The organism is Flavobacterium sp. Root420 (genome assembly GCF_001427905.1).
Classification (GTDB): Bacteria; Bacteroidota; Bacteroidia; order Flavobacteriales; family Flavobacteriaceae; genus Flavobacterium.
In genome coordinates this window covers 173,015-230,685 of sequence record NZ_LMEF01000012.1, presented here as the reverse complement: position 1 = coordinate 230,685, position 57,671 = coordinate 173,015, and the positions used below count along the sequence as shown (strand labels likewise).

Genomic DNA, 57,671 nt, shown 5'->3' with positions numbered 1-57,671 from the left:
TAGTTTACTTCTAGAGCCTCTTCGCTTAGTTTTGCTTCGTATTCCTCATAATTATCCAAATAAATCTTGGAATGTTTATAAGCCAAATCAGGCTGTTTAAGAATATTATAAATTTTAGCCTGGTAAAAATTAGATTTTAAATAGGCAATTTTATTGGTATTTGATATTGCTGCAACTGAATCACATTTTTTAAAGAAAACCAAAGCTTTATCATATTTTTTAGTGGTATAATAAATATCTCCTAAATTATAATTTGCGATACACACAGCATCTATTATATTATTTTGTTGTGCCAAAAAAATAACATCATAATACGTTTTTTCAGCACTTTTAAAATCATGTTTCCAGTTGTATACATTTCCTAAATTCAATTGCGCTGAAATTTTATTATCGACAAAATTTTGAGAATAATTAATAGTCTTCTTATAATAGTATTCGGCCGAATCAAGTAAAAATCTCTTGCTTAAATTTTTCATGAAATAGCTTTCATAAGCTGTTCCTAAACCAAGATTGTAACTACTTTTATAATTCAACAATTCCACTTTAGTAAAAACACTCTCATTTTCATCAACAAAAGCAATAAGATATTTTAAATTTTTTATAGATAATTGATAATTTCCAACTGCCTCGTTAACTAAAGCAATATTACCCTTAATCTTAATAATCTGCTTAACATCGCCTATTTGAGTAGAGAACTTCAAGCCGGTTTGATAATCTTCAAGAGCTTTACTAAAATTACCTCTTGTCCACTCTGCTAATCCTCCATAATTATAAATATAAGACTTCATCTGAGTCTTCTCATTAGATTCCGGAATTTTTTCAAGATAATAAAATGCTGCTTTATATCTTTTTTGTGCTTCTTTTGTATTACCCTTTCTTTGAAAAAAAACACTCATTACACCATTTGCAAAGGCCAAATGTTTATTGTTACTCGATTTCTCCATTTGGTAGGCGTACACAAGAGCACTGTCGACATTTGCATTAAAATGAAGTCGAATTTTACTTTGCAACACTAAATATTCTTGTTCGCTAATTTGTTTTTTTTGAGAAAAACCAATATTGAGAACAAAAAATAGCAAAAAAGAGATGATTAGCCTCATTTATTTGTTTTTGGATTTCAAAAATAACGCTTAAATTTTCAATAAACTAAAATTTATTTGCCATACTGTTGTTAATTTTGTTACGAAATTAAAAAAATATAACAATTTAGCTTTGTTTTGTTATATTTTTATTGCGTAAATTTGTTTTGTAAAACTATCAAAAAATGAAACCAGACTTATTTCAGGCTCCAGATTATTTCAACCTTGACGATTTATTGACAGACGAACACAAATTAGTTCGCGAATCTGCACGTGCATGGGTAAAAAGAGAAGTTTCTCCTATTATAGAAGAATACGCTCAAAAAGCAGAATTTCCTAAACAAATTATAAAAGGACTTGGAGAAATTGGCGGCTTCGGACCTTATATTCCGGTTGAATATGGTGGCGCGGGATTAGACCAAATTTCATATGGTTTAATTATGCAGGAAATTGAGCGCGGTGATTCTGGTGTACGATCGACTTCATCTGTTCAGTCTTCATTAGTTATGTATCCTATTTGGAAATATGGGAATGAAGAACAGCGAATGAAATACCTTCCAAAACTAGCAACTGGAGAATTCATTGGCTGTTTTGGTTTAACAGAACCTGATCATGGATCAGATCCCGGAAGCATGATTACCAATTTTAAAGATATGGGAGATCATTATCTTTTAAATGGTGCCAAAATGTGGATTTCTAACGCTCCTTTTGCTGATATTGCCGTAGTTTGGGCCAAAAATGAAGAAGGCAGAATTCACGGTTTAATCGTTGAACGCGGAATGGAAGGTTTTACAACTCCGGAAACGCATAATAAATGGTCGCTTCGCGCCTCATCTACAGGAGAATTAATTTTTGATAATGTAAAAGTTCCGAAAGAAAATCTTTTACCAAATAAATCCGGATTAGGAGCACCTCTTGGTTGTTTAGATTCTGCCCGATACGGAATTGCATGGGGCGCAATTGGTGCGGCAATGGATTGTTACGATACTGCTTTGCGTTATGCAAAAGAAAGAATTCAGTTTGGAAAACCAATTGGAGGAACACAATTACAACAGAAAAAATTAGCCGAAATGATTACCGAAATCACCAAAGCCCAATTATTAACCTGGCGTTTAGGTGTTTTAAGAAACGAAGGAAAAGCTACAACTGCTCAAATTTCGATGGCCAAACGAAATAATGTCGATATGGCGATTCATATTGCCCGCGAAGCCCGACAAATGTTAGGCGGAATGGGAATTACCGGTGAATATTCGATTATGCGACACATGATGAACCTTGAAAGTGTGATTACTTATGAAGGAACACATGACATTCATTTATTAATTACCGGAATGGATGTAACTGGAATTTCGGCCTTTAAATAATAGAAAACTATTAAAATATATACAAAAACAATACTAAAAGCTTCTTCTAACCGGGAAGCTTTTTATATTTGCAAAAAATACCGCAAATGAATATTGAAACTATCAATAATAGCATTCAACCTCAAAAAGAACAACTTTTACAACATTCTTTATACAACAAAATCCAAAGCATTGATGATTTGCATGTTTTCTTAGAAAACCATGTTTTTGCCGTTTGGGATTTTATGTCACTATTAAAAGCTTTACAAGCCAAACTTACCTGCACAACAACCCCTTGGTTTGCTACAAAAAATCCTGAAACAAGATATTTGATTAATGAAATTGTTCTTGCCGAAGAAACTGATTTGACAATGGACGGACGCAGACAAAGCCATTATGAAATGTATCTTGAAGCAATGGAAGATTGCGGTGCTGAAACGACCGGAATCAATAAATTTCTATCAGAAGTACATTCGCTGCATAATATTTTTGTTGCCATAAAACAGAGCTCCTTACATCCCGATGTAAAAGCTTTTTTAGATTTTACCTTCAGAGTTATCGAACAAGGAAAACCGCATGAAATCGCCGCAGCTTTTACTTTTGGAAGAGAAGATCTGATTCCGAGTATGTTTACTGCAATTCTAAAAAACTTTCAAAAAAATCTACCTGAAACTGATTTAAGCAAATTACTTTATTACTTTGAAAGACACATTGAATTGGATGCCGATGAACATGGTCCAATGGCAATGCAAATGATCACCGACTTATGCGAAGAGGATGCTCAAAAATGGAAAGATGTTGAAGAAATTTCGATTCTCGCCTTAGAAAAACGAATCGGACTTTGGAATGCCATTGAAGAAGAAATTATCATGAAAGCAGAGATGGTATAAAACCAGAACAATAGTATTGACTCAAGTACATAATTAAAATAATCCCAAAAACTTAATTGGACATCGCTTCATTTTAAGTTTTGGGATTTTATTATTTACAATACCGTTTTATTCTAAAAATTGTTTTCCTTATCTTTGGTATTCCTTGATTGTAAACTACATACAAAATGAAAATTGTAGATTTCATCCCAACTGAGCAATTAAAACCTTTTGTAAGGACTTACCGAATTATAGAAAGTCAGGATGAATTGGTAAATCGGGTTTTGCCCAACACTTCTCTTGCTATCGCCTTTCGCTGCAAAGGAAATGTAAATTATATCAGAGAAAATCGTTACGACAATTTACCAATTTCTACCATTTCCGGAATTCGTAAATCTGTGCGTTTAATCAATTACTCAGAACAGACTGTAACAATAGTCATTCTATTTAAAGAAGCCGGAGCTAAAGCCTTTTTTAAAGAACCGCTTCATGAATTATTCGAAGAAAGTGTTTCACTGGATAATTTTATTCCGCAGAAAAAAATAGCAATCATAGAAGAACTTTTGGCGGAAGCAAAAACCAACAACCAAAAAATTGCTATCATAGAACAATTTCTTTTATCGAGATTGCACGACTACAAACCCGATAAATTAATCTCTGCAGCAATTGCCATAATTCAATCTAAAAAAGGTGTCATCAAAATAAAAGAACTCGCCGATACACTTTATATCAGTCAGGATGCTTTTGAAAAAAGATTTAGAAAGACAATTGGATCATCTCCAAAACAGTTTTGTTATGTTGTTCGGATAAAATCAATTATCGACCAAAAACAAGACAATCAAAACCTCATCGATCTGGCATTTGATACAGGATATTTCGATCAGCCTCATTTTAATAAAGACTTCAAATTATTTACGGGACAAACTCCGTCTGAATTTTTCAAATTTCCTTCCTTCTGGTAAATCACTGATTTTTTACAATGATTTAGTGCTTACAATTCTGAATTTTACAGTAACAAAAATTAAGAATTATGAAAACAAATCTTTTAATCGGAATCATCTGTTTGGCATTGTTTACTACCAAAACATATGCACAGACAGCAATTGTAAACTCACAAACAGAAGCCAAAAAATCAGAAACAATGAAACAAATTTTTATCGATAAATTTATTGTTCCCAAAAAATCAAAACAAGAATTCTTAGAAAGAGTACACATCAACAGAAACTTTATTAAACACTTAAACGGATTTATAAAAGATGAAGCTTACGAACGCACCGATGAAAACGGAAATTTAATTTATATGACAATTGCCGTTTGGGAAAACGAAACTGTTTTGAAAAAAGCAAAAGAAACTGTGCAGGCCGAATACAAAAAAGAAGGTTTTAATATTTCCGAAATGTTTGAAAGATTAAATATCGTTATGGACAGAAACATTTATAAAGAAGCAGAAAAACCATAATCCGAAATTGGTTTCAATTTAATATCAAAAAAAACCAAACCAATAGATTTAACGTAACTATTTTTTAGAATAACCTATAATTTATAAAATTATGAAACCACATTTCAAACAAATAGTTATTGTTTTTCTCTCGATATTTTTGTTAAGCTGCAGTGCTGATGAAACAAATTCAGAAACGGCAGTAAATCCTCCTCTTGTTATTCCGCCAACAACCTCTGTTCCAACTACACCAATTTCAGCTTCTATCAATTATTTAGCTTTAGGGGATAGTTACACCATCGGACAAAGCGTTTGCGAGACCTGTCGCTTTCCGGAACAGCTTAAATCAAGTTTAAAATCTATTTATCCACAAAGTAATTTTTTATTACAAATAATCGCGACAACTGGCTGGACAACTTCTAATTTAATGTCTGCAATAAACACTCAAAATCCAGATTCTAGTTATGATTTGGTGACCCTTTTAATTGGTGTAAACAATCAATATCAAGGCAGAGATTTCTCAATCTATGAAAAGGAGTTTCCGCAATTAGTAACCAAATCTATTGCTTTAGCGAAAGGAGATAAAAAAAATGTCATCGTTCTTTCTATTCCTGATTATGCCTATACCCCTTTTGGAAAAATGTCAATGAATCAGGAAAAAATTAGTACCGGAATAAACCAATACAATACTTTTGCAGAAAATTACTGTATGATGAATGGAATCACTTTTGTTTCGATAACTGATATTACCAGACAAGGATTAAACAATCCCGGTTTAGTTGCATCAGATGGGCTACACCCCTCAGAAACAGCTTATAAAATGTTTGTAGAAAAAATATTGCCTCAGGTAAAAATGACTTTGCAGGATTAAGATTTTTCGGAATTTCCATATAAATTGATCCTGTTTTTCATCGTTTTAAAACCGAATTCAGAATTTCTTTTTAAATTTGATTAAAATACTTTCATGCAAGTTTTACCATCAAAAGAATTATCTCTCTATATCAAACATTATCTTTTTTTGGATAATAAGGAAACGACGATTCAAAAACTGCGTTTGTTTTCTGATGGTAATATGGGTGTTGTATTTTCTTTAAAAAGCAAACTCATTTCTGATATTAATAATCATGAAATAAAAAACTATCTGCCAGGCTCTTTTTTGTACGGACAACTCAATGGTTTTAAAGATATTTATTCTGATAATGAAATTGCTTTAGTAATTGTCGTTTTTCAACCTAACGGAATAAATCAGTTGTTACAAATTCCTGCCAATGAATTTCAGGATTCTATTATTAGTACAGATGTTGTTTTTGGCAAAAAAGGTATTTCTCTTGAGGAAAGATTATCTGAACAAAATGATAATGATGAGAAAATCAAACTTTTAAATCAATTTTTTAAAACCCTTATCTCTAAAAAAACAGAATCAAACCAATTAATAATAAATAGTTCTTTAGATTTTATTCTGGCTAATAAAGGATATTTTTCTGTAAAACAATTAGTTAATCATACCGGTTATACCGAAAGGCATCTTGAAAGAAAATTTAAGGAATGCATCGGATTAAATCCGAAGAAATTTGGCAACGTTGTAAGGCTACATCATTTCCTAAAATTATTAAAATACAAATCCGAAGATCTTAATCTGACAGCAATTTGTTACGAAGCAGGATTTTCAGATCAATCGCATCTGATAAAAGAATTTAAAAAACAAACCGGAATTACTCCAACAGAATATTTACATAATACGGGGAAATTGACCAATAATCTCCTGAAAACCTTTCCTTCCATTATACTCTAAAATGTCGGTTTTATACAATTTATAGATTTTTCCTATTGTTATTTTTGATTCAAATTAATAGCACAAAAATGAAAAATATAAAAATAGCCACCGCTCAGTTTGAAAATAAAAGTGGTGATAAAGAATACAATTTATCTGTAATCGAAAAGCTTTCACAAAAAGCAGCTAGCGAAGGTTGTAATGTTATTTCGTTTCACGAATGTTCGATTACAGGATATACATTTGCAAGGCATTTATCGAAAGAACAAATGCTGGATTTGGCGGAAAGCATTCCAGGTGGCGAAAGTGTTTTAAAACTCATTGAAATTGCAAAAAAGAATAATATTGTAATTCTGGCCGGGCTTTTTGAAAAGGATGAAAACAACAATCTTTTCAAAGCTTATGTTTGTGTAGATAAAAATGGTTTAGTTGCAAAATACAGAAAACTTCATCCTTTTATAAATCCGAATCTCACAGCAGGCGATCAATATTGTGTTTTTGAAATTGAAGGATGGAAATGCGGGATTTTAATTTGCTATGATAATAATATTATCGAAAATGTTCGGGCTACAAAACTTTTAGGTGCCGATATTATTTTCATGCCACATGTAACAATGTGCACACCTTCTACACGACCTGGTGCTGGCTTTGTAGCACCTCAACTCTGGGAAAACCGAGAAGCTGATCCTACTTCTTTACGATTAGAATTCGACGGAATGAAAGGTCGCGACTGGCTAATGAAATGGCTACCTGCAAGAGCATACGACAATGCAATTTATGCTATATTTTCTAACCCGATTGGAATGGATGATGATCAATTAAAAAATGGTTGTTCTATGATTATTGACCCGTTCGGAGATGTTTTAGCCGAATGCAGAACTTTCGAAGACTCTTTCGCAACTGCAATAATTACTCCTGAAAAATGCTTTCAGGCGGGAGGAAATCGTTACATAAAAGCTAGAAGACCAGAATTATATCGAGATATTATTGGTCAAGATCACAAATCAGAGCAAAATGTAGTTTGGTTAAATTCTGATGAAAAAAGTTAAAACTAATACAATTCATCAAACTTTAAGCAGCTGAAGATTTACCTTTGAAGCATTGATTAATCTACAGAATACAACCCAATAATGGAATTTTTTAAAACTACAGAACAAGATATAGATGCTATTTTCAATATCTATAATGAAGCTACATCCTATCAAAAAACAGTCAACAATAAAAGCTGGAGAGGTTTTGAAAGAGCCCTTATCGAAAAAGAAATTGATGAAAATCGTCATTTTATAATCAAAGAAGGAAATGAAGTGGCCTGCACCTTTGTACTTACTTTTAATGATTTAATTATCTGGAAAGAAGCTGCTAGAGATCCCGCAATATACTTACATCGTATTGCAACAAATCCAAAATTCAGAGGGCGATCGTATGTCACAAAAATTATAGAATGGGCTAAAAGTTATGCTAAAGAAAATGGCAAGCAATACATCAGACTCGACACACACAGTGGAAACGAAAGAATAAATAAATATTACACGAGTTGTGGTTTCGATTATAAAGGAATAAGTACTATCGAATGGACAAAAGAATTACCGGAACATTACAAAGAAGGGTCTTTTAGTTTGTTTGAGATTAAGCTTTGATAATTTTTTAAAACAAAAAATCCCTTATGATAATTCATAAGGGATTTTTTTATTGCAGAGAGGATGGGATTCGAACCCACGATACAGTTACCCATATACTAGCTTTCCAGGCTAGCTCCTTCAACCACTCGGACACCTCTCTTTATTGGTCTGCAAAGAACACAAAAAAAAATGAGTTACAAAAACAAAATCAAAAATTACTTTACATACTTTTTCTGAATTCTTCCATAAATAATTTTACTGCCTTTTTTTGATACGCTCCTTCGATCGTTAACATAAACGAATCTCTTTGCGTTGCAACTCCTGTAATGTTGATCGATTTTATATTATCCCAGCCTTTCAGGGCCTTCTCGGTTACAATCGTCGCCCAATAATCGCTGTCTCCCACTAATCGTAATAAAGCATGAACCGCATTTAATTCAATCGAAACTGTAGGCTTCATATTATTTTTTAAAAACAATTCATCTAAAAATTCTCTTGAATTAAACCCTTTAACAGGCAAAATAAGTGGAAGGTCTTCTATTTTTTTAAAGGAAATTTTATCTAAAACGGCTAATGGATGCGTTTTTGAAACTGCCAAAACCAACTTGGAAGTAAACAATGGTACTTTTTGAAAAGGTAATTCAATTTCATTAGAAGAAATCACTAAAACCAAATCAAGCTCATTATTCAGTAGTTTTTGTTCCAAAGGCTCAGTTGTACCGTATTCGACAACAATTTTTAAATGTGGATAGGTTTTAGCAAACAAATCGACGATTGGCAAAACCAAAAGTCCAAAAATATATGTTACTCCAATTCGTAATTCTCCACCAATCATCTGATTTAAATCATCAATAGCTTGTTTGCCGCTTTGGACATTTTCTATAATTTGCTTTGCATGAATTAAAAAAACAGATCCTGCTTCAGTTAGCTGTACTTTTTTTCCAATCCTAACAAACAAAGGCATTCCGAGTTCTTCTTCCAGTTTTTTTATTTGTTGCGAAAGTCCCGATTGGGTTACAAAACATAATTCGGCTGCTTTAGTAAAATGCAAGACCTCAGCGGTTTTAATAAAATATTCCAGTTGATAGATTTCCATATTAATAAGTTTTATTACTTATTATCAGTAAAATTATTAATTTTTCTAATGAAATCATAATCCCGAACTTTGTAAAAAAATATCAAAGGTTATGTTTAAAGCGTTAAAATCAAAAAACTTCAAATTGTTCTTTTACGGACAATCAGTTTCTGTTGTTGGAACGTGGCTTCAAAAAACAGCTGTAAGTTGGATGGTTTACAGCGTTACAGGTTCTGTTTTCTTATTAGGTTTAGCTACTTTTCTAAGTATGATTCCGTCTTTATTTCTTGCGCCAATTGCCGGAAGTATCATTGGGCGTTACGACAGGCATAAAAGCATGATTGTACTACAATCGTTATCAATGTTTCAGGCTGGAGCTTTGGCTTTGCTGATTTACTTAAAAATATACAACATTAATTTTATTTTGGCTTTAAGTCTTTTTCAAGGAATTATCAATTCGTTTGACATGACTTGTAGACAAACTATGATGATAGACATTGTTGATGATAAGGAAGATTTACCAAATGCAGTTGCTTTAAACTCAACATTAAATAATTTTGCCCGAATTGCGGGTCCGGCGTTAGCGGGAATTATTTTGCATCAATATGGCGAAGACATTTGTTTTATTGGAAACTTCTTAAGCTATATTCCGGTTTTGGTTTCTTTGTTATTGATGAAAATCACGCCGCATATTAAAGCGACCGACAAATTAAAAATGTGGGATGATTTTATTGAAGGATTAGATTATGTTAAAAAAGAAACCGATATGGCAAAAATGCTGTTGATGTTAATGTGCAGTAGCTTATTCGTGATTTCTTTTAATACTTTAATGCCGGTTTTTGCCAAAGACCTTTTTAGCGGAAACGCCCAAACTTTCAGCTGGTTTGAAAGCGCTGCGGGAATTGGTTCCATTGTATCAGCCATCTATTTGGCTAATCTTAAAAAAGCCGACAACATGAACAAAATAATGATCGCTGCGAGCTTATTATTAGGCTTTAGCATTATTATACTTGCTTATTCAAATAGTTTGACTGTGGCTCTTATTTGTATGGCTCTGAGCGGCGTGGGGATGATGGCGCAAACCTCAGCTATAAACATTTATGTCCAAACACAAAGTCCAGTCAATATGCGATCCAGAAGTATCAGCTATTATTTAATGGCGTATCAGGGAATGATTCCTGTGGGAAGTTTGATCATTGGATATGTTTCGCATAGTATCGGAACCCGAAATACAGTTGCGATTCAGGGAATCATTTGTATTATTTCTGTAATTGTTTATGTTTATTATAAAAGACATAGTGCTGAAGAAGAGTTGGAAAGTTGTCCAGTTTCGTATAGAAATTCCAAAAATTAAATTCCAAATTCCAATTTTAGGAAGGGAAATTCCAAAACAAAAAAATTCCAAATTCCAATCTAGAGCTTTAACTCTCACGTTTGGAATTTGGAATTTTTTTATTGGAATTTTTCTTTTTATAACGAAATCTCCCCGCGTAACGCAGTTTCAAAAATAGTTTTAAAATTTTCCTGCTGAATATTATGTCCTAACAAATACATCAATTTTGTAATAGCGGCTTCTGTAGTAATATCTTTTCCTGAAATAACACCTAGCGATTTTAATGCTGTACTGGTTTCGTATTGTCCCATATTGACGCTTCCTCCTGAACATTGTGTTACGTTTACAATATGCAAACCAGACTGAATGGCTTTCTGAATCAAATTCAAAAACCAATCTTCGGTTGGAGCGTTTCCGGAACCGTAGGTTTCAAGAACAATTCCGCGTAAATCTTTAATGGATAAAATCGAAGACAAAACAACTTCGCTCATTCCCGGGAACATTTTTATAATCGCTACATGATTGTCTAATTTCTTGTGAACAATCAGTTTGGCGTCTTTTTTTATCGGAAGAAATAAATGTCGGTTTAATTTAAGATGAACTCCGGATTCTACCAATTCAGGATAATTGGGTGCTGTAAATGCTTTAAAATGTTCTGCATTTACTTTCGAAGTTCGGTTGCCTCGGTATAATTTATATTCAAAATACAAACAAACTTCAGTGATAACCGGTTTTCCGTTTTCCTGAAGTGAAGCAATCTGAATTGCTGTAATCAGGTTTTCTTTCGCATCAGTACGCAAATCTCCAATTGGCAATTGCGATCCTGTAAACACAACTGGTTTTGCTAAATTCTCCAGCATAAAACTCAATGCTGAAGCAGAATATGACATGGTGTCTGATCCGTGAAGTACTACAAATCCGTCATAAGCACTATAACTTTCCTCAATAATTGTGGCAATTTTGGTCCACATTTCCGGATTCATATTAGAGGAATCTATTGGATGTTCAAAAGAAACGGTTTCGATCTCACAATCCAGTTGTTTAATTTCCGGAATCTTTTGCAACAATTTCCCAAAGTTGAACGCTTTGAGTGCGCCGGTTTCAAAATCTTTGCTCATACCGATGGTTCCTCCGGTATAAATCAAGAGTATTTTAGCTTTAGATGACATCCTGATATTTTAATTTATTGACAACCGGATTGGCATACATGGATAAAAATCCTTGTCTTGTAACCGGATTTTCGCTTCCGATGCGCATTTCTAAACGACGTTCAAAAAGTGATTTTTCGCTTTCTCTGTACAAATGAGAAAACTTATCCGTTTCGTTTAAAATATCGTAAGCAATAAAGTTTGTTGGCCATAATCGGTAACTAGATAAAATGGAGTCATCAATAACTTGTGCCAAAGCCTGGATTTGTTTGTTTGTGTTATCATTTTCAGCAACAATCTGATCAATTTCAGTATCTAAAACATCGCCTACAGAAATATGTATTCTTTTTTTGGTTCCCATAATACCACTTAAAATGGTCATGAAATCCTCATTTTTTTCTTTAATATAAACTTCGTTGTTTGCTTCAGCCATTAATTGTGGCATTTTCAAAACATCTGTCGGATCATATTCATATGAAATAGAAACTGGAACAATTTTTAATTTCTTAAAATAATCCATCAAATTAGCTTCGTCAGAGCCCATTCCGATCATTTTTAAAACTCCTGGATTCGTTTCGTCATTTCCGTCTTTTGTTCTTCCTTCTCTTTGAGCAATCCAAACCGAACGATTTTCGCGAAGCAATAATTGTCCCATATATTCTGCCAGTAATTTAGAACTCTGCAACATTTCTCTTGGCGTTAAACCTCTTAAAACCAAAAAGTTTCGATTTAATTTTGCCAAAGTACTTAGGAATGCTTTTTTAACCAGATTGTCTCCAATTGCAGATGCTGTCATGACCAAACCATGTTCAAACAAACAAACATTCAGCAATGTTGTATCTAAAAGAATATCTCTGTGATTGGATATAAATAAATAGGATGTATTTTTTTCAAGTTTTTCAAATCCTGAAGTTGTAAGACCTTCAGAACTTTTTTCAAGAACCTTTTGTATTGTATTATAAATAAAGTTGCATTGAAAATCACGAATCGAATGTGTTTTCTTCAATTGATCTTTCCAAACATCATCTTCTAACTCCGGAAAAGTAAAATTCATCATGGCTTTCATCATCGGATGATTAGCAACACCATGAAGTGCTTCATTTATTTCTGAATCATAAAACGGTCGAATGGCATCAAATCTCTGCATTATAAATATCTATTTTATTTATTTAGGTGGGCAAAAGAACAAAAAAAAATTTAAAGTATTGTTAGTTGTCTATTAAATACCAAAAACGTCTTTTGAATTTTGCGTGGTAATTTTTGCTATTTCCTCTTCAGAAATAGTATAAATATAAGATAATTTTGCTAAAATATTCACTAAATAACTGCTTTCATTTCGTTTTCCACGGTATGGAATCGGTGCCAAATAAGGAGAGTCAGTCTCCAAAACAATATGTTTTAAATCGATTTGATTTAGAAACTGATCGATTTTTCCGTTTTTAAAAGTTACGACTCCGCCTATTCCCAGCTTCATATTATAGGATATTGCCTGTAAAGCTTGTTCGTGAGTACCGGTAAAACAATGAAAAATTCCAAATAGATCATCTGATTTTTCTTCTTCCAAAATTTCAAAAATTTCATCAAAAGCTTCACGACAATGAATTACAATTGGTAGTTTATATTGTTTTGCCAATTGAATTTGCCTTTTAAACGCAATCTGCTGTTCTTTCAGATGCGCTTTATCCCAATATAAATCAATCCCGATTTCGCCGATTGCATAAAACTTTCTTTTGGACAATTCGGTTTCAACGTGTTTTAATTCTTCCTCATAATTATCTTTTACGTAAGTGGGATGCAAACCCATCATCAAAAAAACATAGTCCGGATAGTTTTGCTCTAAATCGTACATAGATTGTGTTACTGCAGCATCAATTGCGGGAACAAAAAAACGTGTTACTCCGGCATTTATAGCTCTTTGCATCATTTCGTCACGATCCTGATCAAATTCTTCAGAATATAAATGGGTATGTGTATCGGTAATTATGGTTGTTGAATTCAATGGTGAAATTTTTAAAAAGCCAAAATTACGACAATATTAAAAACTTTCCCAATCTTGAGGAAATGGCACGCGGATAACGCGGGTTTGCTGGCACAAAGCGCGGATTTGGCGCGGATTTTTTTGTTTGAACTCAATGTTGTCATCCTGACGGAGGAAGGATCACACAAGAAGCTCCGCAAAGAAATTCGCCAATCTTTGTCGAGTTACGCGTGTGATCCTTCGTTCCTCAGGATGACAAATACGCGTTATTTCCCAGTTTCAATAAAAGTCAAAGCGCGATCTAAGACCTCATCTTTTCCTTCCTGAATTCCTTTTATCGTTGGTTTTACTTCAATATCCGGAACAATACCAATTCTTTGGGTTTCGCGTTTGTCTGGATAAAACACGCCAATTCCTGAGAATAAAGTATGAAATCCTTCAAAATCAAATTGAGAAACATTTCCATCGGTGCCGGCCGTTTGACTTCCAATAATGGTTGTGTTGCCTGAAGTTTGAAAACACATTGCAGTCCACTCTGATTGACTTATCGAATCCTCATTTAGTAATACAATTACTTTCCCTTTATAATAATCTTTGTTGTCAAAACCACTCGTGCTGCCGTCGCTCCATTTAAATCTTCCGGGATAACTTAAATCTGGACGTGTATAAATGGCAAATTCCTTTTCGTTACGATTTATAAATTTTGATATTTCTTCAAAAGTTCCATTTGGATAATTTCTCATATCAAAAACAATTGCTTTAGTAGATTTTAAGACTCCTATCATATCTGGGATATGTCTGGGTTTTATAACTTCCATATTAACATATCCAATATTACTATCTAAAAGCTTAAATTTTTCCTTCTTTTTCTGTGCTCCTTTTTTAAATTCATTTCGGTGAGAATCATGATAATTAAACCATGTCATCGTTTTTGTAATGTACTTGTCATTTTTTAAAAATTCTACTTTTACAATATCTGAACTGCTTAATAAAATATTCTTAACCAGTTTATCTAAATATGCAGGTTCATTAGAGGCACAAATCAAGTCTTTATTTTCTAAGATAATCTCTTTTATTGTTTTATCATTTATTTTAGTAATTACATCCCCAATTTTTATATCATCTGCCTGAGCCAGACTATCGCCCAAAATTTCTGTAACCACTAGTTTGTCATCAATTATCTTTCCGTCAGCAGGAAAATATCGTTTTATTTTAGGATTTGTCGAAGATGGATATATAAAGAATTCTGTGTGACTGTCATCAATTCTGGATACCATTTTTTTCATTGTCAGGTAAAAATCATCCAGATTCTCCGACTGAATCGCAAGCGGTATTATTTTCTCTAAAGTTGTATCCCATTTCTGATCCATTTGATATTTATCCGGGAAAAAATATTCTACCAGATTCCAGTACATAAATACCATTCGAAGTTTTGAATTCTTATCTGCAAAGTCCGGATGTTTATAACTTTCATTTTTCAAATGGACATTCCCAACATGTTCTTCTCCATAAATATAAAACTGCTCCCCTTGAAATCTATTATCTTCTATAAATTTCAATTTCTTTGAAAGTTTTTTCGAAAATAATTTATTGCTTTTAACCCATGATAAATCAAAGTTTTTATCAAAATACGCTACATCTTTTGGTGGTGCAATTGGTGCTATTTCTGGCACAACGCCTAAATCATCAATCCAGTTTTCCAGAACTAAAGAGAACTCTGCCTTAGTTTGTGCTTTATCTATTTTAGGCAAAATATCCAAAAGTTGTTGATCCCAATTAAAATTGCCATTGGCCACTTGTGGATGATAATATTTTAAGAAACCCCAAACTTTACAAGTTGCAACAAGTTTCTCGGTTTCTGAAATTTTGGCCTGGCCGAAAGTGATTTGTGAAAGAACTAAGAGAAAAAAGAGGGTAATTTTTTTCATTCAATAAAGGTTAGAATTTAGATCGTTTTGGGTGGTTTTGGTATAAAATAAATCCGAAAGTAAGTATTAAAATCCGAATAGTGTTACGGTTTTACGTAAAGAAAATGGATTATACCACAAAGTGCACAAAGAGTTTTCACAGAGATTCATAAAGGTTTAATTTGATCTGCTATTATTATAATTGTAAAAGATCACAAAGCTTTATCTATAATCTCTTTTTAATCTGTGGCTAAAAAAAATTCGCAAAGCATTTTAAACTCTGCGAATCTCTGTATAATTTTCCGTGTATCTCTATGAAACAACCCTAATCTAAAGCATCTAAAAGCTCCTGAACTTCATCATAATCCTCATAATCCTGAGAAATGGTTTGCAGGATTTGCTTGCAGCCTTTATAATCTTTTTGTTTTAATTTGATTAAAGCTAAATTCCAAAGTGACTTGTCTTTATAAACAGGGCTTGTGGTTTTCAATTCATTAAAAACAGTTTCAGCTTTTTTGTATTCACTAGTTTCTAGTAAAGAAACTCCATAATAATATTGAATTTCCGGTGTTTTGGCTTCTTTTAAAGCTACTTCAAAAAACGGGATGGCGTCCTTAAACTTTCTGGTGTTAAAAGCTTTTTCGGCTTGTAATAAATGCACATTGGTAGTGCTCCTTTCTGTAAAATGAGCTTGTCCCGGATGATTGTAATCATTAAAAGACGGATTCTGATTGTAGTCAAAAAAGAATAATCCAAATAAAATAATTATCGAGGCCGCCACTGCATAATACCACGGACGCATCAATACCACTTTTGGTTTATTCTTATTGAAATGCTTTTCTGAAATTTGAGTCAGATTTTCCTTAAACGCTTCTCTTTCGGCTTCAAATCCAAATTTGTTTTCCAATTGGAGTTGAACAGTTTTGAAAGTTTCAAATTCTGATGCAAATTCCGGATCTTCTGCTAACTGTTTTTCAAAATCAGTTTTTTCAGCAGCAGTCATTTCGCTTTGAAGATATTGATCAAATAATATATAGCGTTCTTCGTTCATGACTAATTGTTTTTTAGAGAATTAAAATTTTTCGCTTCCTGAATCCACTGCGTTAACTGACCCACGCACAACGATTTCTTTTTACGGACATAGCCGTAAGTAACGTTGAGTTTTTCAGCAACTTCTTCCATCGATTTAATTGAAAAACTTAGTTTTAAGAGCTCCTGACATTTATCTCCCAATTTCTGAAACATAGTATCAAAAAGTTGCTGTTTTTCGTCAAATTCTTCTGTCTGTCCAATCAAATCCAATGCAGATTCATTCATAGATACCACATCTTCATTAATTGTTACCCCTTTATTAGATCTTTTTTTAAACTCATTGAGCCATTTCCTTTTGCACAATAAAAAAAAGTAAGCATCAAACGGGCATGTTAGTTTTAATGTGTTGGCTTTCGCCTGATTAAAAAGCAAAATCATGACTTCCTGAACGATATCCTGCGCCTGTTCTTTATCGCCGGAATTATTCATGACGAAAAAAACAACTTTTGGAACGAACTTCTTATATATAGACTGAATGATTGCCGAATCATTTGCAGCAAGCCCCTCAATATACATTTGGTCAGGATGAATTTTATTTGCGCCCATAAAAAACTTTTTGATAGCTAATTTAGAAAAAGAATCTGAATTAAATCTCTTTTACAAGGGTAACAATTACTCAATCAAATTGATATAACGGTACAATAATCTTTTAAAACCATAAAAAATTAAGAGAAATGGAAATGTATCAATTTACAAACAATAAAAATCTGGATCAGTTTTACGAAATGATTTCGGCCAAAAAACGAAATGGTTTTGTGGTTATCGAGCATAACGAGAAGCTGCCTTATGTGGTTTTATCCAAAGAAAAAAAAGCCATCAAACATTCTTTTCATCTCTTTTTGACTTGTCTCACATTTGGACTTTGGTCATTTATCTGGTTGTATCTAATAATTACGCTTTCGCGGAAGAAAAACATATTGGTTGCTGTCGACGAAGACGGAAATCTCTTTGAAGACAAATGCCTTTCCGCATAAATTAAAAAAAAATAAAAAACAGGGGTAACAATTTTAATAGTGAGTTGATATAACCATATAAAACAAGCCGAAAAATAAATTTTAAAAATAAGGGTAACAATATCAAACCCGAATTGATATAGGAATATAAAATTAACATTAACAATCAGAATCTGAAAACCACTTGAAACGAATCAAGACAGATTTATAAAAACCAGAAATCATGAACACAAAATTTAAAACTATCAGTCTTTTATTTTTATTAGTAATCACTTTAGTAAGTTGCGACACTAGCAGCGATGGCGATGACATTATTATTTCGCCTCCAACTTCGGCAGCCTTTAAAAGTATTAGCGAAAAAGGAGTTAAAAGAAATACACAAAACTTTACCATCACAGCCGGAGCCGGGGCCGTAACCTTTACCTCTGCAAAAGGAGTAAAAGTAAACATCAACGGAAATTGTTTAACCAAAAATGGGAATCCGGTAACAGGAACTGTAGACATCGAATACATCGAACTTTTTGACAAAGGAAATATGTTGGTAACCAACAAACCAACAATGGGAATTACAGCTGACGGAAAGAAAAACTTGTTAATTTCCGGAGGTGAAATCTTCATTAAAGCCACACAGGGCGGCGTTGAACTTCAAAATTCCTGTACTATGAATATGATGATTCCGACTGTTTTAACAGATGGTCTTGACAATGCCATGACTTTATGGACAGGTGTAATCGACGAAAAAGGAGAATTAGCCTGGAGAGATGCCAATAAACCAAATGCTGATGGAACGGGTGGAAAAGGTGGCGTTCAGGGCGAAGGAAACAATTATTATGTGACTTTTGGAAACTTTGGATGGACAAATGTGGATCGTTTCTACAGCGACCCAAGACCTAAAACAACCCTACTTGTAGATGCTCCTGATGGTTATGACAATAACAATAGTGCCGTTTATTTGTCTTATGATGGAGAAGGAAAAAATGCATTGGCCAAATTAGATACTTACACTGCTGCCGGATTATTCAGCGAACATTACGGTCAAATTCCGGTTGGTTTAAAATGCCACGTGATTTTTGCGACCGAAGATAATGGCAATTGGCGTTACGCAATAAAAGCCGTAACCGTTGCTGCAAACGATGTTTATACCTTTACACTTGCTGAAACTGTAGTGGGTACTGAAGCGCAACTGGTGGCTGCAATCAATGCTATTCAGTAACTTACAAAATATTTTTTAAGAAAAAGTGGTGATTTGCTCATCACTTTTTTTTACATTTAAACCTGTTTTGAAATTAATTCAGATGATTTTAAAGCTAAAAAACCTCTAGTTATGAAACCACTAACGTCTATTTTCTTTATTCTATTTTCTATTTTCTCAATAGGACAAACCAAAGTAAAAGACACCATAACCCGAAGAGCCACTATTGGTTTTATCCAAAACGGAAATGCCGTTACTTTTAAGCCAGAAACGCCGCCTTTGATTCCGATTGCGGGTGCGCCAAAACCAAGTTATTCTTATTTATGGGAACTCGGCGACGGCCATTACAGCAAAGAAGCCGAACCGAAACATGTTTATAAAAACAAAGGAACATATACCACAAAACTTGCCGTAACCAACAATTACGACAACGGAAAACCACCTGCAACGCGACCTAAAAAAGTAGCTATAAACGATATTACCGATACCAATTATAAAGACATAGCGTCAATAGAAGATCAGAACGGATTTGCGATTATCAAAAACTGCGATCCTATTCCGGAACAGGAAATGGTAGTCGTAGTAGGTTATCAAAATCTGGAGAATTATGTTGCGAGCGGAAAGCTGTATTTGTTTTATAATGAGAAGCAATTCAAAAACAATAATTTCGAATTGGTCGATTTTCGAACCTATGCCAACGAACGTGAAGTAAAAGAAAACCCTGTTGCTTCCGTCGATGATCTGGACGATTCTAAAAATTATCTGGCTTCCGCCGAAAACACAATCAAACTCAAAAAATACCGAAATACAACTGCCGAAGAAGATTTGGATGCTTCGTTATTAGACGCCAATAAAACCTATCATAATGTTTCGATTTTAGAATTTGATGATGCCAATCCGGGAGAAACACACAATATTTTTTATACGTTTAAAACTACGCCGGAAATGATTAAAGATACCAGCGCAACAGTTACGATGCGTGGAATTTTTGTTCCGAATCGAAGTTATAAAAATCACAAAATAAAAAATCTGGAAATGGAAATTGTCACTTCTCACGATCCGAACAAAATGGGATCTAATGGAAGTTTTATGAATTACAGATTGGTGCGTTTTAAAAGAGTGAATTTCAAAACCCGTTTTCAAAACAACGGCGAAGGTCCTGCGAGAATGATTCGGTTAGAAACGGATATTCCAGATATGTTTGATAAAAAAACATTTCAGATTGAAGACATGTACCCTAAATGTCCAATTTGCCCAAAAGGGGAAGAACCAATGGTAAGTTGTCTAGATACCATCATCAAACAAAAACAGATTTTCTTTACTTTCAAAAATATTTATTTACCGGGAAGCGAGCAGAAAAACGTACACGAAAAAGATTCAACCAAAGGGTTTGTAAAATATTCGATGAAGTTTGCCGAGGATTTTCATAAAGTAAAAACCCGAAGCCGGACTGCGATTATTTTTGATAAAAACGAGCCTATAATTACCAATTACGCTACTACCCGCTTCTTACCCGGAATTTCGATTGGAGCCAAAGCAGGTTACAATCTCTATCCTGATTTAGAAAAATCGACGAGTTATTTTGTGGGCGCCACAATTTCACCTTTTAAATCCTATCGTTTTTATTGGCAGGCGGAATGGGTAAATGCCTTAAACAAATATGATAGTGCCCTTAAAGTGGAAGATGTAATAAATACAAACGCAAACGGAGTAAGACAATTGGTTCGGACAACAACAGCAACTGAAAACAAAAACGTCAATTGGGAAGTTCCACTTTTGATTCGCTACAACATTAATAATTATATCGGAATTGGTGCGGGAATTCAGGCGAATATCAATGTCTCTGAAGAACAAAATCAGAATATAAAAGTAGAGACTTTTGAAGGCGACAAAGAAAATTTTCTAATCAGCACAACCACATCAGCCAATACGGTAAAAAACTCTTTTGCTGATTTTAAAACCGGTCTTTTATTGGATTTAACAGCAGGTTTCGCGAGGATTGGTCCGAGTTTGGGTGTGCGTTATGTAATAAACTTTGAACAGAATTTTAATTATTTCCAGTTTTATGGGATTTGGAAGTTTTAAGGGTTATACCACAGAGTTACACGGAGGTTTTCGCAGAGATACACAGAATTTATCAAAAAATTAGCCCCGAATTCACGAATTATTATTATCCTTTTTAATAAATAAAATTCGTGAATTCGGGGCGGAAATTTCAAAGAATGACAAAACTATATTGCTATATTTTCATCTTCTCTACTATGATTTTATTCGGGCAGAAACCTATTTCTTCTGAAGATAAAATATACAATACGGTCGATGTTTTTGTTGCTCATCCTTCCGCGAAAGCGTTACAAAATCTCTCCAAAATTGAAGCTGATTTCTGGAAAAATACTGCTCCGAAAACCAAAGACGGCTTGCTGGCAATTGTGGTTTTAAACTGCAATAAAGCGTATTATGAAAATCAATTCGGACAAACGGAAAAAGCGATTTCGAGTTATGAAAAAGCCTGGCAGATTTATCAGAAGCAGCAACTTTCTAATTATGATATTATTGAATATTGCCTGAAACCTTTGGGTAATTTATATACTGTTTTAGGTGATTATGACAACGCCGAAAATACGATTAAGCAATACTTTTTTATCGTCAATACTACTAAAAATTATCCTGACGCAGCAAAACAAAAATTTGCTGCGATTTTGAATTTATCGAATGTTTATCAAAGTTCTGGCAAGATTTCTTTTGCGATTGAATTATTGGAAAATACTTTAAAAACAGAAAAATTATCAAATCCTCAAAAAGGAATTTTACAGAATAATCTCGGAAATAATTATTTGTTAAGTTTTGGAGGAAATTTAATGCCCCCGGAGATTTATGGTAAGGCCGAAAATGCTTTTAAGTCGGCCGAAAATTATCTCAAGAATGAGAAGGGACAATCGGAAGCTTTATCTAATTCTTATCGAAATCTGGCGGCACTTAATCGTCAAAGATATCCACTTGAAATTGCTGTTTCTTATTTCGAAAAAGCAGAAAAACTCTTTTTTACAATACCAAATCAGCAACCCAGAAAAGTTGCAAAACTGTATTATGAAAAAGCGTTATTACTTTTTGACCAAGGAAAAGAGGATGAAAGTACAAAACAGATTTCGGAAATTTTTAGAATTTTGATTCCGAATTATAATACTCAAAACATACTTCCAAATCAAAATCAGTTATATGCAGAAACGGTTTTAATAGATGCTCTCGATTTACAAGCAGAAATTTCATTATTCAAACAACCTAAAAAAGCATTAAAAGCCTTTGAACTTTCCTTTTACATTGAAGATTTATTGATGAATTCATTGGTGTATGAAAATTCTAAAATTATTACTCAAATCAGAAATCGTAATCGAACTGAAAAATGTCTCTCGATTTACGAACGTTTGTATCAGGCAGAAAACAAAATTCAATATTTAAAAGAAGCTTTTCAACTATCAGAAAAAACAAAATCGGGAATATTAAAAGATTATCGCTTAAATATTAAAAATGCTTCCACAGAAGAAAAACAGCTTTTACAACAACTTCAAAACTTAAATAATAATATTTTAAAGGAACAACAAAAAGGAAATTTGGCTAATATTTCAAAAATTAATTCGACACTAAAAAAGCAAAACGAATTAATGATTTCGCTGAAGAAAATTCAGTTTGAAAATCCAAATTCTGTTCCTGAGAAATGTGATTTAAAAGCTTTGTTCTCAAAATTAGAAAAAGACAAAGCCGTTATGGTCTATTATTTTATGGGAAATGAAAATTTGTTTTATTTCACTTTGAACAATGATCGAATCACGCTACGTCATACTTACACAGCCCACAGAGCAATGTTCGATATTATGAAATTTATTGACTTTTTTAATACTTCAGATGCCATTACAAATGATATTTCAGGTTATAACTATTATGGTAAAAAAGTCTACGATTTATTGCAATTGCCACAAAATGCTATTTATAAAAATCTCTTAATCATTCCTGACGGAATTTTAAATTTCCTTCCTTTTGAAGCTTTGATTACTCACGAATCATCAACAACCAATTTTGCCAAAATGCATTATTTGTTGAATGACTTTAAGATTGCTTATAATACTTCGGCTAATTTTTATTTGAATTCAAAACCAAATTCCAATTCAGAAAAAACAGTTTTGGGCGTTTTTCCTGTTTTCGAAAAAACAGCTTATGAATTGCGTTATTCGAAGAAAGAATTAGAATCAATCCGAAATAACTTCAGGGGAAAATATTTAGAAAATTCGGAAGCAAGTTTTTCGAATTTCAAAAATAATGCTCAAAATTATTCGATTTTGCATTTGAGTACGCACGCCTCTTCGGGCGATATTGAAACTCCTGCAAGCATTAAATTTTATGATCAGGAAATTTTATATACAGAATTATATAACCTTAATATCAATCCGGATTTAGTAGTTTTAAGTGCCTGCGAAACCGGAATCGGAAAATTGTATAAAGCAGAAGGTGCGATGAGTGTAGCGCGAGGGTTTCAGTTTGCAGGAGCTCAGAATTTACTGTTTTCTTTATGGAAGGTAAACGACTATACAACATCAGTTTTTATGACTGACTTCTATAAAAACATCAAAAATGATGTTCCTTATTTTGAAGCCAATGCCGATGCCAAAATTGCTTTTTTGAATGATAAATCCATTCCGAATGCAAAGAAATCACCTTATTACTGGAGTTCATTTGTGTATTACGGCTCCATTTCACCTGAAGAAAAATCAAATAATTATATCTATTACATCATTAGCTTTTTGACTGTAATTGGTTTATTTTTGGTTTTCAATCATTATCAAAAATGGAAAATCTTCACAAGGTTCTCAAAAAAGAGGAATACAAAAAAATAAAATTCAAAGTCACCAAAACCCAGCATCTTTTAATAAAAGCCAAAATCAATGGTGTTTTGGGGAATTTTATTTTAGATACCGGAGCGTCCAACACGTGTATTGGTTTTGAAAGTATGGAACGTTTTGAAATCTCTTCAAAAAAATCTAAAACCAAAGCATCAGGTGCCGGCGGAACTGGAATGAAAACTGAAATTTCGGGCAACAATTTACTACAATTGGGAAGCTGGAAAAATCAGGATTTTAGTATTGTTATTTTTGATCTTTCGCATGTCAATGAAGCTTTGGAAGCTTATAAAGCAAAAGCAGTTCACGGTATTATAGGTGCGGATGTTCTGTTGGAAGGTAAGGCTATTATAGATTATTATAATCATTATTTGTATTTGAAATGAAGGTTTCACTTTAGGTTCAAATTTTTATGTATTTACGGGAAACCTCAATTTTAACAATATTTATTGTATTATATTTGTTAAGTCCATTTTAACAAATCTAATACTATGAAAAAAACTTTACTTTGTTTTCTTTTCTTGTTGCCTTCTTTATTTTATGCTCAGATTAGCAGTATCATACACTGTGCTGGTGATAATACTTTTGATTTAACTAGTCGATATGCTGAATTGACTAAAGATATAGCCCCTAATCAAACGATTACTATTAAATATTACACAAAAAATACTTATGCGGCAAATGATGAGTATGCACTTGAAGATCCGAAACATTTTGTTTTCAATGAAAGTTCACTACAAATTCATGTTAGAATAAATACTAGCGGTGGGGCCAGTTATATGAATTCTTTTCTTGTGATCTTGAATTATCCTTTAAATGTTGCTTACGGCAATATTACAAACCCAGTCTGTGGAAATTCAAGATTGACTATTGGTGCTGCCGGAGGTAGGTTACCTTATCAATATTCTCTAGACGGAGTTAACTACCAATCAGAGAGTACATTTGATAATGTAAGTCCAGGATCTTACACTTTATACGTTAAGGATAATTATGGCTGTATAGTAACTTCTACAAAAGTTGTGGATCCTATACAGCCACTTACTGCGACAGCCTTAAAAACAGATTACACTTGTTTTGGTTCGAAGGATGGAAGAATACAAGTTATTCCATCAGGTGGTAAAACGCCCTACGCTTATAGTTTAGATGGCGGGCCTTTTACCGTGACTAATGGTAGCCCAATGGGCAATTTTACTAATTTATTAACGGGTCCACACACTATAATCTTAAAAGATTCTATAGGTTGTCAAACAATGCCTTATACTGTTCAGATACTGGAACCACAAATTTTAACTGCTACAGCCTTTATTGAAAATCAAACGGCAATTATTAATGTGTCAGGAGGAACAGGAACTTATCAGTATTCCCTTGATGGAGTTAATTATCAGTCAAGTCCAATTTTTCAAAACTTAACACCTGGAAACCATATTTTTATGGTAAAAGATTCTAACGGTTGTATTGCAACTGTTCAGGCAACTATTTTACCTGCTTTAACTACAACAGCTGTTATTACCAAGGAAATGGATTGTACCGCAAATAGTAATGCATCAATAGCTGTAGCTGCTGCTGGCGGACAATCTCCTTATACTTATTCCTTAAATGGCGGACCTTTTCAAGTCAATAATAATTTTAGTAATTTAATTCCTGGAACGTATTCTATAACTGCGAAAGACGCGGTAAATACGATTTCAAATCCAACTGCAATAACTATAAATCCGCTTGTTGTTTTAACTGCAACTGCTCTTGTTACAAACCCAACAAATTGCAGTATAGGAACAATAACCGCTATGCCAACAGGAGGAAAAGCGCCTTATATTTACTCATTTGATGGCGGAGTGACTTTTATCTCTTCTAGTATTTTTGGCACTCCTAATCCTGGTACTTATGTTATAATTGTAAAAGACAGTAAAGGATGTTTATCTCCTTCCATAACAAAAACAATAATTCCTGCTCAGAAATCAACTATAACAGCTGCAAATACATCAATACTATGTGCGGGTGAAACCTCATCATTAACAATAACCGCAAATGGAGATGCTCCTTTTCAATATTCAATAAATGACGGCGCTTATACAAGTAGTACTGTTTTTACAAAACTTAAAGCTGGAAATTACCTTATTAAAGCACAAGATGCTAATGGCTGTATAACAGCGTTACCTCATGTAATTTCGGAGCCAGAAATTGTATCTGGTGATATTCTTATTGAAGGTCAAACTATATCGGTTATTGATGTAAAGGGAGGAACTGGCTCCTATCAATATGCAATCGACAACGGTACTTTTCAAACCAACAATGTCTTTACAAATGTAAAACCCGGAATTCATACTATAAGATTAAAGGATTCAAATAATTGTGAGCACGGGAGTTTTTCGGCTGTAATTGCAAATGAAAATACTTTAATTTCGACAGCTGCTATTACTAAACAAATAAATTGTAATAGCAATGCACAAATAACTGTTACTGCTTATGGAGGAAAAGCTCCCTATTTATATTCAATAGATGGAGGTATAACCTATCAAGAGAGTAATGTTTTTGATAATTTAGCTGCCGGAACATATACTGTAAATGTACAAGATACTTCTCCAGCCGTTTCAGACGTAAATATAATAGTTATAGATCCGCTTGTTACATTAACTGCAACTGCTTCACATACACCAATAGTATGCAGAGGAAGTTTCGTTCCAGTAATAGTTAATGCTGCCGGTGGGCAAGCTCCATATCAGTATTCACTAAAAGATGACATTTATACCAACAACAATGAATTCACTGATGTTAAAGCTGGAACTTATACGATCAAAGTAAAAGATGCTTACGGCTGTATCTTCATTTTACCTTATGTAATACAAGAGCCAGCCAGAATGATTGGCAAAGGTGTTCTGGAAGGTAAAACTGCAAGTATAATAAATGTTATAGGAGGAAGCGGTTCGTACCTTTACTCTCTAAATGATGGTGAATTACAAACTAATAATGTTTTTCCTAACCTTGGTGGAGACTTTAACTATATATCAGTATATGATTCCTTAGGGTGTTTTGGTTTTGGAATAGGCTTTGATATGACCGGCCCTGCTGTTATAACATCTCAAATAGCTATTACAAAAACAATAGATTGTGAAAGCAATGCCGCAATTACAATTACTGCTGCTGGAGGTCTGTCACCTTACTCCTATTCTATAGATGGGGGGACAACTTACCAAGCCACTAACGCTTTTACAAATCTTATCGCAGGAACGTATAATGCCACTGTGAAAGATGCCAATAATAATACAAAGACAAATACTTTTATAATTCCGCCTTATTCTCCTTTAACAACTTCTGTTAGTTATAGAAATGTAAGCTGCATTGGCTCTAATGATGGATCTGCAGAAATAATTGCAACAGGAGGAATAGCTCCTTATTTGTATTCGATAGATAATGGCGCTTACAGTTCAAGTACTATTTTTAGTTCTTTAACTGCTGGAGATTATACATTAAATGTAAAAGATGCTGCCGGCTGTCTTACTACATCAGATATAAGAATAACACAACCTGAAGCTATCTTTATATCTGCTACTACTACAAATACAACCGCAAGTAATAATGATGGGGAAATAACAGTTACCACTACAGGCGGAGTTGCTCCATATGTCTATTCTATTACAGACAATTCTGGATTACCAATTAGTCCTTTTCAAACGTCTAATGTTTTTACAGGTCTAAAGGCCGGATTATATACTATTCAGGTAAAAGATGCAAACGGATGTATAAACTCAAAAACAAATATTGAAATAGCAAGTAATCCTAATGCTCTTCTAGTTTCTTTTATCACAACATCAGCAACATGCGTTAATCCTGTTGGAACAATAAATATTACGGCTTCGGGAGGCATAGCTCCTTATCAATATTCATTAGATGGCGTTAATTATGTTTCTTCAAACATTTTTAATGTGGCACCGGGTACTTATACCATAACGGTTCGAGATTCAGCCAATAACCTACGCCCAATTGTTGCAGCAATAACTCAGATAAGTGCACCTTCTGTTACAGCAGCTGTTACTTCAAATGTACTTTGTAAAGGTGATAATACAGGAATCATAACAGCTATCGCCATTGGAGGACAAGTCCCTTACAGTTATTCTATAAATGGGAATGCTTTTAACGCCACAAATACCTTTACAAATTTACGTAGTGGTACATATATTATCACCCTTAGAGATGCCAATAGCTGTCTTTCTACAACAACTATTGCTTTAACCGAACCCGTTGAAGCGTTATCAGCAACTGCTTTCCCTGTTAATGATCAGTCCATAGTCGTAAATGCAAAAGGTGGAACTGCTCCTTATCAATATTTTCTACAGGATAAAGGTGGAGTTGTAGTTGCAGGTCCACAAGACAATGGAGTATTCGCCAGACTTCCTCTGGGGCTTTACGGTGCACAAATTACAGATGCAAACGGATGTGGCTACATTATATCAGGCCTTAACGTTATTCCGACACCTCCACTTTCTGCCACTGTTGACGTTCTTGCTACAAACTGTGTTAATGCCGGAACTATAACCGTAAATGCTACAGGAGGCTTTCAGCCTTATTATTATTCATTTGACAATGGTGTAACTTATAGAAATTCAAATGTATATTCAACCTATTTACCAGGAAATTACGCTATAAAAGTTCGTGATTATAAAAACACTATAATTTCTCTCACTGCGTCAATTAAGCAGGCAAATCTTCCTGTAATTACTGCAACAGCTACCAACATTAGTTGTAAAGGCGAAACTAATGGTTCGATAACGGCTAATGTATCTGTTGGTCAAGCCCCTTATACTTATTCTCTAAACAATGGAGCTTTTATGAGTGTTGTTGGAAATAGTATAACTTCTTCTAATTTGAATGCTGGTGTCCACAATATAACAGTTAAAGATGCTAATGGATGCATGGCAACACATCAAGTTGTTATTACAGAACCTATTTCACCATTAATTTCCGGGATAACCGTTCAGAACCAAACGATTACTATTGAGGCATTTGGTGGAGCTGGCAGCTACAAATTTGCTATATCTCCCGACTTGGATAAATTTTCATCAAACAATGTTTTCTCGCAATTAGCTCCCGGCCCTTATACTGTGGTTACATCTGATTTAAATGGATGCAAATCGACAATAAATGTTTTGGTTGACCCTCCTTCGCCCGTAATAAATGGTTTAAACAAGTTCGTAATCGAATTAAAACCCGGACTAACTTTAGCAGACATAGTTGTTAATGGACAAAATATCAGATGGTATATGAGTTTAAATATCACGGATGGAAGCACAAGTAAAACAAAAGAAGCTCCGCTACCTTTATCAACAGTTTTGGTCGACGGAACAACTTATTATGCCTCTCAAACCATAAACGGAATTGAAAGCAAAGAACGTCTTGCAGTAACCGTAAAATTGAATGGATCCCTTTCAACACCTGATTTTGTTCTTCCCAATTTCAAATATTATCCAAATCCAGTATTGCATAATTTAACGATAAGCAATAATACTATAATTGATGAGATTGAAATAGTCTCTGCTTTTGGACAATCTATTTTATCTAAAACAATAAATAGTGAGCATTCTGAAATTGATTTATCAAATGTCTCTTCTGGGGTTTATTTGTTAAAAGTAAAATCAGAAGGCAAAACGAAAACAGTCAAAATTGTGAAGAAATAATAGAGGTTAAATTCCAATATTTAAATTCCAAATTAAGAACTCATAAAAATGAAAAAATCCCAAACTCCTTAATTGGAAATTTGGGATTTTTTCAATCTAAATTGTATGTCAAACAAGAACGGAAATTGAAAATAAAGAACAACTATTCTTATTCAGAAAAGTTGATTACTCTAAAATTGATTTGTCAAATGTTTTTTCAGGGCTTTATTTGTTAAAATTGAAATCAGAATGCAAAACAAAAACAGTCAAATGCGAAGAAATAAGGGGAGTTAAATTCCAATAAAAGAAATTGCTTCGCCTGTTCGCTAGCGCTCGAGTCCAAATTCCAAGCTGATGCTTCGTTTGGAAACAATAAAAAATCCCAAACTCCTTTCGGAATTTGGGATTTTTTCAATCTAAAATTAAATCAACAATTAATGGGTATGTTTAGGATTAAAACCGTCTTCACTTAATTCGGTTGGCGTATAATCTGCAACCATTTCAGCTTCGTAATCGATTTTATCTCCTTTGCTAACTTTAGCAATGATTTTCTCCATGATGTTATAAATAACCGGAACCACAATCAGGGTTAGGAATAAAGAAGAAATTAATCCTCCGATAATTACCCATGCCAAACCGTTTTTCCATTCTGCTCCTGCTCCAGATGCTAATGCAATTGGGAACATACCAAATACCATCGCAATTGTAGTCATCAAAATCGGACGCAAACGAGCGTGATTCGCCTGAATTAATGCCGTTCTGATTGATTCTCCAGCTGCTCTTCTTTGGTTGGTATAATCGACAAGCATGATCGCATTCTTACACACCAGACCAATCAACATGATGATACCTAAAATGGTAAAGATGTTTAATGAGTTATTTGTTAAAGCCAATGCCAACATCGCACCAATGAATGAAAGCGGAATTGCAAACAATACCACAAACGGGTGAACGAAACTGTCATATAAACTCACCATAACCAGATAAACCAAAATAATAGCGGCTAATAAAGCAATTCCTAAAGTACCAAAACCTTCAGATTGATTCTCCTGGTCACCTCCCCAGATATAGTTTACACCTGCTGGTTTTTGAAGTTTGTCTAACTTAGCTTGCCATTGTGTTACAATTGTTCCTGAAGGAACCCCAACGTTTTGTCCTTTTACAGTAACAGAAGCTGATTTATCTCTACGCTCTAACTGGCTAGGTCCTGAACCTTCTGTAATGGTTGCAAATTGAGATAATTTAATTTGTTGACCAGCTGCGTTGATGAAAATCAAATTACTAACATCCGTAATACTTTTTCTGTCGAATGCATTGTATCTGATGTTGATATCATATTCATACTCTCCGGCTCTGTATTTACCATCTGTATTTCCACTAAAAGCGGTTTGCATCGTTAAACCAACTGTTTGAAGTGTTAATCCTAAAGCAGCCATTTTATCACGATCCACTTTTACGTTAATTTCAGGGTTACCATCTTCAACTGTTAATTTGATCTCTGTTGTTCCAGGAATAGTACGTAATTCTGCTTCTGCTAATTTAGCAAATGCCATAGCCGCTTCTGTCGAAGGACCAGTTACAATTAATCCTAAAGTTGCATCTTCAGCAGTACCCAGGATACCAACCGGAACCGTTTTTACTTTTGCTCCAACTAATACTTTTTCAAGTTTACGTTTGATTTTCGCTGCGTAAACATTTGCATCATCCGTACGATCTTTTTGTTCGATCATTTTTACGTCAATCTCCGCTTTATAAGCTGTAGCTTGTGATGCTCCAAAACCTTCAGAAGTTTGTCCTACTGTTGTAATTTGACTGTGAACATATTCCTGAGCTTTCAAATAAGCTTCTGCTTTTTGAGTCATGAAGTTCGTTTGTTCTAACGAAGCATCTTTTGGCATTTCGATTTGAACTAAGAACTCTCCACTATCAGAAGATGCGAAAAATTCTCCACCGATGAAACCTCCGCCCATTAATCCTATTGTTGATCCAAAGAACAATACCAAAACAACTAAAATAGTTTTAATATAATGATCTAAACACCAAGTCAATAATTCAGAAACCCAGTTAGTGAAACGTGTCAAATAACTTTCGAAACCAAGAATAATTCTTCCAAACAAATTCTTTCCTTCAATATGCTCTAATTTACCAAAACGAGATGATAACCAAGGAATAATAGTAAATGAAGCTAAAAGTGATAGTAAAGTTGATATAATTACCGTAACACAGAATTGTGTAATAATATTAGAAACCAAACCAGAACTCATCGCGATAGGCAAGAATACCACCACAATTACTAAGGTAATCGAAGTTACGGTTCCACCAATTTCTGCAGTTCCATCGTATGATGCACGGATTCGGCTTTTACCCATTTCCATATGTCGATAAATATTCTCGAGGACCACAATCGCGTCATCGACCAGAATACCAACCACCAGAGATAGTCCTAATAAACTCATTAAGTTCAAAGTATATCCCATTAAATAAATACCAATAAATGTCGCGATCAAAGATGCCGGAATAGAAACCATTACGATCAACGAGTTTCTAATACTGTGCAGGAAGAACAACATTACAAATGCTACCAGAATTACCGCAATCAATAAATCGTGAACAACAGAATCTGCTGCTTCAAGAGTAAAGATTGTACTGTCTTTTGCTACTTCTAGCTTTAAATGATTCTTTTCATAATCTTTTTCAAGAGTGGCAATTGTTTTCAATAATTGCTCACTTACCGCAACCGCATTTGCATCTGATTGTTTAACGATTTGTAAAACAATTGCACTTTTTTGATCTACACGAGATATTTTCTCAGCTACTTTTTGAGTATCCTGAACATCAGCAATATCACTTAAACGAATCTGAATTCCGTTTTGAGAAGAAACAACCAGGTTTCTTAATTCTTCAACATTTTTATATTTACCCGCTAAACGAATTAATATCTTTTGATTTCTCGTTTGGATGTTTCCTGTTGGGAAATCTAAATTTGAACTCAAAATATTTTGCTGAACCTGTGGAATAGATAATCCGTAACCCTGCATTTTTAATGCATCAAGATTTACCTGAATCTCACGTTCCTCACCACCAATAATGTTTACCTGAGCAACACCTTGCACACGAGACAAAATAGGGGCAATTTTTTTATCAATTAAGTCATAAAACTCTGCTTCGTCCATTTTTCCGTTGGCACCCAATGTCATAATTGGTAAATCACTCAGCGAGAATTTGGTTAACGAAGGCGTTTCAGCATCATCTGGTAAATCACTAATGATCGCATTGATTTTTCGTTGCGCATCATTTAATGAGAAATCGACTTTTGCATTTGATGTCAATGTAATCGAAACAATAGACAAACTCTCGTATGATTTCGAGTCAATTTTCTTGACATTCTCTAAAGACGCAATCGCATCCTCAATTTTCTTGGTTACTGTATTTTCTACCTCACTTGGAGAAGCTCCGGGATAAATGGTAGAAATTGTAATAACGTTTTGCTCAAATTTAGGGATCAGCTCATAACCTAACTGGCTGTAACTGAACAATCCACCAAGTGTCAGAATTGTAAACAATACAATTACTAACGACGGACGTTTTATGGATATTTCGGCTAATTTCATATTTTTTTAATGCTATAGGCTTTAGGCTGTATGCTTTAAGCTTTAAGGTTTAATTTCATATTTTGTTTTAGACTTTAGGCTGTAAACTATAGGCTTTTTTAAAAAGCTTATTGCCTATAGCTTAAAGCTTACTTAATAATTTCTACTCTGTTACCGTCTTGTAAGTTAATCTGACCAGTAGTAATTACTTTTTCGCCATCAGATAATCCATTGATGATTTCTACCTGATCTCCTAAAATTCTTCCAGCGGTTACTTTTTTCAATTTTGCAATACCGTTTTCAGCTACAAAAATCTCGTTGCTGCTTACACTTCCTACGAATGCATTTCTAGGTACAACCATCAAATGTTGTTTTTGTTGGTTCGAAGCAAAATTTGCAGTTCCGTACATACCTGCTTTCAGGTCATTATTGGTGTTGTTTGCAATTTCAATTTCAACAGGAAAGTTTAAGCTCTCATCTGCTTTTGCAGCAATAAAAGTGATTTTTCCGGAGAAAGTTTTGTCAGGATAAACACTAGCAGTTACATTGATAGTATTTCCAACTTTTAAACTTGCAACCTGATTTTCGTTTACGGTAACTACTAATTTTAATTTAGAAACATTAACAATATCAAACAATGCAGTTGCCGGCATTCCTGTCAAGATGGATCCTGGCTCAATATATTTTTTATTGATAAATCCGTTGATTGGCGCTTTTACTCTTGTATCTCCAACATTAATGTTTGCCTCGGTTAAGCTAGATTGAGCATTTGTTAAGGTTAATTTTGCCTGATCCAATTGTTGTTTTGTAACACCGCCCGTTTTAAAAGCATTTTCATATCTCGCATAATCCGATTTTGCATTTGCATATACAGCCTGTGCTTGTTGTGCATTTACATTGATTACGTCACCTCTCATTGTCAATAATGTTTGACCCACTCTTACGTAATCTCCTTCTTTTGCCAAAACACTGATTACTTTTCCTGATTTCTCAGCAGAGAAAGTAAGTTGTTGAATTGGTTGGAAGTTTCCATTTGCAACGAAGTCTAATGAAACTTCTTCTGTTTTTACCGGAGAAATTTTTACTGAAACTGCAGCATTTTTTTCAGCAACGATATCTGTTTTTGCTTTATTCTCCTTCTTATTATTATTTAAGACATATCCCATCACCCCTAAGGCTGCGATTATGATTACGATTGTTATAATAGTTTTCTTCATTGTAATTAGTTATTTAATAAGAGTTTTTAGTTCGCCTTTCGATTTGATTAGTGTTATTTCAGCAATTTTGTAATCTAAAATTGCTCTTGTAAAATTATTTTGAGCCTCAAGAGATTCGTTTTCAGCATCCAATAAATCGGTTAATGATGCCAATCCCTGAAGGTAATTGTTTTTTGTATCGCTTAAAATTTCTTTAGCTAAACGCATGTTTTCCTTTTGATTATTAATCGTGATAAGGTTGTTCTCAATTTGAGCCATTGCGTTTCTGTAATCCAGATCCAATGAAAGTTTGGTGTCTTTAATATCTTCCTGAAGCGATCTGATTTGAACATCTGCTTGCCTTACTTTAGCACGGGTTCCAAAACCTGTAAAGATTGGCACATGTAAATTCAATCCAATTGAAGAGTAATCAGACCAGTATACTCCATCTTTTGGTTTAGCAAAAAGAGGCATTTCAGGACCCTGACCAATATAATTATAACCTGCAACCAAGTTTAATGTTGGATAATACAGCGCCTCAGTAGCTTTCTTATTGAACACTAAAAGCTCTTCTTGTTTTTTCAAAAGCAAATATTCTGTTCTGTTTTCAACATTCGGAACTTCAGTTAATGCAGCAGGAACTACCTCAAATTCTTCTTTTGGAATCTCTATTTGAGTTTCAATTGGCATACCCATATAAAACTTCAATGCATTTTCCTGTAAAGTAATTTGATTTTTAATTTGTTGACGTTCTGTATCAATGTTTGACATTTTTACAATAATACGGTCCAAATCAATTTTTTTAGCCAGACCGTTGTCAAATTGCCCTTGTACGATATCACGAACTTTAGTAGTATTAACGTAGTTACTATCTAATAAAATTAATCTTTCGCGTTGCACATATACTCCGTAGTAGTTATTTGCAACTCTTTCAATAACCTGCTCTTCAGTCAACTGATCGTTGATTTGATAAAACTCACGAGTTGATTTGGCTGCTCTTAATCCTGTAAAAACAGACTGATCAAACAATGCCTGACTCAAAGAAATTCCAGCTCCGGAAGTCCATTTTTGACCAAAAGTAGCCTGAATAGAAGTTCCCGGCTGACCAAAAGATCCCCCATCGATTACACTGGTTTGTAGAATTGGATTATAGGTTAAATTCGCATTACCTGAAATTTGTGGCAAAGCTTTTGAGCGAATTTCCTGAATTTGATACTCACTATTTTCAACCTGTAGTTTAGATTTTTTAGCATCCGCTTTGTTTTGCAATGCGTATGTAAGTGCCTCTTTTAAGGTTAGGGTTTTGACTTGTGCGTTGGCAGTCAAGCCAATTGAACACAAAAATATAAGAATTATTCGTTTCATATAGATTGATTAATTAAGTACTAATTTTTTTAAGTTGTTTTTCTAATTCGATTATTCCTTTTTCGGTTGCCATAGCTCTGGTGTGATATTCCAAAGCTTCTAATTCTATTTTTTGAGCTTCTCTTTCAGAGACAGTTGTTTCATTAATATGAAAAATAAGGGTGTAATAAAATTTCACATAAATATCAATATTCAAATCTGCTCTGTATAATTTTTCACTTATTCCTTTTACGATATTATCTTTAAAATAATGATTGCACTGATCTATTTCGTGTGTCATTACATTTTGATAGATTTCCGGATAATGTTTTTTCAGCTGATAGAGAGGTGAAGTATCACTTGCATTTTTAAACATATCGCGAAACATTTCACGAATTTCAAAGTTCTCATGAATCGCATTATAATTTTTTGCAACAATGGTATCAATAACCTCATGAACTTGTTTATGAACCATTGAAGTACTCTCTTCAATTAGCACCTCTTTATTGCAGAAATATTTGTAAATCGTTTTTTTAGAAATACACATTTCACCTGCAATATCATCCATCGTAACACTTTTAAAACCGAGTCTTAAAAATAATTCACTCGCTTTTGATATGATTTTCTCTTTCATTTTAATTCAAATTGCATTACAAATATAATTAGGAAACTAAAATCTTAAAAATAGTTTCCATTATATTTGTAATAATTTTACATTAATTTATTCATTAAGTAAGATTTATATGCTAAATTCTAAATTTGCGATAAGTTTGATGTCTTTCCCTAATGCCAAACCACCATTGTAGTTAAGTGCATTATAATCTAAACCAAAATCCTGACGTTTTATATCACCTTTAATTTCAAAAGCAACTTTCTTTTGCCCGTTGTAAGAGTGAACACCAATAAATTCTGCATCAAGTTCTACTACTTTAGTAACATCTTTTATAGTCAAATCTCCTTTGAAAAAATTGATGTTGTCATTAATTTTCTGAAAGGATGTCGATTTAAAACTGATAATTGGATGCTCATTTACATTGAATAAATCATTCAACTGCATATGAGAATCCACATGTTGAAAACTGTCATTTTTATTGTTAATATCTAATGAAAATTCGACTGAAGCATCTTCAATTTCATTGTCTTCAATATTAACATAACCGTCAAATTTATTTGTAGTTCCTCCTAAGTAGGCAATAATCGAATGTCTCATTTTAATCAAAACATCTGATTGGCTAGAATCTAAGGTCCATGTTGTTTTCATATTATTTGGTTTTGTTTGGTTTATAAATCTTTTAAACCTCTTAAGGAAACTTTTACAGTGTTCTGGGTTTCCATTTAAAAATGCAAATATAAACAGGAAACTCTAAACACCAAACAAGTTTCCAAGTTTTTTTTTAAAATAATTTTAACGGGTTAAAAATTGAGTTTAATTCTGTCTGATTTAAAGCTTGATTTTACATTTAAATTTAGCGGGGAATAATTCATATTTGAGTTGTATCTTTGAGCCTCGATAATCAGATTTTCATTTTTATGCACGATATAAGTCAGTACCAGGAATTTTTCATTAGTTATTTAGAAAACCAAAGCATAGACAAAGAACCCAAAAATCTTTATGAACCTATTACCTATATTTTAGGGCTTGGCGGAAAACGAATGCGTCCGGTACTTACCTTAATGGCTTCAGAAGTTTTTGATGCCGATTATAAAATAGCACTTCCGGCAGCAATGGCGGTTGAAGTTTTTCATAACTTTTCATTGGTTCATGATGACATTATGGATGATGCACCTTTGCGAAGAGGGCAAGTAACGGTTCATGAAAAATGGAATATCAACACCGGGATTCTTTCTGGCGATGCGATGTTAATTCTGGCTTACCAGTATTTTGAACAATACGAACCAACGATTTTTAGGGATTTAGCAAAATTATTCAGTAAAACGGCTCTTGAAGTTTGCGAAGGACAACAATGGGATGTTGATTTTGAAGTAAGAAGCAACGTAACCATTCCGGAATACCTGAAAATGATCGAATATAAAACAGCTGTTTTGGTTGCCGCAGCCATGAAAATGGGCGCAATTGTAGCCAAAACTTCTGAAAAAGAAGCGGATTTAATTTATGATTTCGGGCTTAATTTAGGTTTGGCATTTCAGTTACAAGACGATTATTTAGATGCTTTTGGAGATCCGGAAACTTTTGGAAAACAAGTGGGTGGCGATATTATCGAAAACAAAAAAACATATTTATATCTAAAAGCAATTGAATTTTCACCTGAAGAAAAAGCAGCAGAATTACAACAATTATTCGGATTGCAATTAGATGATAATTCACAAAAAATAGAAACGGCAAAAGCTATTTTTAACGAATCAGGTGCCTCAAAAGCAACGCAGGAAGCTATAGAAATGTACACTTTTAAAGCTTTTGAAACTTTAGAAAAAATGGACATTAACGCCGAAAAGAAAGATATTCTGAGGACTTTTGGTGAAAATTTAATGGGACGAAAAGTTTAATTTTTTGCCACGAATTACACGAATTTTTACTAATTTATACATAACTAATTCGCGGAAATTCGTGTAATTCGTGGCAAACAAATTTTCACATTTATAAGTTGATATTTCTCAGCTATTTATAGTAAACCCGACAGGTTTTAAAAACCTGTCGGGTTTGTCATTTACGAATATTAGAAAAGCTCATCAGGATCAACTAAATCCGATAATTTTTGCTTTAAATCCTCTTTTAAAATCGTTAAGCCGTATTGAAAAGAAGCGTTCATCCATCCAAAACCTTCTTCGGTTATATAATCAAACTCGGTTCCTACGTTTCCATATTCTGCAAAAATTTTGTGGGAACTGATGGATAAATCAAATTTCTCCGGAATAGTTCCATTATAATCTACCGCATTTCTGGTAATTAGCCAAAGCCAGCGATACACCATTTCCTGCGCTTCTTCGTTAAAATTATAATTTAGCAAACCTTCCCACAAAAGCATTTGATGCGGTGCCCAGCCAAAAGGGTAATCCCATTGGCGAATTGGCGAATTGTCATCTAACTCTGCAATTGATTCTTTGGTACTTCCGGCAATTCCGCCTTTCATTTTAAATTTTGGAAGTGTCTTTTTTACCAAAATCTCTGCTTGTTCAGGTGTACTTATTTTTGCCCAAAGCGGATAAAATGTTGTCGCAGCTTCAAAGAAATGTTGTTCCTCAGTTACAAAATTGTAATCAAAATAAATTCCGTTTTCGGGATTCCAGCACATTTTATTGATCTTTTCTTTTCTGGAAGCCGCTTTTGAAATCCAATACTCGCTCGAAAAAGATTGGTCTTCAAAATATTGAAATTCATTCTTAAAATACTTCTTAATTAAAAAAGCAATATCCGTTTCATACTTATAAAGCAAACTATTAATAGCAACCGTATTCAAATTAGCACAAATTCCGACCAATCTATTAGTGGTATCATGACCGCTTTCCCGCATGCTCCGATCGTGAATAAAGTACTTATCGAGTTCTGCATCTATAACTTCTCTCTCGAGATATTTCTTTTCGAATTCACGGGTAGACAAATTATATTTTGGAGCAAATTGTTCTAAAATATCATCAAAATGTCCTTCTTCAACTTCAAACGGAAGCCCGATTCCTTCTGCTTTATAGCGATTCAATCCGTTAGCCGTAAGTCGTTTTCCTTCTTCCATCCAAACGGCCTGGTATTCTTTTATGGCCGTTTTTAAATGTCTTTCGATCCAAAAAATATCCGGATTTGACTTTTCTAAAACATCTATAATTAATGACGTATAAAGTGGCGGCTGTGTTCGCGTTAAATAATAACTTCGGTTGGCATTCAGTATCTTTCCGTAATGATCAATTTGATATTTAAAGTTTTCTGCAATACCTAAAGCAAGCTCAATTTTGTCATCAATTAAAAGTCCTTTGGCAATAAAATAACTATCCCAGCCGTACATTTCGTTAAATCTTCCACCTGGTACCACAAACGGAACTCCTGAAACTTCGTTGTTTTTTATTTGGAGTGCCAAAGCTAAAATTCCGGGTTTTTTATTGAGGGACAATACATATTCTGGTGTAATATGCTTCGGCATTTGCACCACTTTTAATTTTGGAATTGCAGCCTCTAATTTCCTGAAATAATCAAAAACGATTTCATCTCCAAATGGCACATACAAATAAGCAGTTTCATTTTCGATTTTATCATCTTCCAGAATTTTCTTTACTCCAATAGCGTCAATTGTTCGGGTAAGACCATTCCAATACAAGTCTTTTATTTTTCTTGAAATCCTTTTTACAGGGTCTTCGGTAATTTCATTTAGATTGATTTCTGCAAATTCGGTATTGCCTTTTTTCGCTAGCGCCAATTCCTGCAATAAATTTGAAAGTTGATACGTTCCTTCAATAACTACAGAATTCCCGTTTTCATCATTCAATAAAAATCTTTTTGGACCATTATCATCAATCGTTATTTTTTTATCGCCATCAGTATCTTCCTGAGTCAATAATTTTTCGATGGTTTGGGTTATATGTAATTTAAATTTCATCTTTTGCAGTTATTTTTTTAAGAATAAAAAAGGATATCAGTAAAAAGGTCATTGGAATTAATGTAAAATAAAAGGCGTTTTCCGGTCCTTCGTTTTTAAAAAGCCAACCCGTTATTCTGGAACCTAATGTTCCACCAAGAGCAGAAAAAATCACAATTAATCCGGTCATGGAACTTTGCAGATTTTTAGGCAAAGCGCTTAATACAATCGAATTTAATAATGGATAAATCGGCGCAATAAACAATCCGATTAAGGGAAATGCGAAACCAATTAAGGGAATATCCGAAAGCGTATTGATGCTCTTTACTTCTAATCCAACTGTTTTTGGAAGTACAAAAATGACAATCAACATGGCAGAAAGTATGCAGAAACTCAAAACCCAAATCCAATTTACTTTTTTGGTTATAATCCCAGCAATCAATCTTCCTATGGCCAAAGAAATAGCCAAAATACTAGCCATCATAATGCTGATATTCTCTGGTAAATGAAGCACTTTTGTATTGAATGTTGGCAGCCAGGACAAGATTCCCTGCTCAATCATTACAAACAAAAAAACACTAATTACAAAAATGACCGTAAGCAATTTTGCCATTAATTTGAACATCTGCATGAAATCGTCTTTGAGATTTGCACCTGCTGAAACTTCGGTTTCTTCGAATTTTACGAAGAGCAAAAATAAAAATGAGAGGAATGATAATGCTGCTAAAAACCAATAGACGTTCAGCCATGAATTAGGATCATTTTCATTATTAAAAGCGGGAAATAAAAAGTATGCCAAGGCAATTCCCACCATAAAAAATCCCTCAATACTACTCATTAAAGCATTGTGCTCTTTTTTGGTTTCGGTCACGGTTCCTATCAGCGAATAAACCGAAACTTTGATCAAAGCAAAGGAAACCCCAACGGTTGCAAAGAGAATTTTAGCATTGTCAAAAGAATTTCCAAAATACATAGAAATACAAGCCACAGTAACTAAACCCAGGCCTATAAGCATCGATTTTCTATAGCCAATTCTTGGTAAAAAAGAAGCGATAAAAAAAGAAACAATGGCAATTGGCATGTCTTTAAAAGCTTCCAGAATGCTCGCCTGAACTTCGTCTACGCCATAATTTCTCTGTGATTTTAAAATCACAATTCCTACGCTGTTTAATAAAATAGCAAAGACAAAATAATTGAGGTAAAGCGAGATTTTAATTCCTAGGTTTTTCATTTTTTTTATTTATCTATGCATTGTGGTTACGGTGTGTGAGACGCACTGCTGTGCGTCTCTACAAAGCTGTGCGTCTCTACAGTGCCGTATCTATTGTACTTTGAATTTAAAAATTAATGGCTACAGAAAATCTAAAGGCACGTCCTAAAATTGGTCTTGCCATAAACACATCGCTTGCTGCAGCTGTTGTTTGTCTCGGATCTCCTTCTGTCAAACCAATTTCGTTAAATAAATTTGAAGCATCAACTGCAAAACGAAGATTGTTGTACGTATAATTTAAACCTGCTCCTACTTCTTTATAAGCTGGCAAAACTTGTCTGTTATCCTGATTCGTGAATTTTTTATCATAATAAGAAAACTGAACGTAAGCTGTAAAATCTTTTGTGATATCAACTTCTGGTCTTAGGTTACAGAAAAATTTAGGAATTCTCCTCGCAGTATTTCCATTGAAATCAAAAGCAGAACCATCTGCATTGGTACCGGTGAAATTATCATATTCTGGTTTTTGAACGGTGAATGTAAAGTTCAGTTTCACCATTTCATATCTCGCATTGGTTTCTACTTCAAGTCCAATATTGTTTACGTCGGCAAATTTATTTTCTGAAGATCCGTCAGATAAAATATCGGTGAAGGCCACATTTTTCAAATTCATGTGAAATAAATTGGCATTCACACTGAAGAAAGAATTAGAATATTTATAACCCAATTCGAATTGGTTTACTTCTGTATTTTCTAACTTACTTAAATCGGCTGCATTATCATAAAATGATTCTTCAATTGGCGATCTAAAACCATGGCTATAACGAACATACGAAGCCATATTATCATTAAATTTATAATTTCCTGCTGCTGTGTAAGACCATTCGCTTACATCATATCTCCAATACGCGTACGGATTTCCTTTTACAGTAGTCACGGCATCATCGGCGGTATTGTTGTCCAGAATTCCTAAATCTTCTGCAAAAAATCTCGCATTATCTCTGTATCCCGAATACTTGTCTTTATTGTATCTTAAACCAGCATTGAAGGTTAGATTATCTGTCGCTTTAATTTCGGCATCAGCATAAATATCGTTCAAAATTCCTTTTGTTTGTGCATCTCTTTCTAACCAGGTGATTCTCTCTACACCATTCCAGGTATGATCAACTCCCGTTGTATTGTCTTTTACGTTTAACAATCTTGGATTATCAGAAACACCTACTAAATAAGAATTCCAGTTCCAGTATTGGTTCGATTTCCAGTTTGAATAGTAATAACCAGCCGTCAATTGCACTGGATCTAAATCAAAAGAAAAAGAGAAATTATTAGCAAAATTGTTCATCTTTTTCTCGATATGCCAAAGGTCTGCTCTCATAATTAAAGCATTTTGATCAAGAGTTTGCCCGTTGTCTACATAAGAATACGTCAGATTACTGGCGGTTGTATTTTGAACTCCAGTTGCATAAGCGTCTTGTGTCCAAGGGCCTCCATTCGGAAAAATGGCATTATAATTCAAATCAATATTGGTTTGTTTGAATGCATTTTTGAAAGTCACTTTCTCCGATATTTTCTTTTTAAATTCAGCTCCAATAGACTTAATTATAGGATGAGAACCATCTTCTAAATCGGCACTAAAAGTTCCGCCACCATATTGAGGTACATTCAAATGACTGAAATTTACTGAAGTCAACGTTCCGTAATTCGGATTAAATCCGTCTATACCTTCAATTTTTCCGTTATTACTTTTTAGTGGAATTGGTAAATAAAATGTATTTCTGTCGTCAAGGTGTTTGAAGTTTACTCTTAAATAATCGCTGTCATCAAATTTATAAGTAATGTTTCCTTTGATTTGTCCGCCTTTATTGGCTGTAAAACCCGTGTTTCTCACTCCATTATCAACTCTGTAAAAACCTCCGACATTAAAAAATAATTTATCCTGAATTAAGGCACCTGAAAGGTTAAGATCTGTTCTGAACATTCCGTAATCTGAAGTCGTGAATTTAGCTCTTCCCATAAATTCATTCTGACCTGTTTTGGAAATGAAATTGATAATTCCACCGGGAGCATTATTAGCGAAAATTGATGCAGAACCTCCACGAACAGCTTCCATTTTGCTTACCGTTTCGTCCAATCTGTAAAAAGTATCCACATTGGCAAATTGCAAAGCGCCATCTTCAAAAACCGGCAATCCATCTTCCTGAATCTGCACATATTCGTAAGCTCCCGCTGACGGAATTCCTCTTGCAAAAAGGTTGTTTCCAATTTCCCCTCCGGATGCTTCAACCACAAATCCGGGAATCGTTTGCAGTAAAGCTGCCGTACTTGATGGCGCTCTGTCTTCGATTGCTTTTGCGCCCATTGTAGTAATAGCAACACTGGACTCCAATTTTGATCTCGGACTTGAAGATCCGGTAACCACCACTTCTTTTAAACTTTGTGATTCTCCTTCAAGCAGTAAATCTGCCACTACTGATTCTCCTTCTTTTACGGAGATTTTTTTCTCAAAAGTTTTATAACCCACATTTGTCGCTATAATAGTGTAGGTTCCGGCTGCGATATTGGAGAATGAATATCCTCCGTTTTCATCCGTAATAGTTCCTTTTCCTGTTTCTTTAATAGATACATTTGCTCCGGGAATTGTTGCTCCACTGTCATCGAATACTTTTCCGGAAACAGTGTTTTGTACCTGAGCAAACAGGTTATCCGGAACAGAGATCAAGCACATTATTAAAAATAATATACCTAAATAAGATTGTTTTGATTTCATTTTTTTTGGTTTAGTTGGTAAAGTTTTCTTTTATGATGGTAAACTTAATCACTAATGAATCATCAATTTAAGAATTATAAATCGAAAACGTTTTCGAAATGACCTAAAACGTTTTCGGAAGTTAATTTTTTATCAATCAACTTTATTTTTAGTACTTTTATTTCATGAATGACACTAAGTTAATAGATATAGCCTCAGCATTAGGAATTTCGGTTACAACGGTTTCAAAGGCACTAAAAGGGTATACAGATATTAGTAAGGCTACCCGCGCCAGAGTTATCGAAATGGCCGAGACGATGAACTATATGCCCAATTCTGTTGCGGTAAATTTAAGAACCAACGAAACCAAAACCATTGGCGTCATTATTCCGGCAACGGTGCATCATTTTTTTTCCAGCGTTTTGAATGGTATTTTAGAAGAAGCAGAAAAAAGAGGTTATTTGGTCATTATATTACAATCGAATGAAAAATACGAACTCGAAAAAAAACAGCTTGCCCTCTTAATTCAAAAACGCGTTGATGGCGTTTTGATGTCGCTCTCGAACGAAACGGATGATTTTACTCATATTAATGAAGCAATCCGAAAAAATACTCCTGTTGTTTTATTTGATAAAATTGCAAAAAGAGTCGACTGTTCCAAAGTAGTGATCAATGATGCCAAAGCGGCTTATGATGCTGTTACCTATCTTATTAATAAAGGATATAAAAAAATTGCCCATTTTAGGGGCTCTTATGTTCCGCAAAATTCTATTGATCGTTTTTTAGGATATAAAAGGGCTCTGGAAGCACACGGAATTGAGTATGATTCGAAATTGGTTTACGTTTGTGATAACAATACCGATTTTGAAGATGGTTACGAAAATGCTCAAAAAATAATGACCGAACATCCGGATATCGATGCCATTTTTGCAATTACCGATTTGGTCGCCATCGGAATTATTAAATATTTTAATGAAGCCGGAATAAAAACACCGGAGCAAGTAGCCGTTTTCGGATTTAGCAATTGGTTTATGAGCACGGTTATTTCACCAAAATTAACGACAATTGATCAACCCGGATTTGAAATGGGACATCAGGCGGTTTCCCTTTTAATTGATGAAATAGTCGACATAAAAGAACACCGGCCTGTAACGCATCAAATTATTGAACTTCCCACAAGAATCATTGAAAGAGAATCGACAGTTAAATGATTTTTTAGTTTTAACTTTGCGTCAATTCTTAAAAAGCATCAATGTTTCCAATTCCTGAAAATACCGATTTTTTATTGGCTGATGCCGAAAAAGAAAATTTATATCTAAACCTGATTGAGCAAATTAATAAGGACTTTAATTTAGCCAACGAAGGTATCGATTTTCCATTAAGTGTTTCTCCTGATGAATTAAAGATTCAGCTGCACGAAAAAATCTACCGAATGATTCAGTACAAATTTGCTGAATATTTGAATTTACTTTATATTATTGATGTTTCGGAAAGTGAAATCAAAAAACTAGACGGTTCTGATTTAGTTATTCTGGCCGAACAGGTTTCGTTTTTGATTTTAAAAAGAGAATGGCAGAAGGTTTGGTTTCGAAATTATTATAAATAGAGGTTCTAAGTTGCTGAGATGCTGAGGTTCTGAGGTTTTTTGATTGTGAAAGTTTATTTTGCAAGCTAAATTTAAATCTTATTCCATTTATTTTTTTCTGCTAATTCTTTGATTTTATTTATTTCATTCTCATTTAACGACTTTAATTTAAGGACTACATCAGTTTTGGTAATTCCTTTTTCTCCAAAATAAATTTTTACCATGCCATTCTCAAAATAAATTTTGCCAGGCTTTTTGACGTAAGCAAAAGGAAATTTATTCAGAAAATAATTTAAATCATTAGTTAAAATTATCGGAAACGAAAGTTGCTTAAAAAAACTATCTTTCTTAAATCCCAATATTATAATTGCATTTTTGGTTATGTATAAATCACAATGATTAAATAAAAAATTAGTATTCCTTAATCCTATTGTAAAATTGAAAGTTCTCACCTGCTCACAATAGAGATCTACTTCATTAGTAATGTTTTCAATTAGAAATTCATATTGCTGTTCTCTTGTTTTGTTTAAAGATTTAGTACCAAAAATTAATAGGAGGAGTAAACTTGAAATTATTATGAATGGAATAAACATAGTTATTGTACTTAAAATCTTAGAACCTCAGCATCTCAGCAACTTAGCACCTTTAAAAATAAACTCGAACAAAAGGCATAAAACCTGATCCGTATAAACTTTTATTCGGATCATACAAAACATCGTAGCGTGCACCAATCGTTACATTCCCGGTTCTGTAACCAGCTCCTAGGTATAAGGCAGTATTCCAATAAGCATCGGAATAACCGGGGTGATAATAATTTTCTTCATAGTCTGTATCTACCCTTACTTGTTCTAGTTCTGCAGATAACTGCAATTGGGGAATGGGATTTACAAGCGTAATAAAGCTTCCTCCGTAAACAAAAGATTCATAATAATTTTTTTGATATAAATAGCCAAACTGCAATCCAACTCCCATCGCCACTACTTCATTAATATTATAAATAGCACTTGGCATCACTGAAATATTAGTGTATCCGGATCCGAAACCTAATCCTAATCCACCTCCAAACTGAACTTTATCCCAAAAATTAGTATTGTTGTTAATAGTATAGTTTTGCTGAGCGGTGACATAACTCGAAAAGAAGAGTATCATAATCACAAAAATTGGTTTGAAAACGATTGAAATTTGATTTTTCTTCATAGTTACATCTATTTTTAACAAATTTTTACGTAAAAGTACGTAAAAAAAAGATTTAAATAAATGTGATTGTTGTACTTTTGCCATTCTATTTAACAAAAAGTATATTCACTAATATTATGGATAGGTTTTCATTTTTAAATGCAGCGCATACAGAGTTTTTCGCACAATTATACGATCAATATTTAGTTAACCCAGACAGCGTTGAGCCTAGCTGGAGAAGTTTTTTTCAAGGTTTTGACTTTGGAATGACCACTTATAATGACGAAAATCCGGTTCAACAGATTGTTGAATATGTGACTAGCGACAACACAGATTACAGCAAAGTTTCAGAAAAACTTCAAAAAGAATTCAATGTTCTAAAATTAATCGATGGTTACCGTACGCGCGGGCATTTGTTCACAAAAACAAATCCGGTTCGTGATCGCAGAACATCATCCCCAACTTTAGATATTGAAAATTTCGGATTAACAACTGCCGATCTTTCAACAGTTTTTGATGCAGCTCAAACAATTGGAGTTGGACCATCTACTTTACAGGATATTGTAACCCGTCTTAAATCGATCTACTGCCAGCATATTGGAATTGAATATATGTACATCAGAAATCCTGGTGTTGTTAAATGGATTCAGGACAAATTAGCAGTTAATGTTAACCAGCCTAATTTTTCTTCAGAAGAAAAGAAAACAATCTTAACTAAATTAAACGAAGCAGTTTCTTTCGAGAACTTCTTACATACTAAATATGTTGGTCAAAAACGTTTTTCACTGGAAGGTGGAGAATCTATAATCCCTGCTTTGGATGCTTTGATTGAACAAGCTGCTGAAAAAGGTGTTGAACAATTCGTAATGGGAATGGCTCACCGTGGTCGTTTGAACGTTTTGGCAAACATCTTCGGAAAATCAACTCAGGATATTTTTGGTGAGTTTGATGGTAAAGATTACGATCAGGAATATTTTGATGGTGACGTAAAATACCACTTAGGCCTTACTGCCGACAAAAAAACAAGATCAGGAAAAAGCATCAACATCAATTTGGCACCAAACCCTTCACACTTAGAAACGGTTGGAGCTGTAATTGAAGGAATCACAAGAGCAAAACAAGATAAATATTATGCTGACGATTTCTCTAAAGTATTACCTATCGCCGTTCACGGTGATGCTGCAATTGCAGGACAGGGTATCTTGTATGAAATCATTCAGATGGCGCAACTTGACGGTTACAAAACCGGAGGTACAATCCATATTGTAATCAACAACCAGGTTGGTTTTACCACCAATTATTTAGACGCTCGTTCTTCTACTTATTGTACTGACGTTGCCAAAGTAACGCTTTCACCAGTATTACACGTAAATGCTGATGATGCCGAAGCTGTTGTACACGCTGTATCTTTTGCATTAGACTACAGAATGCAATTTGGACGTGACGTATTTATCGATTTATTAGGATACAGAAAATACGGTCATAACGAAGGTGACGAACCTCGTTTTACACAACCCGTTTTATATAAAATCATCGCAAAACATAAAAATCCAAGAGATATTTATGCTGAGAAATTATTGTCTGACGGCGTAATTGATGCTTTATATGTAAATGCCTTAGAAAAAGAATACAAATCTGATCTGGAACAGAATTTAGAGGCTTCCCGTAAAAAAGATTTAACTATCATAACACCATTCATGAAAAATGAATGGGATGGATTTGTTCAGGTAACTGATACACAAATGCTTCAAAAAGTTGATACTGCTTTTGATAAAAAAGGATTGGATTCTATCATCAATACCATCTCAACTTTACCATCAGACAAAAAGTTCATCAACAAAATAACTAAAATTGTTACCGATAGAAAAGCAGGATACGACAATAATACTATCGACTGGGGAACAGCTGAAGCATTAGCTTATGGTTCTCTTTTAACAGAGGGATTTGATGTTCGTATTTCTGGTCAGGACGTAGAGCGTGGTACATTCTCTCACCGTCATGCTGTAGTTAAAGTTGAAGATTCTGAAGAAGAAGTAATTTTATTGGATGCTATCGAAAACAAAAAAGGAAAGTTCGGCGTATTCAATTCTCTTTTATCTGAGTACGGAGTTCTTGGTTTTGATTACGGATATGCATTGGCAAATCCAAAAGCATTGACTATTTGGGAAGCACAATTTGGAGATTTCTCTAATGGAGCTCAAATTATGATTGACCAATATATTTCATGTGGTGAAGATAAATGGAACAACCAAAACGGTATTGTTTTATTATTGCCTCACGGATATGAAGGACAAGGTGCTGAACACTCTTCTGCAAGAATGGAGCGTTACTTACAACTTTGTGCAAGACAAAATATGTACGTTGCTGATTGTACAACGCCAGCCAACTTCTTCCACTTGTTGAGAAGACAAATGAAAACAAATTTCCGTAAACCTTTGGTAGTGTTCTCTCCAAAAAGTTTATTGCGTGACCCAAGATGCGTTTCTACAGTTGAAGAATTAGCAAAAGGAAGTTTTCAGGAAACAATTGACGATAATACAGTAGATAAAAAAGCAGTAAAAACATTAGTTTTTGTTACTGGTAAATTCTACTATGACATTGTTGCTGAAAGAGAAAACAACGGAAGAAATGATGTTGCAGTTGTTCGTATCGAGCAATTATTCCCATTACCAGTAGAACAATTAAAAGCAATCATTGCACAATATCCAAATGCTGATGATTATGTTTGGGCACAGGAAGAACCTAAAAACATGGGAGCTTACAGCTTCATGTTAATGAACTTTGATCTTGTAAAATGGAGATTAGCTTCATTAAAAGCTTACGCTGCTCCGGCATCAGGAAGTTATACAAGAGCCAAACGTCGTCATGCAGATGCGATTAGAATGGTTTTCGATAAAAATTTATTCAGATAAAAAGAATGTTTCAAGTTTAAAATTTCACGTTTAATAATCTGAAATTTTAAACCATAAAAACCTTAAACAAAAACAAAGATGATTTTAGAAATGAAAGTCCCATCACCAGGGGAATCAATAAAAGAAGTTGAAATTGCAACTTGGTTAGTAAAAGACGGAGATTATGTAGAAAAAGATCAAGCTATTGCTGAAGTTGATTCAGATAAAGCAACTCTTGAATTACCGGCAGAAATGAGCGGAATTATTACGCTAAAAGCTGAAGAAGGTGATGCAGTTGCTGTAGGAGCTGTAGTTTGTTTAATTGATACCGATGGTGTAAAACCAGCAGGAGATGCTCCGGCAGCTGAAGCGCCAAAAGCTGAGGCTCCTAAGGCTGAAGTAAAAGCTGAAGCACCAAAAGCAGCACCGGCACAAGCGCCAGCAGCTACAAATTATGCAGCAGGAACTCCATCTCCGGCAGCAAGAAAAATATTAGACGAAAAAAATATAGCACCAACAACAGTTTCAGGAACTGGTAAAGGTGGAAGAATTACGAAAGATGATGCTGTAAATGCAGTACCTTCTATGGGAACTCCAACTGGAGGAAGCCGTGGAACTGAGCGTACTAAATTATCAATGTTACGTCGTAAAGTAGCTGAGAGATTGGTTGCTGCCAAAAACGAAACAGCAATGTTAACTACTTTTAACGAAGTTAACATGACGCCAATCAACCAAATTCGTAATGAATACAAAGATGCTTTCAAAGCGAAACATGGTGGATTAGGATTAGGTTTCATGTCTTTCTTTACAAAAGCCGTAACAAGAGCTTTACAATTATATCCTGATGTTAACTCAATGATGGATGGTGACTACAAAATCGCTTATGATTTTGCTGATATCTCTATTGCGGTTTCAGGACCAAAAGGTTTAATGGTTCCTGTTGTTCGTAATGCTGAACTTTTAACTTTCCGTGGAATTGAAGCTGAAATCAAAAGATTGGCTTTAAGAGCTCGTGATGGTCAAATTACTGTTGACGATATGACAGGGGGAACTTTCACTATTACTAATGGTGGAGTTTTTGGAAGTATGTTGAGTACTCCAATCATCAACCCTCCTCAATCAGGAATTTTAGGAATGCACAACATTATCGAGCGTCCAATCGCTGTAAACGGTAAAGTTGAAATTCACCCAATGATGTACGTTGCACTTTCTTATGACCACAGAATTATCGACGGACGTGAGTCAGTTGGTTTCTTGGTTGCTGTAAAAGAAGCTTTAGAAAATCCAGTAGAATTATTGATGAATGGCGATGCTAAACGTGCTTTAGAATTGTAATTGTAAGTAATTTTCTCAATATAAAAAGCCTGTTCAAATAAATGAACAGGCTTTTTTTTGCTTAATATTAGCTTAAGACTTGCTTAAGATGTTAATTTTTTAAGGAAATATAAATTTAACCCTTTGAAAAATGTTTTATTTAGAATAAATAAAAATAGCTTGTTTAGTTGACGTTCAAAACTTAAATTTGCGCTATTAAAATCAATTCTAAATAATAATGAGATATAAATTTACAATTTCTTTTTTAAGTTTTTGCTTCTTTCTAGTAGCAGGTACTTCAACTTGGGCGCAAGAAAAAGCAACTATTAAGGGGCAAATTAGCTTAGCTAACAATCAGGCAGCAGATAACGTTTCAATAGTTTTAAAAGGAACAAAAATAGGAACTAATACGGATGACAATGGTAATTACGAAATCAAAAACGTAAAACCAGGAAACTATGTTCTTAGAGTTTCTGCAGTTGGTTATTCTTCTAAAGAAAAAAGCCTTACACTTAATAGCGGGGATGAAATTATTGAAAACTTTACAATCATTTCGAACTCTGAACAATTAGACGAAATTGTAGTAAGCGGTGGTGCCAAAAAAAATCCATTAGCCCGTAAAGAAACACAACAAGTATCAAGATTACCGCTTAAAAATCTTGAAAACCCACAAGTTTATACCACAATCACAAGTGAACTTTTAAAAGAACAAGTTGTAACTAATATTGACGATGCACTTAAAAATGCTCCGGGATTGTCTCCTCTTTGGGCTTCTACAGGACGTGGAGGTGACGGTGCAGGTTATTTCTCTTTAAGAGGATTTGCTGTACAGCCAACTATGATCAACGGATTGCCAGGGTTAACAAACGGAAGTATAGATCCTGCCAATATTGATAAAATTGAAGTAATCAAAGGGCCATCAGGAACTTTATTTGGAAGCAGTTTAATTTCGTATGGAGGTTTAATCAACTTAACAACTAAAAAACCTTATGACCATTTTGGTGGATTAGTAGATTACACAGCAGGAAGTTATGGTTTAAACCGTGTTACTGTTGATGTAAATACTCCATTAGACGAAGAGCACAAAATCAATGTTCGTGTTAATTCAGCTTATCATACAGAAAACAGTTTTCAGGATGCAGGATTCAAAAAATCATTCTTTTTTGCTCCTTCTTTATCTTACCAGGTTAATGACAAACTTTCGTTTTTCATCAATACCGAATTCATGAACAACAAAGCTACAAATCCAACAATGTTATTCTTAGACAGAGGTGCTGAATTGAGAGTTCACAATATTGACGAATTAGGTTATGACAACAAACGTTCTTATACAAGTAATGAATTGGCAATTGAAACTCCTTCATTTAACCTTCAGGGGCAAATGAACTATAAGTTTTCTGATCAATGGAGTTCACAAACTGTAGTTTCAAGAGGTTCATCAAAATCTGAAGGATACTACTCTTATATTTATGAAGGAACTCAATTTGCACCAGATGAAATTTCAGAAGGTATTGTTTTAGCACGTTACATGAATTACCAAAACTCTACAACTTTAACAACTGACATTCAACAAAATTTTATTGGCGACTTTGTGATCGGAAACATGAGAAACCGAATTGTTGCCGGTTTAGATTACTTCAATAGAGGGGCTATTGACAATGGATCAGGGTATGTAACAAATGGGACTATTTATATTGGAAATCTTGATTTGAAAACAGTAAACGAAAACCTTTATAAAATTACCGACCCAACGAAATACATCACAAATGGTGATAACGGAAAATTGACAAAAGCTGGTTCTGATGCCCTTTTAGCTTCAGCTCCAATGAACAATAACAAAACAAAGCAAGAAGTTTACAGTGCTTATGTATCTAACGTAATCAATTTTACTCCTGCCTTATCTGCAATGGCAAGTGTACGTGTTGACCGTTTTATGACTGAAGGTGATGTTACTACAAATACAGATGACTATAATCAAACTTCTTTCTCTCCTAAATTTGGCGTGGTTTACCAACCAATTTTAGACAAAGTTTCGGTTTTTGCTAACTACATGGATGGTTTTGCTAACACAGCTCCAGTAAATGATGTTTTACCTGACGGAACTTCTCAGCCTAGAACATTCTCTCCAGAGCATGCAAATCAGTTTGAAGTTGGAACAAAATTGAATGTTTTTCAAGACAAACTTTATGCTACATTCAGCTATTATGATATTAAAGTAACAGATCAGGTTTATACAGTTTATACTGCAACAACTCAAACCTCTTATCAAAACGGCGGACAAAGAAACAAAGGTTTCGAAGCTGAAATCGTAGCTAACCCAATTAATGGTTTAAACATTGTTGCCGGATACAGCTATAATGATGCCCTTCTAACTGCTGGCGATCCGGATTTCGTAGGACACAGACCAGAAAGTGCAGGACCGCAAAACACAGCAAACCTTTGGGCAAGCTATAAATTCTTAGAAGGTGATTTACAAGGTTTTGGTTTAGGTTTTGGAGGAAATTATGCTGATAAGAATAAAATCATGAACAGAACTGTAACAGGTCAATTTACATTGCCATCTTACACTGTTTTAAATTCATCTATTTTCTACGGAACTGAAAAGTATGTTTTGACTCTTAAACTTGATAATATTGCAAACGTTGATACTTATGATGGTTGGTCTACAATCCACCCAAAAAACATGAGAAGCGTATCTGCGAATTTTTCATACAAATTCTAATAAAACAAACAAAACACCTTTCTGTTAATCCAAAAAGGTGTTTTTAAATTTTTAAAATTATGATAACAATAGCTAGTCTTATCGTTTTTTTAGCTTTTTATACTTTGTATTATACATCAAAAAGAGCTGCTTTGTCGTATGATTTAGGTTTTGAAAAATGGATGAAAAACAATCCAAAGCAAACCAAAATTACCGGATTATTACTCCTTGCTACAGCTTATGCAATGTGGCTTATTACACAATCATTATGTTGCGGAACTTTAATGTTCTTTATTCAGTTAATGACCATTGGAAGTTTAATTATCATCCTTACACCATTAAAAAAAGTAAATATCAAAATACTTTTGGCTGTTTTGATAATTGCTGCTCTATTAGAATTTTATTATCACTAACCTAAACCAACCAATGCCGGCAAATCCAAAATATTTAACCCAATCAAAATGGCAACGCTTTGCCAAAATTACTGCTGCCATTCTGGGTGGCTATTTTGTTTCAGTCACTTTTCATCTGGCTCTTGCTTCCTGGTTTAACAGGGCAAATATCCTGATGACAATGGCTTTTACGGGTTTCATTCTTTGGGTTGCTTTAATGGTAGTTGCCTTTCTGGCAAAAAGCGGATGGAAAATTTGGGGTATCTATATCCTTCTAAGTTTAGTTTTTTCTCTTTTCATTTATCTGGGTCAAACCTATAATCCAATGCCACAATAACCATGAGCAACCGTAATTATAATATCTATTTTCATACACATACTGTTAGCGGAATCGTTATTAGCGTTGTGCTTTTTGTAATTTTCTTTGCAGGATCTTTTTCTTTTTTTAGAGATGAAATCATCAATTGGGAAAGAAATGAATCCACAGCCATTACAAAAGAAATTCAATTAGATTACAATACAGCTTTGCAAAAGCTGGACAAACAATATGTATTACACGGCAGAAATATTACTTTTTCTAAACCAGGTAACGAACGTAGAGTTGCTGTTTATATGGAAGGTACCAAAGACACATTGGCTCCGGCCAAACAAAAAGATGGTTCCTTTTTTTATCTGGATACTAAAAACTTCAAAACTTTTACTTACGAAGAATCTTATTCTTTAGGTGAGTTTTTATACCGATTACATTTTCTGGCACAGGTACCCTATCCCGTAGGTTATTATCTTTCAGGGTTTGTCGCTTTATTTTTCTTGTTTGCAATTGTTACCGGTGTTTTATTACACTGGAAAAAAATCGTTTCTAATTTTTATGTTTTCCGTCCAAAGGAAAAATTAAAAACATTGTGGACAGATGCGCATACCGCTTTAGGAATGATTGGTCTTCCTTTTCAATTTGTGTATGCAGTTACCGGCGCTTTTTTTATGATTAAACTGCTTATTGTAGCACCTGCCGTGATGGCATTGTATAAAGGGGATCAGGACAAATTATACAAAGAGTTAGAATACAAAGATCCTGATTATAAATTTGAAAATAAAAAATTAGTAAATCCTTTTGATATCGATAAACTGGTTGCAAAAGCAAAAAGTAATTGGTCAGATTTTGAAATTACACGTGTTTTCATCCAAAATTATGGCGATGCCAACATGCATGTTTTAGTTGAAGGTGAAATGCCAGACCACAAAAAATTCACCGGAATAGGAAAAGTAATTTACCGAATTGCTGATGGAAAAGAAATTGCAAGGAAAAACCCTGTTACTCAAAACAACTATTTAGATGTCGTAAAAAATGTTTTATACAAAATACATTTTGGAGATTATGGCGGGTACACTTTAAAAATTATTAGCTTTATTTTAGGAATTATTACTTGTTTCGTGATTATTTCAGGAGTCATGATTTGGTTGGTGGCAAGACAAAAAAACAATATGCCGGAAAAGAAAAGACGTTTCAACGCAGCTGTTGTTCGTATTTATTTGGCTATTTGCTTAAGTATGTATCCAATTACAGCATTAGCCTTTATCGTTACAAAAATATTTTATCCGCTGACTCAGGAAAATCTTTATACTGTTTATTTTGTTGGATGGCTGATCCTTACGGTCTTTTTTATCCTTAAAAAGAACGATGCTTTCACCAATAAATTTTGTCTGATTTCCGGAAGTATTTTAGGTTTCTTAATTCCGATTACAAACGGAATCATTTCCGGAAATTGGTTCTGGACTTCGTTTATGCAAAATAAAATTCAGGTTTTCTTTATTGATGTTTTCTGGATTGTTCTGGCCTCAATCTCATTTTATGTTGCCTATCATTTAAAACCGAAAAAAGAGGCTATTGCCGAAAAATAATGGAAATCGATTTACTTTTTGTTCGAGGGAAATAGTACAATACATTCTAAGTAATCGCGCAAAGCCGCGAAGTCGCAAAGTTCTTGTGTTCTTTGCGACTTCGCGGCTTTGCGTGAAATAGCATCATAACGTTCCAATATATAATCTCTTTATTTGAAAAGAAACAAAATATTTGCCTCTTGCTTTTATAGTAAGTTTAATAGCAGCGGCATTACTAGTAACGGGTTTTGTAATTTGGTATGGAAGAAGAAAGAAAAAGCGTAAAAAACTGAAGGCATAAAAAAACCGCTTAGAAAAGCGGTTCTTTAAAGTATCTTCGAAATTACCTTAGTTTCTATTGGCTAAAGCATTTTTCTGTAAGTTTTTAACTGAGCTAACTTTGCTATTTTCATAAGCAACTTCGCATAGGCTGTTTTCATTAAAGAAAATCCATTTTCCAGTTTTCAATCCGTCTGTGTATTCTCCCACGGCAACTTTGTTTCCTTTGTTATCATAAGATACCCAAACGCCATCCAGTTTACCATCCTTAAAGAAACCTTCTTGTTGTACTTTACCATTTTCAAAGTAATAAGTAGCTTTTACTTTATTTCCAACAGCTTCTAATTCTGGTTTTACCTCTTGTGCAACTAAAATTCCAGAGAACATCATTGCAACTAAAATCACACATTTTTTCATATCTTTAGGTATTAATGTTATCAAATTGTTATCAAATATAGTTAATTGTTTACATTAAACAAACTTTTAGTTAACAATTTGGTAACATTGAATAAAAACTTAACATTGGAAGTCAGCCGGATACAAAAAAACCAATGCTGAAGCATTGGTTTTACTGGGATTTTATAAAAAATATAAAATTACGATATCGTTATAATTTCATACAGAAATTAGTTCAATAATGCATCTAACTGTGTCTGAAGGTCTGGAGAAGAAGGTCTTGCCGCATCAGCACTTACAATATTACCTTTAGGATCAATTAGAATAAATCTAGGAATTCCGGTTACATTATAACTAGTTACAAAAGCAGATTTCCATTCATTATCAGACAAAAGCTGAATTCCTCCCAGCTGTTTATCTGCCACAAACTTTTGCCATTTGTCGTGGTCTTTTGGAGTATCCACAGAAACACTTACAAACTCTATATTTTTTCCATGATATTTTTCTTCAATTTTTTGAAGATATGGAATCTCAGCTCTGCAAGGTCCACACCAGGTGGCCCACAGATCAATGTAAACATATTTTCCTTTTAAATCAGAAAGCTTAGTTTTTCCACCTTTATGATTCTCATAATCAAAATCAGCTGATGGCGTGTTATTCATTTTTGCCATTTCCACCGCTTTTTGACGAAGTTGTGAGATATAAGCAATTGCATCAGCTCCATTTTCAGTTTCGATCTTTACAAACTCTGGATCTAATTTCTTATTACTCAATCGACCCGCATCAGCTGCTCTTTTAGCATCTATTAATTTATTAAAAGTCTCATCATTTACATTTGCGATACTATTATCATAAAGTTTCTCATCAGCCAAAATTCGCTGCGCCAAAATATTATTTTCTAAACTTCCCTTACCAGTATATACAATAGACTCGTCAAACTGTTTTGCATCCATCTTTAATTTGATGTCATACCCATTCTTCAGAAATAATTCAGTAGTTTCTACTCCATCTGACAAACGGCTTCTTCCGCCATCAACCATTAAAGTATCCTTAAAAATACCTTTTTGATTAACGTTAATTGTTTTTACAATTTTTCCATTATTGATAATCTTAATAACA

Annotated in this window: 44 protein-coding genes and 1 tRNA gene (2 of these 45 running past the window's edge); 24 read left to right on the top strand and 21 right to left on the bottom strand. The window is 33.9% G+C overall.

Annotated elements, in window-relative coordinates; genetic code table 11:
- Positions 1-1,100, bottom strand: partial view of a helix-turn-helix domain-containing protein gene (locus ASC72_RS08690; protein ID WP_056189817.1) — the 5' portion only. The gene continues 655 nt to the left of window position 1, outside the view; only the first 1,100 of its 1,755 coding nucleotides appear in the window; it begins with the start codon at positions 1,098-1,100; its stop codon lies off the left edge, out of view.
- 164 nt (positions 1,101-1,264) lie between these two features.
- Here ASC72_RS08690 and ASC72_RS08685 point away from each other — a divergent pair, with 164 nt between their 5' ends.
- The 8 genes from ASC72_RS08685 to ASC72_RS08650 all read left to right on the top strand — a co-directional run bounded on the left by ASC72_RS08685 (position 1,265) and on the right by ASC72_RS08650 (position 8,137).
- Positions 1,265-2,443 carry an acyl-CoA dehydrogenase family protein gene (locus ASC72_RS08685; RefSeq protein WP_056189814.1) on the top strand — a complete coding sequence of 393 codons (1,179 nt, stop codon included), beginning with the start codon at positions 1,265-1,267 and terminating at the stop codon, positions 2,441-2,443.
- A gap of 86 nt (positions 2,444-2,529) precedes the next feature.
- On the top strand, positions 2,530-3,312 hold the full coding sequence (locus tag ASC72_RS08680; RefSeq protein WP_056189811.1) for a DUF3050 domain-containing protein: 783 nt from the start codon (positions 2,530-2,532) through the stop codon (positions 3,310-3,312).
- Positions 3,313-3,479: 167 nt separating this feature from the next.
- Positions 3,480-4,253, top strand: coding sequence for a helix-turn-helix transcriptional regulator (locus tag ASC72_RS08675; protein WP_056189808.1), 774 nt, complete (start codon positions 3,480-3,482; stop codon positions 4,251-4,253).
- A 68-nt stretch (positions 4,254-4,321) separates the two neighbouring features.
- Entirely contained in the window at positions 4,322-4,750 is a 429-nt protein-coding gene (locus ASC72_RS08670) for a hypothetical protein (protein ID WP_056189805.1), read from the top strand.
- Positions 4,751-4,841: 91 nt separating this feature from the next.
- The gene (locus ASC72_RS08665; RefSeq protein ID WP_056189802.1) at positions 4,842-5,600 is read left to right on the top strand and encodes an SGNH/GDSL hydrolase family protein; all 759 of its coding nucleotides are present in this window, start codon (positions 4,842-4,844) and stop codon (positions 5,598-5,600) included.
- Between the two features lie 93 nt (positions 5,601-5,693).
- Complete coding sequence (locus ASC72_RS08660) at positions 5,694-6,521, top strand: helix-turn-helix domain-containing protein (RefSeq protein WP_056189798.1); 828 nt, start codon at positions 5,694-5,696, stop codon at positions 6,519-6,521.
- A 68-nt stretch (positions 6,522-6,589) separates the two neighbouring features.
- Positions 6,590-7,549 carry a nitrilase family protein gene (locus ASC72_RS08655; RefSeq protein ID WP_056189795.1) on the top strand — a complete coding sequence of 320 codons (960 nt, stop codon included), beginning with the start codon at positions 6,590-6,592 and terminating at the stop codon, positions 7,547-7,549.
- Between the two features lie 81 nt (positions 7,550-7,630).
- Positions 7,631-8,137, top strand: a complete 507-nt coding sequence (locus ASC72_RS08650) for a GNAT family N-acetyltransferase (protein ID WP_056189793.1) — start codon at positions 7,631-7,633, stop codon at positions 8,135-8,137.
- 55 nt (positions 8,138-8,192) lie between these two features.
- Here ASC72_RS08650 and ASC72_RS08645 read toward each other — a convergent pair.
- Together ASC72_RS08645 and ASC72_RS08640 are read right to left on the bottom strand one after the other, a co-directional pair.
- Positions 8,193-8,279, bottom strand: a tRNA-Ser gene (locus ASC72_RS08645).
- A gap of 60 nt (positions 8,280-8,339) precedes the next feature.
- Complete coding sequence (locus ASC72_RS08640) at positions 8,340-9,215, bottom strand: LysR substrate-binding domain-containing protein (protein WP_056189790.1); 876 nt, start codon at positions 9,213-9,215, stop codon at positions 8,340-8,342.
- A 91-nt stretch (positions 9,216-9,306) separates the two neighbouring features.
- Between ASC72_RS08640 and ASC72_RS08635 the strand changes: the two genes are divergently transcribed.
- Entirely contained in the window at positions 9,307-10,548 is a 1,242-nt protein-coding gene (locus ASC72_RS08635; RefSeq protein WP_056189787.1) for an MFS transporter, read from the top strand.
- 116 nt (positions 10,549-10,664) lie between these two features.
- On the opposite strand, the gene ASC72_RS08630 is transcribed toward ASC72_RS08635, so the two are convergent.
- From ASC72_RS08630 to ASC72_RS08605, 6 genes are all read right to left on the bottom strand, one after another.
- Complete coding sequence (locus ASC72_RS08630) at positions 10,665-11,696, bottom strand: asparaginase (protein ID WP_056189784.1); 1,032 nt, start codon at positions 11,694-11,696, stop codon at positions 10,665-10,667.
- Positions 11,686-12,822, bottom strand: coding sequence for a 1-acyl-sn-glycerol-3-phosphate acyltransferase (locus tag ASC72_RS08625; protein ID WP_056189780.1), 1,137 nt, complete (start codon positions 12,820-12,822; stop codon positions 11,686-11,688). Before ASC72_RS08625 ends, ASC72_RS08630 begins: the two co-directional genes overlap by 11 nt.
- A 72-nt stretch (positions 12,823-12,894) precedes the next feature.
- Positions 12,895-13,674 carry a TatD family hydrolase gene (locus ASC72_RS08620; RefSeq protein ID WP_056189776.1) on the bottom strand — a complete coding sequence of 260 codons (780 nt, stop codon included), beginning with the start codon at positions 13,672-13,674 and terminating at the stop codon, positions 12,895-12,897.
- Between the two features lie 245 nt (positions 13,675-13,919).
- On the bottom strand, positions 13,920-15,581 hold the full coding sequence (locus ASC72_RS08615; RefSeq protein ID WP_056189773.1) for a S41 family peptidase: 1,662 nt from the start codon (positions 15,579-15,581) through the stop codon (positions 13,920-13,922).
- Between the two features lie 304 nt (positions 15,582-15,885).
- Positions 15,886-16,611, bottom strand: coding sequence for a tetratricopeptide repeat protein (locus ASC72_RS08610; RefSeq protein WP_056189770.1), 726 nt, complete (start codon positions 16,609-16,611; stop codon positions 15,886-15,888).
- 2 nt (positions 16,612-16,613) lie between these two features.
- Entirely contained in the window at positions 16,614-17,198 is a 585-nt protein-coding gene (locus tag ASC72_RS08605) for an RNA polymerase sigma factor (protein WP_056189766.1), read from the bottom strand.
- 128 nt (positions 17,199-17,326) lie between these two features.
- Here ASC72_RS08605 and ASC72_RS08600 point away from each other — a divergent pair, with 128 nt between their 5' ends.
- The 6 genes from ASC72_RS08600 (at position 17,327) to ASC72_RS08575 (ending at position 29,355) form a co-directional block, all read left to right on the top strand.
- Positions 17,327-17,626: a hypothetical protein gene (locus ASC72_RS08600; RefSeq protein WP_056189763.1), complete on the top strand. Its 300-nt coding sequence runs from the start codon at positions 17,327-17,329 to the stop codon at positions 17,624-17,626.
- 202 nt (positions 17,627-17,828) lie between these two features.
- Positions 17,829-18,818 (top strand): hypothetical protein, encoded by a 990-nt coding sequence (locus ASC72_RS08595; protein WP_056189760.1) that lies wholly within the window; start codon positions 17,829-17,831, stop codon positions 18,816-18,818.
- A 111-nt stretch (positions 18,819-18,929) separates the two neighbouring features.
- A complete protein-coding gene (locus ASC72_RS08590) occupies positions 18,930-20,882 on the top strand; it encodes a PKD domain-containing protein (RefSeq protein ID WP_056189757.1) in 1,953 nt (650 codons plus the stop codon).
- Between the two features lie 137 nt (positions 20,883-21,019).
- Complete coding sequence (locus tag ASC72_RS08585) at positions 21,020-23,683, top strand: CHAT domain-containing protein (protein ID WP_056189754.1); 2,664 nt, start codon at positions 21,020-21,022, stop codon at positions 23,681-23,683.
- Positions 23,635-24,072: a retropepsin-like aspartic protease gene (locus ASC72_RS08580; protein WP_056189751.1), complete on the top strand. Its 438-nt coding sequence runs from the start codon at positions 23,635-23,637 to the stop codon at positions 24,070-24,072. The genes ASC72_RS08585 and ASC72_RS08580 overlap by 49 nt, the downstream gene beginning before the upstream one ends.
- A 105-nt stretch (positions 24,073-24,177) precedes the next feature.
- Positions 24,178-29,355 carry a T9SS type A sorting domain-containing protein gene (locus ASC72_RS08575; RefSeq protein ID WP_056189746.1) on the top strand — a complete coding sequence of 1,726 codons (5,178 nt, stop codon included), beginning with the start codon at positions 24,178-24,180 and terminating at the stop codon, positions 29,353-29,355.
- A 413-nt stretch (positions 29,356-29,768) separates the two neighbouring features.
- Here ASC72_RS08575 and ASC72_RS08570 read toward each other — a convergent pair whose 3' ends face one another.
- The 5 genes from ASC72_RS08570 to ASC72_RS08550 all read right to left on the bottom strand — a co-directional run bounded on the left by ASC72_RS08570 (position 29,769) and on the right by ASC72_RS08550 (position 36,725).
- Positions 29,769-32,945 (bottom strand): efflux RND transporter permease subunit, encoded by a 3,177-nt coding sequence (locus tag ASC72_RS08570; RefSeq protein ID WP_056189742.1) that lies wholly within the window; start codon positions 32,943-32,945, stop codon positions 29,769-29,771.
- A gap of 128 nt (positions 32,946-33,073) precedes the next feature.
- The gene (locus ASC72_RS08565) at positions 33,074-34,141 is read right to left on the bottom strand and encodes an efflux RND transporter periplasmic adaptor subunit (protein ID WP_056189739.1); all 1,068 of its coding nucleotides are present in this window, start codon (positions 34,139-34,141) and stop codon (positions 33,074-33,076) included.
- Between the two features lie 9 nt (positions 34,142-34,150).
- Complete coding sequence (locus ASC72_RS08560; RefSeq protein WP_056189736.1) at positions 34,151-35,485, bottom strand: TolC family protein; 1,335 nt, start codon at positions 35,483-35,485, stop codon at positions 34,151-34,153.
- A 13-nt stretch (positions 35,486-35,498) separates the two neighbouring features.
- Entirely contained in the window at positions 35,499-36,098 is a 600-nt protein-coding gene (locus ASC72_RS08555; protein WP_056189733.1) for a TetR/AcrR family transcriptional regulator, read from the bottom strand.
- Between the two features lie 105 nt (positions 36,099-36,203).
- The gene (locus ASC72_RS08550; RefSeq protein WP_056189731.1) at positions 36,204-36,725 is read right to left on the bottom strand and encodes a YceI family protein; all 522 of its coding nucleotides are present in this window, start codon (positions 36,723-36,725) and stop codon (positions 36,204-36,206) included.
- Positions 36,726-36,994: 269 nt separating this feature from the next.
- Here ASC72_RS08550 and ASC72_RS08545 point away from each other — a divergent pair, with 269 nt between their 5' ends.
- Positions 36,995-37,969: a polyprenyl synthetase family protein gene (locus tag ASC72_RS08545; protein WP_056189728.1), complete on the top strand. Its 975-nt coding sequence runs from the start codon at positions 36,995-36,997 to the stop codon at positions 37,967-37,969.
- A gap of 170 nt (positions 37,970-38,139) precedes the next feature.
- Here the strand turns inward: ASC72_RS08545 and ASC72_RS08540 are convergent, their stop codons facing one another.
- The 3 genes from ASC72_RS08540 to ASC72_RS08530 all read right to left on the bottom strand — a co-directional run bounded on the left by ASC72_RS08540 (position 38,140) and on the right by ASC72_RS08530 (position 43,961).
- Entirely contained in the window at positions 38,140-40,005 is a 1,866-nt protein-coding gene (locus ASC72_RS08540; RefSeq protein WP_056189725.1) for a trehalase family glycosidase, read from the bottom strand.
- Positions 39,995-41,215, bottom strand: a complete 1,221-nt coding sequence (locus ASC72_RS08535) for a sugar MFS transporter (protein ID WP_056189723.1) — start codon at positions 41,213-41,215, stop codon at positions 39,995-39,997. The genes ASC72_RS08540 and ASC72_RS08535 overlap by 11 nt, the downstream gene beginning before the upstream one ends.
- Positions 41,216-41,321: 106 nt before the next feature.
- Entirely contained in the window at positions 41,322-43,961 is a 2,640-nt protein-coding gene (locus ASC72_RS08530; RefSeq protein ID WP_056189720.1) for a TonB-dependent receptor, read from the bottom strand.
- A gap of 164 nt (positions 43,962-44,125) precedes the next feature.
- Between ASC72_RS08530 and ASC72_RS08525 the strand changes: the two genes are divergently transcribed.
- Both ASC72_RS08525 and ASC72_RS08520 read left to right on the top strand, forming a co-directional pair.
- On the top strand, positions 44,126-45,151 hold the full coding sequence (locus ASC72_RS08525; RefSeq protein ID WP_056189717.1) for a LacI family DNA-binding transcriptional regulator: 1,026 nt from the start codon (positions 44,126-44,128) through the stop codon (positions 45,149-45,151).
- A gap of 41 nt (positions 45,152-45,192) precedes the next feature.
- The gene (locus tag ASC72_RS08520) at positions 45,193-45,546 is read left to right on the top strand and encodes a hypothetical protein (protein WP_056189714.1); all 354 of its coding nucleotides are present in this window, start codon (positions 45,193-45,195) and stop codon (positions 45,544-45,546) included.
- 71 nt (positions 45,547-45,617) lie between these two features.
- Here the strand turns inward: ASC72_RS08520 and ASC72_RS08515 are convergent, their stop codons facing one another.
- Together ASC72_RS08515 and ASC72_RS08510 are read right to left on the bottom strand one after the other, a co-directional pair.
- Positions 45,618-46,118, bottom strand: a complete 501-nt coding sequence (locus ASC72_RS08515; RefSeq protein ID WP_056189711.1) for a hypothetical protein — start codon at positions 46,116-46,118, stop codon at positions 45,618-45,620.
- Positions 46,119-46,170: 52 nt separating this feature from the next.
- Entirely contained in the window at positions 46,171-46,722 is a 552-nt protein-coding gene (locus tag ASC72_RS08510) for a hypothetical protein (RefSeq protein WP_056190489.1), read from the bottom strand.
- 116 nt (positions 46,723-46,838) lie between these two features.
- Between ASC72_RS08510 and ASC72_RS08505 the strand changes: the two genes are divergently transcribed.
- The 6 genes from ASC72_RS08505 to ASC72_RS08480 all read left to right on the top strand — a co-directional run bounded on the left by ASC72_RS08505 (position 46,839) and on the right by ASC72_RS08480 (position 55,898).
- Positions 46,839-49,613 (top strand): 2-oxoglutarate dehydrogenase E1 component, encoded by a 2,775-nt coding sequence (locus ASC72_RS08505; RefSeq protein ID WP_056189708.1) that lies wholly within the window; start codon positions 46,839-46,841, stop codon positions 49,611-49,613.
- Between the two features lie 78 nt (positions 49,614-49,691).
- Positions 49,692-50,927, top strand: a complete 1,236-nt coding sequence (gene odhB / locus ASC72_RS08500; RefSeq protein ID WP_056189705.1) for a 2-oxoglutarate dehydrogenase complex dihydrolipoyllysine-residue succinyltransferase — start codon at positions 49,692-49,694, stop codon at positions 50,925-50,927.
- 217 nt (positions 50,928-51,144) lie between these two features.
- A complete protein-coding gene (locus ASC72_RS08495; protein ID WP_056189702.1) occupies positions 51,145-53,628 on the top strand; it encodes a TonB-dependent receptor in 2,484 nt (827 codons plus the stop codon).
- A 59-nt stretch (positions 53,629-53,687) separates the two neighbouring features.
- A complete protein-coding gene (locus ASC72_RS08490; protein WP_056189699.1) occupies positions 53,688-54,020 on the top strand; it encodes a hypothetical protein in 333 nt (110 codons plus the stop codon).
- A gap of 13 nt (positions 54,021-54,033) precedes the next feature.
- Entirely contained in the window at positions 54,034-54,336 is a 303-nt protein-coding gene (locus ASC72_RS08485; protein WP_056189696.1) for a hypothetical protein, read from the top strand.
- Between the two features lie 2 nt (positions 54,337-54,338).
- Positions 54,339-55,898 (top strand): PepSY domain-containing protein, encoded by a 1,560-nt coding sequence (locus tag ASC72_RS08480; protein WP_056189691.1) that lies wholly within the window; start codon positions 54,339-54,341, stop codon positions 55,896-55,898.
- 327 nt (positions 55,899-56,225) lie between these two features.
- On the opposite strand, the gene ASC72_RS08475 is transcribed toward ASC72_RS08480, so the two are convergent.
- Entirely contained in the window at positions 56,226-56,573 is a 348-nt protein-coding gene (locus ASC72_RS08475; RefSeq protein WP_056189688.1) for a toxin-antitoxin system YwqK family antitoxin, read from the bottom strand.
- Between the two features lie 209 nt (positions 56,574-56,782).
- On the bottom strand, positions 56,783-57,671 hold the 3' portion of the coding sequence (locus ASC72_RS08470; protein ID WP_056189684.1) for a TlpA disulfide reductase family protein. 110 nt of this gene lie beyond the right edge of the window; the window shows 889 of its 999 coding nt (coding positions 111-999); its start codon lies beyond the right edge, outside the window; it ends in the stop codon at positions 56,783-56,785.

What these genes read in the sequence shown, in the direction of transcription:
- ASC72_RS08565 (WP_056189739.1), bottom strand. Translation starts at nt 34,141, where the DNA reads ATGAAGAAAACTATTATAACAATCGTAATCATAATCGCAGCCTTAGGG.
- ASC72_RS08635 (WP_056189787.1), top strand. Translation starts at nt 9,307, where the DNA reads ATGTTTAAAGCGTTAAAATCAAAAAACTTCAAATTGTTCTTTTACGGA.
- ASC72_RS08525 (WP_056189717.1), top strand. Translation starts at nt 44,126, where the DNA reads ATGAATGACACTAAGTTAATAGATATAGCCTCAGCATTAGGAATTTCG.
- ASC72_RS08485 (WP_056189696.1), top strand. Translation starts at nt 54,034, where the DNA reads ATGCCGGCAAATCCAAAATATTTAACCCAATCAAAATGGCAACGCTTT.
- ASC72_RS08650 (WP_056189793.1), top strand. Translation starts at nt 7,631, where the DNA reads ATGGAATTTTTTAAAACTACAGAACAAGATATAGATGCTATTTTCAAT.
- ASC72_RS08510 (WP_056190489.1), bottom strand. Translation starts at nt 46,722, where the DNA reads ATGAAGAAAAATCAAATTTCAATCGTTTTCAAACCAATTTTTGTGATT.
- ASC72_RS08515 (WP_056189711.1), bottom strand. Translation starts at nt 46,118, where the DNA reads ATGTTTATTCCATTCATAATAATTTCAAGTTTACTCCTCCTATTAATT.
- ASC72_RS08595 (WP_056189760.1), top strand. Translation starts at nt 17,829, where the DNA reads ATGAACACAAAATTTAAAACTATCAGTCTTTTATTTTTATTAGTAATC.
- ASC72_RS08580 (WP_056189751.1), top strand. Translation starts at nt 23,635, where the DNA reads ATGGAAAATCTTCACAAGGTTCTCAAAAAAGAGGAATACAAAAAAATA.
- ASC72_RS08560 (WP_056189736.1), bottom strand. Translation starts at nt 35,485, where the DNA reads ATGAAACGAATAATTCTTATATTTTTGTGTTCAATTGGCTTGACTGCC.
- ASC72_RS08640 (WP_056189790.1), bottom strand. Translation starts at nt 9,215, where the DNA reads ATGGAAATCTATCAACTGGAATATTTTATTAAAACCGCTGAGGTCTTG.
- ASC72_RS08540 (WP_056189725.1), bottom strand. Translation starts at nt 40,005, where the DNA reads ATGAAATTTAAATTACATATAACCCAAACCATCGAAAAATTATTGACT.
- ASC72_RS08520 (WP_056189714.1), top strand. Translation starts at nt 45,193, where the DNA reads ATGTTTCCAATTCCTGAAAATACCGATTTTTTATTGGCTGATGCCGAA.
- ASC72_RS08545 (WP_056189728.1), top strand. Translation starts at nt 36,995, where the DNA reads ATGCACGATATAAGTCAGTACCAGGAATTTTTCATTAGTTATTTAGAA.
- ASC72_RS08670 (WP_056189805.1), top strand. Translation starts at nt 4,322, where the DNA reads ATGAAAACAAATCTTTTAATCGGAATCATCTGTTTGGCATTGTTTACT.
- ASC72_RS08605 (WP_056189766.1), bottom strand. Translation starts at nt 17,198, where the DNA reads ATGGGCGCAAATAAAATTCATCCTGACCAAATGTATATTGAGGGGCTT.
- ASC72_RS08630 (WP_056189784.1), bottom strand. Translation starts at nt 11,696, where the DNA reads ATGTCATCTAAAGCTAAAATACTCTTGATTTATACCGGAGGAACCATC.
- ASC72_RS08490 (WP_056189699.1), top strand. Translation starts at nt 53,688, where the DNA reads ATGATAACAATAGCTAGTCTTATCGTTTTTTTAGCTTTTTATACTTTG.
- ASC72_RS08480 (WP_056189691.1), top strand. Translation starts at nt 54,339, where the DNA reads ATGAGCAACCGTAATTATAATATCTATTTTCATACACATACTGTTAGC.
- ASC72_RS08570 (WP_056189742.1), bottom strand. Translation starts at nt 32,945, where the DNA reads ATGAAATTAGCCGAAATATCCATAAAACGTCCGTCGTTAGTAATTGTA.
- ASC72_RS08600 (WP_056189763.1), top strand. Translation starts at nt 17,327, where the DNA reads ATGGAAATGTATCAATTTACAAACAATAAAAATCTGGATCAGTTTTAC.
- ASC72_RS08615 (WP_056189773.1), bottom strand. Translation starts at nt 15,581, where the DNA reads ATGAAAAAAATTACCCTCTTTTTTCTCTTAGTTCTTTCACAAATCACT.
- ASC72_RS08505 (WP_056189708.1), top strand. Translation starts at nt 46,839, where the DNA reads ATGGATAGGTTTTCATTTTTAAATGCAGCGCATACAGAGTTTTTCGCA.
- ASC72_RS08495 (WP_056189702.1), top strand. Translation starts at nt 51,145, where the DNA reads ATGAGATATAAATTTACAATTTCTTTTTTAAGTTTTTGCTTCTTTCTA.
- ASC72_RS08555 (WP_056189733.1), bottom strand. Translation starts at nt 36,098, where the DNA reads ATGAAAGAGAAAATCATATCAAAAGCGAGTGAATTATTTTTAAGACTC.
- ASC72_RS08475 (WP_056189688.1), bottom strand. Translation starts at nt 56,573, where the DNA reads ATGAAAAAATGTGTGATTTTAGTTGCAATGATGTTCTCTGGAATTTTA.
- ASC72_RS08585 (WP_056189754.1), top strand. Translation starts at nt 21,020, where the DNA reads ATGACAAAACTATATTGCTATATTTTCATCTTCTCTACTATGATTTTA.
- ASC72_RS08575 (WP_056189746.1), top strand. Translation starts at nt 24,178, where the DNA reads ATGAAAAAAACTTTACTTTGTTTTCTTTTCTTGTTGCCTTCTTTATTT.
- odhB (WP_056189705.1), top strand. Translation starts at nt 49,692, where the DNA reads ATGATTTTAGAAATGAAAGTCCCATCACCAGGGGAATCAATAAAAGAA.
- ASC72_RS08610 (WP_056189770.1), bottom strand. Translation starts at nt 16,611, where the DNA reads ATGAACGAAGAACGCTATATATTATTTGATCAATATCTTCAAAGCGAA.
- ASC72_RS08550 (WP_056189731.1), bottom strand. Translation starts at nt 36,725, where the DNA reads ATGAAAACAACATGGACCTTAGATTCTAGCCAATCAGATGTTTTGATT.
- ASC72_RS08660 (WP_056189798.1), top strand. Translation starts at nt 5,694, where the DNA reads ATGCAAGTTTTACCATCAAAAGAATTATCTCTCTATATCAAACATTAT.
- ASC72_RS08655 (WP_056189795.1), top strand. Translation starts at nt 6,590, where the DNA reads ATGAAAAATATAAAAATAGCCACCGCTCAGTTTGAAAATAAAAGTGGT.
- ASC72_RS08535 (WP_056189723.1), bottom strand. Translation starts at nt 41,215, where the DNA reads ATGAAAAACCTAGGAATTAAAATCTCGCTTTACCTCAATTATTTTGTC.
- ASC72_RS08530 (WP_056189720.1), bottom strand. Translation starts at nt 43,961, where the DNA reads ATGAAATCAAAACAATCTTATTTAGGTATATTATTTTTAATAATGTGC.
- ASC72_RS08590 (WP_056189757.1), top strand. Translation starts at nt 18,930, where the DNA reads ATGAAACCACTAACGTCTATTTTCTTTATTCTATTTTCTATTTTCTCA.
- ASC72_RS08625 (WP_056189780.1), bottom strand. Translation starts at nt 12,822, where the DNA reads ATGCAGAGATTTGATGCCATTCGACCGTTTTATGATTCAGAAATAAAT.
- ASC72_RS08680 (WP_056189811.1), top strand. Translation starts at nt 2,530, where the DNA reads ATGAATATTGAAACTATCAATAATAGCATTCAACCTCAAAAAGAACAA.
- ASC72_RS08665 (WP_056189802.1), top strand. Translation starts at nt 4,842, where the DNA reads ATGAAACCACATTTCAAACAAATAGTTATTGTTTTTCTCTCGATATTT.
- ASC72_RS08675 (WP_056189808.1), top strand. Translation starts at nt 3,480, where the DNA reads ATGAAAATTGTAGATTTCATCCCAACTGAGCAATTAAAACCTTTTGTA.
- ASC72_RS08685 (WP_056189814.1), top strand. Translation starts at nt 1,265, where the DNA reads ATGAAACCAGACTTATTTCAGGCTCCAGATTATTTCAACCTTGACGAT.